This is a genomic window from Nonomuraea insulae (genome assembly GCF_042656245.1).
In genome coordinates, this window is sequence record NZ_JBHSPA010000130.1 from 1 (window position 1) to 56565 (window position 56565).

Here is a 56565-nt window from a genome sequence, read left to right on the forward strand (position 1 = left end):
GCCACCGCGCCGGGAGGCCCGGCCGGCGGACAGCTCCAGCTCCTCGGCCACCGCCTCGTCGGGGCCGGTCGCGGCGGCGGCCAGGTGCCAGGCGCGCCGGTCGGAGTCCCTGTCCACCAGCATCGCCGCCAAGGTCTGCTCCACGGCGCGGCGGCGCAGGAACGTGGCGCCCCGGTAGACGGCCGAGCGCACGAGCGGGTGGCGGAAGGTCAGGACGCCGCCCTCGACCCGTACGAGACCGGCGCTCTCCGCTTCGTCGAGCGCCTCCGGGGCCACGTCCAGTGCCTGGGCCGCCCGGAGCACGAGGCCGATCTCGCCGCTCTCCTCGGCGGCGGCGATCAGGAGCAGGGTCTGCGCCGGGGCCGGCAGGTGCCGTACCCGGTCGAGGAAGACCTGTTCGACCACCTCGCCGACGGGCAGCCGGTCGGGCAGCGGTCGTACGCCGGCCAGTTGCTCGGCCGACAAGGAGCCCGGCAGTTCCAGCAGGGCGAGCGGGTTGCCGGCGGTGCTGGCCACCAGCAGGGCGGCGACCTGGGGTGTGAGCGCCACGGAGGTGCGCTCGGCCAGCAGCGCCCGCGCGGCCTCCGGCTCCAGCCCGCGCAGGCGCAGCTCGGGCAGGCCGGCGAGTGGACGGCGGGGACCCAATGGGTCGGGCGAACCCGGGCCCGGGTCCTCCTCGCGCACCGCGAGCAGCAGCACGACCCCCTCGGCCTCCAGGCGCCGCGCCACGAAGGCCAGCACGTCGGCCGAGGCCCCGTCCAGCCAGTGCGCGTCGTCGACCAGGCACACCAGCGGCCCCTCCTCGGCCACCTCGGACAGCAGGCTCAGCACCGCCACCGAGACCAGGAACCGGTCCCCGTCGACCGGATCGCCCAGCCCGAAAGCGCCCCGGAGCGCGACGGCCTGCCCTGAGGGGATCGCGGCGAGCCGGTCGGACACGGGTCGGAGGAGCTGGTGCGCCGCCGCGTACGGGAGTTCGGCCTCGGACTCGACGCCGCCGCCCCGCAGGACCCGCAGGCCGGTGGCCTGTGCGGCGGCGAAGTCGAGCAGGGCGGACTTGCCGATGCCCGCCTCGCCGCGCAGGACGAGCACGCCGCTGCGCCGGTCGCGAGCGCCGTCGAGCAGCCCCGCGATGAGAGCGCATTCCCGCTCCCTGCCATGCAGCATGCCCCGATCGTACGTCCGGTTCCGTGGGCGGCCACGGGCCCCGGACGTACGATCGAGGACCCGTGCTCAGTTCAGTGGCAGGTGGCGGCATGTCCGTTATGCCTTAGACTGCGGCAGATGTCCCTGGCCCCCGCCCGGCTGGCCTGGCTGGACGCCCTGCGGGGACCGGCAGCGCTGGCCGTCACCATGCACCACGCCGGCTGGACGTTCATCCCGGACGTCTGGGCCGAGGTGGACCGCCGGATCGATCTCGGAAGCTGCGGCGTGTTCGTGTTCTTCCTGGTCAGCGGCTACATCATCCCCGCTTCCCTGGAACGCCGCGGCGACCTGCGCGCCTTCTGGACCGGCAGGGCCTTCCGCCTGCTCCCGCTGCTGCTGGCCGCCGCCTGCCTGGCGTTCGTGCTCATCGGGACAGGCGTGCTCCCGCTCCCGCCCGGCCTGGGCGATCGCCCGTGGCCGGTGGTGGCGCTCGGCAACGTGACGATGCTCCAGGAACTGCTCAACCTGCCCGCCGTCATCGGCGTGGCGTGGACGTTGTCGTACGAGATGGCGTTCTACCTGATGTGCGTGGCGCTGTTCGCGGTGCGGCAGGCGCACCGGTCGGCGGGGATCGCCGTCGCGCTGGCGCTGCTCGCGGTGCCGCTGGGCCTGCTGCTGCCGAAGGCGGTGGTCGGCCCGGCCGACCTGGTCGCCGTGCCGCTCGGGCTGGCGGTCGTGGCGGCCATCGCGGTGAGCGTGCTGGGGCGCGGCCGGGCGCGTACGGCGGGCGCGGTCGCGGGCGGCGCGCTGGGGCTGGCGCTGGTGGTCGTGGGCAGCAGGGGCGGCACCTGGCAGGGTGTGATCATCGTGGCGACGATGTTCGCGGGGACCGCGGTGTACCGGGCCGAGCAGGGCACGATCTCCTGGCGGGCCGCCGTGGTCGCGGTGGCGGCGGCCCTGGGCTGCGGGCTCCCTGCCAAGACGGATCCGGCCTGGGTGTCCGCGCTCGTGGTGGCCTTCGGGGCCTTCGCGCTGGCGTACGCACTGCGGGAGCGGGCCTTCCCGCGCTGGCTGACCCGGCTCGGCGTGATCAGCTTCTCCCTCTACCTGCTGCACCCGCTCCTGCTGTACGTGCTCCCCGGCCCGGCGCTCTACCTCCTCGCCCTGATCCCGCTCAGCCTGCTGACCTACCACCTGATCGAGCGCCCGGCCCAGCGGCTCGGCAAGCGCCTGATCACCTCCGCCGGCTGAGCCTCAGCGGCAGAACGGCGCCTGGCCGAGCACCGACCTGACGCCGCCGAGCAGGTGCTGCAGGAAGTACCTGTCGCCCTCCATCGGCTCGTCGGTCCACGCCTTGACGTCGTGGCCGAGGGTGGTCAGCCAGGCCCGGCCGCCGTCGTAGTACTGGCACCAGCTCACCGCGTGGTCGTCGCCGTGCCCCGGATGGCCCAGGTTGCCGCGTACGCCCTGCGGCAGGGTGGACTCGTCCACCTCGGCCAGCACCCGGACCTTGGTGGGCGCGGGCACCAGGTTGTACCACTCGTCGGAGAAGGCCCAGCGCTGCGGCAGGCCCTGGGTGGAGACGTCGCGCCGGTCCACGGTGAGGACCGTGCCGGGCTGGTTGGCGCCGTGGTCGTAGAAGTTGGCGTTGCCGAGCAGGCCCTCGTACCAGGGCCAGTTGTACTCGGTGCCGAACGCGTTGTGCACGCCGGCGAACCCGCCGCCCGCCCTGACGTACTGCCGCAGCGCCGTCTGCGCCGCGTCGTCGAGCGTGTCGCGCGTGGTGCTGAGGAACATCACCGCGTTGTAGGACAGCAGCCGCCCGGCCGAGGAGAGCTGGCCGACGTCCTCGGTGTAGTCCACGGCGAACCCGTTCTCCTGCCCGATCCTGATCATCGCCTTGACGGCCACGTTGTCGTCGTTGAGCGGCGGGTTCAGCCCCGGGCCGAGCGGGGTGCCGAGGTGCGCGTGCCTCGGGCCGGCCGTGCGGCTGTAGACGAGCAGTTTGTAGCCCTTGGCCGGGTCGAAGTTGCCCCAGTCGTGGTAGCAGCGGGGGTCGGTGCCTCTGCAGACGCCGTAGTCGGGATCGCCCAGATTCTGCGCGCCCTGGTCACGTCCGGAGGAGGCGGGAGCGGCGGAGCTGGGCGGGGTGGCGGCCAGCAGCAGCACCGCGGCACCCGCGGCGGCGACGGTGGAGAGGGTGATGCGCATGCGTTCCTCACATTGGGGGGTCGGGGCTGAGGTGGGTGGGCTGGACGAAGGGTGGGATCGGGCCCTTGTTGCGGCGGCCCTGGCCGGACTCCTCCCAGGCGTGGGCGAGGATCCCGACGCTGCGGCTCAGCACGAACAGGCCCCTGGCCAGCGGCGCGGGGAAGCCCAGCTCGGCGTAGATCACCGCGGTCGCGCCGTCGACGTTCATCGGGACGGGAGCGATCAGCTCCTCCACCTCCCGCGCCGCCCGCACGTGCGCCCCGGCCACGACGCCGTCGGCCGCCGCCGCGTCCACGAGGGCGAGCAGCGGGTCGCGGCGCGGGTCGCGGGTGTGGAAGCGGTGCCCGAATCCCGGCAGATACTTGTCGCGGGCCCGCCACCGCCGCACGGTCCCGGCCGCGTCACCGCTGGCCAGGACGTCCTGGAGCAGCTCGACGCACTGCTCACCCGCACCGCCGTGCACGTCGCCGAGCAGGTTGACGCCGGTGGCGATGGCGTTGTTGAGGCCCACGCCGCAGGTGATCGCCATCCGGGCGACGGCGATCGACGGGGCGTGCGGCCCGTGATCCACCCCGGCCACCAGCGCCGCCTCCAGCAACGCGGCCTCCCGCTCGCCCGGCGTCTCGCCACGCAGCAGCAGCCACACGACCTCGGCGAACCCGGCCCGCCCGATCAGCTCCTGCACCGGCCTGCCCCGCAACTCGATGACGTCGGGCGCCACCCGCGACACCGCCGTCCCCCACCAGTCCGCCACGGCCTCCATCCCGGCGCCGCCGTCCGCCGGGTTCATGACGTCACCCCGAACTCCGCGTTGTGCTGGCCGAGGACGGGAGCGGGACCGCGGGCGCGCAGGGGGTCGCCGTTGACGAGCACCCCGTTTCCGGCGACGGTCACGCACCGCCCGTCGCCGCCGGGGAAGGGCACCTCGGTCAGGAAGCCGCGTTCGCGTACCTGGTCGAGGGCCAGGGCCTGCGCCACCGTGAGGATGCGCGCGGCCGGGACGCCCTCGCGGGAGAGGATCTCCTCCCACTCCAGCGCCGTCTTGGCCCGCAACGCCTGGTTGAGCTCGTCGTTCAGCGCCGCACGATGGACCTTGCGGGCGTCGCGCCCGGCGAAGCGGGGGTCGGCGGGCAGGTCGGGGCGGCCCACCAGGCGGCACAGCGTCTCGAACTGGGCCTGCTGGTTGGCGGCGATGTTCAGCGGCCCGTCGGCGGTCTCGAAGGTGCCGGACGGCGCCGCGGTGGCGTTCTGGTCCCCCATCGGCTCCGGTTCCACGCCGCTGATCAGGTAGTTCGAGACCGTCCAGCCCATCGCGGAGAGCGAGGCCTCCAGCATCGACAGGTCGAGGAAACACCCGGCCCCCGTACGCTGCCGCCCGGCCAGAGCGGCGGAGACGGCCAGCGCCGCCATCAGCCCGCCGATCGTGTCGGAGATGGGGAAGCCGACCCGCAGCGGCGCCGTGTCGGCGGTGCCGGTGACGCTCATCATGCCCGACAGCCCCTGGATGATCTGGTCGTACGCGGGCGCCCCGCTCATGGGCCCGCTCTGGCCGAACCCGGAGATGGCGCAGTACACCAGCCCGGGATTGAGCTCACGCAGCCGCTCCCACCCGTACCCGAGCCTGGCCAGCACCCCTGACCTGAAGTTCTCCAGCAGGACGTCCGCCCCGGCCACCATCGACTCGAACGCCTCGCGCCCCGCCGCGCTCTTCAGGTCCAGCTCGACCGACTTCTTGCCGGCGTTCTGCGCGAGGAACGAGGCTCCGGTGAGCTCCCGGTTGAGCCGCGGGTCGGGGCCGAGGCGGCGGGCGAGGTCACCGACGCCGGGCAGCTCGACCTTGACCACCTCCGCGCCGAACAACATCAGCTGGTAGCCGCAGTAGGGCCCGGCCAGAACGTTGGTCAGGTCCACGACCTTGATGCCGTCCAGTGGCAACTGCTGCATGCACGCTCCAAAAGGTCAGGCGAATGGGCCGTACGCTAACATCCGGTCCACACAGTGGTCCATAAGCTCCACAGTACGGATCAACGTCCCTCTTGCCAGAGTCGTGAGACTCCTCATACCTTGAGGAAATCCACCATGCGGTTCCTGAGAACCGTCAAGCGGATTCAACGGAGATGACATGGACGCAGTCCACGAAGCCGCATGCCTGGTCGCCGGCACGTGGCTGAGCGAAGGCCCCCGATCAGAACGCTCCGGCCCGTACGTCCGGCGCGTGGTGAGCAGCGCCCGCCTCGCCCAGCCCGGCGACATCACCACAGCCCTCGACCACGCCCGCCGCGGCGCCAGGACGGTCGCGCGGCTGGCCCCCGCGACGCGGGCGGCGATCCTGGAACGCGCCTCGGCCGCGGTCACCGGGCGCGTCGAGGAGTTCGCCGGGCTGCTGGCCCTGGAGCTGGGCAAGCCGCTCAAGGACGGGCGCGGCGAGATGGTGCGGGTGGCCGACACGTTCGCCGTGGCCGCGGCCGAGGCCAGGTCGATCGGCGGCGAGGTGTTACCGGTGGCCGGCTGGGCGCGCGGGGTGGGCAACACCGCGATCACCCAGCGCGCGCCGGCCGGGCCCGTGCTGGCGATCACGCCGTTCAACGCGCCCGCCAACCTCCTGGCACACAAACTGGCGGCCTCGTTCGCGGCCGGCAACACCACGATCGTCAAGCCGCCGCCGCAGGCCCCGGCCGTCTCGACCGCGCTGGTGCGGCTGCTGCTCGACGCCGGGATGCCGGTCGAGGCCGTGCAGGTGCTGCACGGCGGCGGCGAGGTGGGCGCGCGGCTGTGCGCGGCGCCGGAGATCGCCGTCGTGAGCTTCACCGGCGGCATCACGGCCGGGGCTGCCGTGGCGCACGCGGCCGGGCCCAAGCGGGTGCTGCTGGAGCTGGGCGGCAACGCCGCCACCATCGTCTGCGAGGACGCCGACGTCGCCGAGGCGGCCCGGGTCTGCGCGCGTACCGGCTACAGCAACTCGGGGCAGAGCTGCATCTCCGTCCAGCGGGTGTACGTGCAGCGGGCCCGTTTCGCCGAGTTCGCCGACGCGCTGACGGCCGAGGTCAAGGCGCTGCGCGTGGGCGACCCGCTGGACCCGGCCACCGACGTCGGCTCGATGGTGGACGACGAGGCCGCCGAGCGGGTGGTGCGGTGGAGCGCCGAGGCGGCGCAGGCGGGCGCGACCGTGACGACCGGGGGCAGCAGGGAGGGCGCGGTGATGGCGCCGACCGTGGTCGTCGCGCCGCCGGCCGAGGCCCGGGTGGTGCGCGAGGAGGTGTTCGGCGCACTCGTGGCGGTAATGCCGTACGACGGGTTCGACGAGGTCATCGAGGAGTGCAACCGCAGCTCGTACGGACTGCAGGCCGGAGTGTTCACTCATGACATCCGCCGCATCGTCACCGCCTGGCGCGAGCTGGAGGTCGGCGGCCTGGTCGTGAACGGCTCCTCCAACTTCCGCCTCGACCACGTCCCCTTCGGCGGTGTGAAGGACTCCGGCATCGGCCGCGAGTCGCCCCGCTGGATGATCGAGGACTTCACCGTGACCAAGACCCTCCTGCTCAAGGGCCTGACCATCTGGGGAGATCAATGACGACCACGGCCGCACAGGCGCTCGTCGCCCAACTGGAGGACCTGGGCGTCGAGTACGTCTACGGCACCTGCGGGCACACCAACATCGCCGTCCTGGACGCGCTGGCCGACAGCCGCATCCGCTTCGTCATCGCCCGCCACGAGCAGGCGGCGGCGCACGCCGCCGACGGCTACGCCCGCACCTCCGGCAAGCCCGGTGTGCTGCTGGTGCACGTCGGCCCCGGCCTGACCAACGCCACGACGGGCGTCATGACCGCCGCCCTGGACTCGGTGCCGATGGTGGTGATCTCCGGCGACATCCCCTCCTACTACCAGGGCCGCCACCCGCACCAGGAGATCAACCTGCACGCCGACGCCGACCAGGCGAGCGTGTTCCGGCCGTTCGTCAAGCGGGCCTGGAACGTGCACCGCGCCCAGGACCTGGGCCGGGCCGTCGAGCGCGCCTTCTGGACGGCGACCTCGGGGCGGCCGGGAGCGGTGCTGGTCAACGTGCCGATGGACGTCTTCTCCAAACCCGCCGCGGCCTACCCGCCCATCAGCCGGGCGGCCCCGCCAGACCTGCCCCGGGCGACGGCGGAGCTGATCGCGGCCCGGCTGGCGGGCGCCGAGCGGCCGCTGATCTACGTGGGCGGCGGGCTGCGCGAGGACACGGACTCGCTGCTCTCCCTGGCCGAGCACCTGGACCTGCCGATCGCGCACTCGCTCATGGCCAAGGGCACCGTGCCCGACGGGCATCCGCTGGTGCTGGGCATGACCGGGTTCTGGGGGCTGGAGCTGACCAACGCCTACGCCCGGGAGGCCGACGTGGTGCTGGCGCTCGCCACACGTTTCGCCGAGACCGACGCCAGCTCCTGGGATCCCCGCTTCACCTGGGACTTCACCGGCAGCACGCTGATCCAGATCGACATCGACCCGGCCGAGATCGGCCGCAACTACCCGGTGGAGATCGGCGCGGTCGCCGACGTGGGCCTCGCGGTCAAGGCGCTGGCCGGCGCCGTCAAGTCCCATCCTGCGCGCGACCGGCCCGAGCTGCGGCGGCGGATCCACGAGGCCAGGTCGGGGCTGTTCGCGGCGAGCAGGGAGCGCGGCACGAGCGAGGCCTTCCCGCTGCGGCCGGAGCGCATCCTGGCCGACCTGCGCGACTCGATTCCCGGGAACGCGATCCTGGTCACCGACGTGGGCTGGAACAAGAACGGCGTCGCCCAGTGCTACGAGCTGCCGCCCGAAGGCCGTTTCATCACCCCCAGCGGCGCCTCCACCATGGGCTTCGGCCCGGCCGCCGCGGTCGGCGTACAACTGGCCAGGCCCGATGCCGTCGTGGTCGCGCTGGTCGGGGACGGCGGGATGAGCGCGCAACTGCCCGCCGTGCCGATGGCGGTCGAGCAGGGCGCGCCGGTGATCTTCGTGGTGATGAACAACCGGTCCCACGGCACCATCTCCGACCTGCAGAGCGCGCACTTCGGCCGCAGTCACGGATGCGACTTCACCGACCCCGCCGGCCTGCCCTACAGCCCCGACTTCGCCGCGCTGGCCGCCGCGTGCGGCGCGGACGGCCACACCGTCACCACCGCCGCCGGCCTCGGCTCGGCTCTGCGCGCGGCCATCGCGAACCGGCGGCCGGCCGTCATCGACGTCCCGATGGTGAACGAACCGGTGCCGACCCCGGGGCACTGGAACATCAAGGACATCTACCGGGGAATCTTCGCCGACTGATGCCAACCAGATATTCCCTCGAACTTCTCCGCGACATATAACGTACGTACTAGTCCGTGAATTAGGCATCACCAATCCCCCCATGAGGTGAACCGTGTCTTTCGCGAGATTCTCCATCGCCGCGGCGGCGCTGATAGCCCTTGCCGCCTGCGCCCCTCCCGGCCAGTCCCAGGAGCCGGAGGCCGGCGCCACCGGGCCCATCAAGATCGCGAACGTCAACGCCCAGAGCGGGCAGCTCAGCTCGCTGGGCCAGTGGGAGCACAAGGGCGTCAAACTGGCCGTCGACGAGGCCAACAAGGCAGGCGGGATCGGCGGGCGGCAGATCCAGCTCGACCTGTTCGACAGCCAGGGCGACCCCACCGTCGGCACCAACCTGGCCAGGAAGATCGCCTCCGAGGGCTACGTGGCCATGCTGGGCACCGCAGAGAGCGCGGTCACGCTGGCCATGGCGCCCATACTCAAGGACGCCAAGATCCCGAACATCACCTCGGGTCAGTCGCCCAAGCTGGCCGAGCTGAAGAGCCCGTTCCTGTTCCTCAACGCGCCGACCAGCGTCACCTTCGACGAGACGCTGGCGAAATACCTGGTCGACGACAAGAGCATGAAGAAGATCGCGCTGATCAGCAACAACGGCGCGTACGGATCGGGCGAGCACGACGCGTTCCTCGCCTCGCTCAAGGCCAGGAGCGTCACCCCGCTGGCCGACGAGGTCGTCACCCCCGACCAGAAGGACTTCAACAGCAACCTGGCCAAGATCCGCGAGCAGGACCCGGAGGTGCTGTTCATCGGCGCGGAAGAGGTGCAGTCAGGGCTGATCGCCAAGCAGGCGCGCGAGCTGGGGCTGAAGGCGGTGTTCGCGGGCGGCGCGCCCATGGGCACCGACGTGTACGCCGGCACCGCGGGCCTGAAGAACGCCGAGGGCTCGGTCGTCAGCTCCCCCTATCTGAGCAACGACGCCAGCGAGCCGATCAAGGCGTTCGCCGCCAAGTACAAGGCGGCCTACAACGAGGACGCCCGCATGCACGTCGCCAAGGCCTACGACGGCGCGTCCATCATGATCGAGGCGCTCAAGCAGACCAAGGGCGAGGGCGGGCAGAAGCTGGCCGACGCCATCAGGGGCGTCAAGCGCGCGGGCCTGCTGGGCGACTACACCTACGACGCGAACGGGGTCGGCATCCACGCCACCAAGATCGGCTTGGTCAAGGACGGCAAGGTCGTCCCGGACGCCGCGGGCTGACGTGCAGGTCTTCCTCCAGACCCTGATCGGCGGGGTCACGTTCGGGGCGGTGTACGCGCTGGTGGCGATGGGATTCTCCATCGTCTACCGGACCATGGGCCTGGTCAACTTCGCCCACGGCAGCGTCGTGATGATCGGCGCGTACGCCGCCTCCACCTTCTACCTGGCCACCCAGGTCCCCTTCGCGGTGGCGGTCGTCGTGGCGATCGCGGTCACGTCACTGATCGGCCTGGTCATCGAGCGGTTCCTGCGGCCGCTGGAGAACAAGGACTTCACGCTGATGCTGATCGGCACGATCGGCTTCGGCGCCGTGCTGGAGGCGGGGGCGGTGCTGGTCTGGGGCGCCACGGGGCACGCGGTGCCCTCCCCGGTGGCGACCGAGCCGCTGGACCTGGCGGGAGTGCGCATTCCCACGTACAACCTGGTCGTGATCGCCGTGGCGGCGCTGGCCACCGGCCTGCTGGCGCTGTTCCTGCAGCGCACCAAGCGGGGCGCGGCCATGCAGGCGGTGGCCATGGACCACGAGGCGGCCACCGCGGTCGGCATCCACGTCGGCCGCAGCAACGCCATGGCCTTCGCCATCGGCGCGGGCCTGGCGGCGCTGGCCGGCAGCCTCATCGGCCCCATGTTGTACGTCAACCCGACCATGGGCGGCACCCTCGGCATCAAGGGTTTCGCGGCGGCCATGCTCGGCGGGTTCGGCAGCATGCCCGGCGCGATCGTCGGAGGCGTGGCCTTCGGGCTGCTCGACTCCTTCGCCGCGGGCAACTTCCAGGAGTATTCCGAGCTCGTCACGTTCCTGGTCTTCGCCCTCGTGGTCATGATCCGGCCCACCGGCATCTTCGGAGAGGCGACGGTGAACCGCGCGTGAAACGTCTGGCTTTCCTCGTCCCCGTCGCGGTGGCCGCCTGGCTGCTGCCGTACGGGCTGGGCGGCTACTCCATGCACGTCCTCGCCGTCGCGATCATCTTCGCCATCCTGGCCATCGGCCTGGGCCTGACCATGGGGGTGGCCGGGCAGATCAACCTGGCCCAGGTGGCCTTCTTCGGCGTCGGCGCCTACTCCGTGGCCATCCTGTGCACGCGGGCCGGCCTCGGTTTCTGGACGGCGGCGCTGCTGGCGCTGGTCGTCTCCGTGCTGTTCGGCGTGCTGGTCGGCGTGCCGGCGCTGCGCATGCAGTCGCACTATCTCGGCATCGTCACGCTGGGGCTGGCGCTGGCCTTCACCAACTGGGTCACGAACGCGACGATCGCGGGGCGGGCCGAGGGCATCAGCGACATTCCGGTGCCGGTGCTGTTCGGGCTGGAGCTGTCCAGCGCGTACCTGTTCTACTACGTCGAGCTGGTCGTGTTCGCGCTGGCGCTGGCGTTCGCGCTGTTCGTCACGCACTCGCCGCTCGGGCGCAGGTTGCGGGCCATGCGTGACGACGACCTGGCGGCCGGCGCGCTGGGCGCCGAGATCCCGTTGTTGCGGATGACCGCGTTCGTGCTGTCCGGCCTGTACGGCGGCCTGGCCGGAGTGTTGTACGCCGGGCTCATCCGGTTCGTGGCGCCCGAGTCGTTCAACATCGCCAACATGTTCCTGCTGCTCGCCATGGTGATCATCGGCGGCCGGGCGAGCATCGTAGGCTGCGTCATCGGCGCCATCGGCCTGGCCATGGCCAGGGAAGCGCTGCTGGACGCCGCCGCCTACGCCCAGCTCGGCTACGGCCTCGTGGTCGTGCTCGCCGTGGTCTTCGCCCCCAAGGGCCTGGCCGGGCTGCCCGCCCAGCTCCGCGCCCTGCTCCGGCGGCACAAGCCCGGCACGCCCGTGCGGCTGGGGCCCTTCCGGCCTTTCGCGGCGGTTCCTGCGGCCGGCGACTCGACCGTGCTGGAGGCCGAGGGCGTGACCATGCGGTTCAAGGGCCTGGTCGCGCTGGACGGCGTCTCACTGGCCGTGCCGCGCGGCGAGATCCGCGGCGTGGTGGGGCCCAACGGCTCGGGCAAGACGACGCTGTTCAACGTGATCAGCGGCTTCTACACGCCGAGCGCGGGGGCGGTGCGGGTGGACGGGCGCGAGGTCACCGGCGCGGCGCCGTACCGGCTGTCGCAGCGCGGCGTCGCCCGCACCTTCCAGAACCTGCGGCTGTTCGAGGACCTGAACGTGCGCGAGAACATCCTGCTCGGCCTCGACCGCACCCGCACCTCCTGGATCTGGCGCTACGCGGCGGCGCCGTGGCGGGTCTTCGGCTACCAGCGCGATCTGGACCGCCGCGCCGACGAGATCATCGACCGGTTCGGGCTCGCCGACTTCGCCGTGGCCATCCCGCGCTCGTTGCCCTACGGCATCCAGCGGCGCATCGAGATCGCCCGCGCCCTGGCCATGTCGCCCACCCTGCTCCTGCTCGACGAACCCGCCGCCGGGATGAACGGGGAGGAGGTGCGCCGGCTCGCCGAGATCGTCCGCTCCATCCGCGACTCCGGCGTCACCGTCGTCATCATCGAGCACAACATGGGCCTGGTCATGTCCCTGTGCGACCACGTCACCGTGCTGGCCGGCGGCCGGGTCATCGCCGACGGCACCCCGGCGGAGGTCGCCATCGCCCCGGCCGTCGTGCAGGCCTACCTCGGCGACTCCATGGCAGCCCCGACCGAGTCCGCCGCCGAGGAGGCCACCCGATGAGCACGCTCACCGTCGAGAACCTCTCGGTCCACTACGGCGGCGTGCGGGCCGCCCACGACGTCTCCTTCACCGTCGAGGCCGGCCAGTCACTCGGCATCATCGGCGCCAACGGCGCGGGCAAGTCCTCCACGCTCAAGGCCATCATGGGGCTCGCGCCCCGCCGGGCCGACGCCATCGGCTTCGGCGACGCCAACCTGCTGCGCGCCCCCGCGCACACCCTGGTCCGGCACGGGATCGGCTACGTGCCCGAGGGGCGGCACGTCTTCCCCGGTCTCACCGTGGAGAAGAACCTGCTGCTCGGCGCGTACACCAGCAGCTGGCGGCGCACGCCCATCGACGAGGTCTACACCTTGTTCCCCGTCCTGGGCGAGATGCGCCACCGGCTGGCGGGGGCGTTGTCGGGCGGGCAGCAGCAGATGCTGGCCGTCGGCCGCGCGCTCATGTGCCGGCCCAAGGTGATGTTGCTCGACGAACCCTCGATGGGGTTGTCGCCGATCCTCGTGGCGGAGATCGCGGGCGTGCTCAAGCGGCTCAACGCCGACGGGCTGAGCATCCTGCTAGTCGAGCAGAACGCCAAGCTCACCTTCGAGGTCACCACCTCCTGCCTGGTGATGGAGAACGGCGAGATCGCCGCCACCGGCGCCTCGGCGGACCTGCGCGACGACCCGCGGGTCCGGCGCATCTACCTCGGCCTGTGATTCGGCCGGCGAACGAAAGGGATGACCATGGTCCATCGACGTCAGTTACTCATGGGCGCAGTCGCCGCCACCGTCCTGGTCCGGCCGGACCCGGCCGCCGCCGCCACCCGTCGCTCCGGCCGGGACTTCCCCAAGGTCGGCGGCAATCTGGCCAACCAGAGCTACTCCGACCTGCGTGGCGTGCACCGGGGCAACGTCAGGCGGTTGCGGGCCGCGTGGGTGAACAACATCGAGGGCGGGCTGGCGGCGGGCAACAGCCAGAGCACCGCCGTGGCCGTGAACGGGGTGTTGTTCATCGAGTCGGCGCTGGGCAACGTGGTGGCGGTGGACGGCCGTACCGGGGCGACGATCTGGAAGTACGAGCAGACGCGCGGTTCCGTCACCCGCCGCGGCGTCGGGATCGGCGGCGGCAGGGTCTACACCTGCGCCAACGACAACTGGCTGATCGCCCTCGACCAGCGCACGGGCCAGGTGCTGTGGGAGCGGCAGCACAACGGGTACGGCAACCTGGAGAAGGTCGCCGTCACCTACCACGACGGCATGCTCTACTGCGGCACGAACGACGGCCCGCGCGGCTCCGCCCTCGCCTTCGACGCGGAGACAGGCGACCTGGTGTGGCACTTCTGGGGTACGGCTGAGCCCGGCCAGGTCGGCGGCGGCACCTGGGAGGGCGACTCCTGGCAGAGCGGCGGGGCGACGCCGTGGATGCACTGCGCGATCGACGCGGAGCTGGGCCTGGTCTACTGGACGTTCGGCAACGCCAGGGGCAACAAGTCCTCGCAGGACGGCTCGGAGCGGGGCGGCCAGAACCTGTTCGCCAACTCGCTCGTGGCCATGGACCTGAAGACGGGCGCCTACCGCTGGCACTTCCAGTCCATCCACCACGACATCTGGGACATGGACAACGTCATGGCCCCGGTCCTGCTGGATGCCCGCGTGCACGGCCGGATGCGCAAGCTCGTCGTGTACGGCAGCAAGACCGGCATGCACTACGTCCTCGACCGCGCCGACGGCTCGGCCCCGCTGGGCATCGACGAGGTGCCCGTGCCACAGGAGCCCCGGCAGAAGACCTGGCCGACGCAGCCGTTCCCGCGCCAGGGCGGCTGGACCGAGCAGACGCCCGTACGGCAGCCGCTGGGCACCGAGATCCCCGGCGCGCCCCACCGGGCCGTCCCGAACTACAAGATCGGCCCGCTCTACACCCCGCACTGGGACGAACCCATCCTCACCATCCCCGGCCACGGCGGCGGCGCCGACTGGAACCACCAGTCCTACAGCCACAACACCCGCCTGGTATACACCGGCTTCGGCTACGTCGCCGCCGCCCACTCCCTCACCGAGGCGGCCAACGGGCTGCGACCGCCCGGCGAGTACATGACGGGCGGCGTGGTGGCCGTGGACCCCTCGACGAACCGGGTGCGGTGGAGGAAGCGCATGCCGTACTCGCTGGCCCATGGCAACGGCATCCTCACCACCGGCTCCGACCTGCTGTTCATCGGCCAGCCCGACGGCAACCTGCTCTGCCTCGACGCCCGCGACGGGCGCGAGTTGTGGCGGTGGCAGACAGGGGCCGCCGTGAGCAGCAGCCCCATCTCGTACGAGATCGACGGCGAGCAGTACGTGGCCGTCTACGCGGGCGGCACCAGCATCCCCTACGGCGACTCCGCGCCACGCGGCGACCACCTGTGGGTCTTCAAGCTCGGCGGCACCGTGCCGCCCGCCGCCACCCCGCCCGCGCCCGTGATCCGCCGCCCTGTCTCCGGCCAGCCGGTGGAAGGCGGCGCCGTGAACAACACGGTCGTCCTGGCCCGCGTCTACGCGAACGGGCAGGTCGGCGCCGTCGAGTCCACGGGCGTCAACGCCATGGCCCCCACGCACCTGCGCGTCCGGGCCGGCACCACGGTCACGTTCGTCAACCCCGCCGACAACGTCAACGTCCACGGGGCGACCCAGTTCTTCGAGGGCCTCTTCGACATCCGGCTCAAGCCGGGCGAATCCTTCCAGTACACCTTCACCAAGCCGGGCGAGTACTTCTTCAACGACACCTTCAGCCCGCGCCCCACCGGCAAGATCGAGGTGCTCCCCTAGGGGCGGCGCCGGGACGGCGGGCGCGGCGTGCGGGCGGTTTCTCCGCGAGCACGCCGCGTCCGACACCTTCTTTCGATCGCGCGCGGCGTTCACTGAGGCCAAGTGGGCCGCCTTCCTCCGTGCCTGCCCCTGGTTCGCCAGCCACTCGACGTTCCTGCGCAACCAGATGAGCGTGTACCGCGGCACCGGGCGGCTGGCGGTGGCCACCTACGCCTTCAAGCAGGACGACCTGATGGTGCGGAACTGGGGCCCGGAGAAGGACCCGTGGCTGCTCAACAGCGTCTACGCCCGCTACACCGTGCAGCCGCGCGGCCAGTTGCCAGGCCGCAGCCCCTGGTTCGCCGACTTCCGCGCCCTGCAGACTCCTTAGCTCAGCGGCCTCCTCGCCCGCTGTCAGAGCACTTCTAGATCATGTTTGCGCAAACTTGATCGTCTCGACGGCGCGGCACACGGCGAAAGCTAGGGGCCGCGCAGGTAGCCGACGACCATGTCGCCGACCATCCGCCGCTGCCTGGCGCGATGTTCGGCGGCGGTCATGTCGCGGCCGAACAGTGCGCCGAACGTGTGCTGGTTGGCCACCCGGAAGAAGCAGAACGCGCTGATCATCATGTGCACGTCGATGGCGTCGGCCTCGGTGACGAAGTCGCCCGTCGCCTGCCCTGCGTCCAGGATGCGCTCGATCAGGTCGAGCACCGGCGTGCCCAGGTTCGCCAGGGCCTCGGACTTGCGGAAGTGCTCGGCCTGATGGACGTTCTCGATCGCGACGAGGTGGATGAACTCGCGGTGCGCGTCGTGGTGGTCGAAGGTCAGCTCGGCCAGGGTGCGGATGGCCTCGACCGGCGCCAGGTGCTCGACGTCCACCGTGCGCTCGGCGGCGCGGACCTCGGCGTAGGCCTTCTCCAGCACAGCGACGTAGAGCCGCTCCTTGCTGCCGAAGTAGTAGTAGATCATGCGCTTGGTGGTGCGCATGCGGGCCGCGATCTCGTCCACCCTGGCGCCCGCGTAGCCGTAGCGGGCGAACTCGCTCTGCGCGACCTCCAGGATCTCCGCCTTCGTGCGGTCGGCGTCCCTCCGGCGTTCTGCGGTGGGCGAGGTCATTGGCTCATCATAGGCTGCCCCGCGTGCTGGACGGCCAGGCGGATCGGGGCGTTGAGCGCGCCGTAGCCCTGGTAGCCGCCGGTGCGCTGGACGATCTCGAAGAAGACGCGGCCGATGGTGATGGTGTACAGGTGCAGGAACTCACCGCCGTGCTCGTCCCTGTCGTACAGGACGCCCAGCTCCCGCAGCTCCGGGTCCACGTCGTGGCGGGCCTCCAGGTCGTCGTAGTAGTTGGCAGGGATGGGCAGCAGCAGGTCGGGGTGGTCGGCGCGCAGTCTGCGGGCCGTGGCCAGCAGGTCGCCGGTGGCCAGGGCCACGTGTTGCCACGGGGTGTGGCCGGCGCCGACCTGGGCGATGTTGAGCACCATGCGCACGTCGCCGCCGGGGGCGCTGGACATCGCCTTGCTGCGCAGCAGGCCGTACGGGTCGGGCAGCTCCAGGCTCTCCTGGGGCTGGAGGCCCAGCACGCTGCGGTAGAACAGGGCGGCCTCGTCGAAGTAGTGCAGCGGCTGGGTGAGGGCCACGTGGTCGATGTGGGTGATCTCCCCGGGCGCGGCGGCTCCCGGGCCGAAGTCGGTGAGCCAGGCGGTGTCGCAGAAGAAGATCTCGGTGCCGTCCGGGGCGGCGACCGCGTCCAGCGGGGCGTCCTCGGGGGCGCGCTCGCGGGGCAGCACCGGGGACAGCAACGACTCGGCGTGCTTGACCGCCCCCGTGGGGTGCGGGCTGTCCAGGCCGATCGCCACCAGGGCGGGAGCCTGCGTGCCGGTGGCGTTGAGCAGCAGCCGGGCCTCGCCCTGTGACCACAGCTCGACCGGCTTGGTGGCGTGCGCGCCGGTGCGCGCGAAGCCCAGCGCGCCCAGCACCTCGCCGAGCTCGCCGGTGCCGCCCAGCTCGGCGAAGGCGAATCCGGTCGGTACGGAAGGATGCGACGCCCCTTCGAGCTCCCCCTCCAGCGCGATCAGCGAGCGCATCCCGTCGCGCGCGGTGCGCCCGGTCCCGGCCTGGCGGAAGTGGTCGTTGAAGACCTCCAGCGACAGCGGTCCCGCGTACCCGGCGTTCAGCGTGTGCCTGACCAGCCTGGCGAGGTCGAAGGTGCCCTGGCCGGGGAAGCAGCGGTGGTGCCGGCTCCACTGCAGCACGTCCATGGCCAGCAGCGGCGCGTCGGCGAGCTGGAGGAAGAAGATCTTCTCGCCGGGGATGGCCTCGATGCCGATGGGGTCGGAGCCGCGCGACAGGATGTGGAAGCTGTCCAGGCAGGTGCCCAGGGCGGGGTGGTCGGCCATGTTCACCACCCGCCAGGCGTGCAGGTACTCGTTGACGTGCCTGCCCCAGGCCAGTGCCTCGTACGCGACGCGGACGCCGTGCTCGGCGGCCCGCTCGGCCAGCAGCCGCAGGTGCTCGGCGGCCAGGTCGTCGTCGCGGATCGTGGCGGGCGAGACGTTCGAGCAGACCAGCAGCAGGTCCGCGCCGAGGCGCTCCATCACCCGGAACTTGTGCTCGGCCCGCTCCAGGTTCGCCGCCAGCAGCGGCCCTGGCACGCACTCGAAGTCGCGGAAGGGCTGGTAGAGGTCGATGGTGAGGCCGAGGTCGGCGGCCCTGGCGCGGATCTCCTCCGGCGGATGCGGGCTGACGAGCAGGTCGTTCTCGAAGATCTCCACGCCGTCGAACCCGGCCGCCGCGATGGCCGCCAGCTTCTCCGTCAGCGTGCCGCTCACGGACACGGTAGCGATCGACTTACGCACGGCTCCTCCTCAGGCGGTGACCAGGTCGTTCAGATGGGCGAACATACGCTCCGCGTCCGGAGTGCGGCCGGTGAAGAGACGGAAGGCGTGGGCCGCCTGGAAGACGACCATCCCGCCGCCGTCGAGCGTCCGGCAGCCCAGCGCCCGCGCCTGCTTGAGCAGCTCGGTCTCCAGCGGCCGGTAGACGATGTCGGCCACCCAGAGGCCGGGGTTCAGCACTTCTGCGGGCAGCGGCAGCCCCGGGTGGTGGGCCATGCCGGTGGGGGTGGCGTGCGCCAGGCCGTCCGCTCCTTCGAGCAGTCCTGGCAGGTCGTCCTGGGGGGCCGGGCGGGCGCGTTCCCGGCCGTACCGGGCGGCGAGCTGGGCGGCCAGGTCCGTCGCGCGGGCCGCGTCGGCGTCCACGACGGTCACGTGGTCGGCCCCCATGGTGAGCAGCGCGTGCGCGACCGCCGCGCCCGCGCCTCCCGCCCCTAGCTGGACGATCCGCCGGGTGGGCGCGTCGGGCAGGCCACGGGCGAACGACTCGGCGAACCCCGTCCAGTCGGTGTTGTGGCCGACGGCCCGGTCGCCGTCGAAGACCACCGTGTTGACCGCGCCGAGCATGGCGGCGTCGGGTGACAGCTCGTCCAGGTGCGGGATGACGGCCTGCTTGCACGGGTGCGTGATGTTGAGCCCGTCGTACCCGAAGCGGCGGGCCGTACGGAGCAGGTCCCCGACGTCCTGGCCGAGCCGGTCGGTGTCGAGCAGCCGGTAGACGTAGTTCAGCCCGTGGTGGGCGGCCTCCCGCTCGTGCAGCGGCGGGCTGAGCGAGGGACCGATGCCCGAGCCGATCAACCCGGTCAGGTACGAGGCCATCAGTTTCCCCCTCATCGATCCAATGTACGTACTAGTACGTTACCCATCTAGTCATGTACGGACTAGTGAGTTCGTTATAGCGCACAACCCTCCTCCCAGTGAAGACGTCCGCCGGCCGGAACGGTCATGGCACCCCAGGGAACGACCTTGGAACGCCTCCAGGACAGATGTGCGCTCCGCGTGTCACACATCCTCAAGGAGCGAACGTGCCCCGACTGCTCGTCACCGTCCTCACCGGACTGGCCGCGCTGCTGGCTCTGGTGATGACGCCTTCGGCTGCCCAGGCCGCCGACTTCCCGTTCACGACCGTCTCCAGCAACGCCATCGGCGTCTCCAGGTGCTTCGGCCCCGCCAACGGCGACCAGGCCGACGGCACCCCGATCGTGCCGATGGACTGCAACCAGCTCTGGCACGGCTTCGCGCACGTCACCCTGACCGACAACTCGGTCCGTCACTTCGGCGGCAAGTGCCTCAGCATGGCCAACACCAGCAGTCCGGTCCCCCTCGGCACCCGGCTGGTGTTGCGGGACTGCAGCCGGGTGGCCCTGGGCGACCAGCAGTGGATCTTCTGGGCGGTGCGCCCCGGCGGTCTGGACACGACCCCCTGATCGACTCAGTACGATCATGAACGCGCCGCGATGCCGGTCGAAGGCGTCGCGGCGCGTTCGCCTGTCCCCAGAAGGACACCCTTGACATGTGACGCGGGCCACGTGCAGCATTGCTCCCACGTTAATTAACTATCTAGTTCGTAACCAGCGGGACACCGGCGCGGGGGCCGCCGGGACGATGCTCACCAAGGAGAAGCCCACGTGACGGACAGCTCGCCAGGCAGCCCCCTGAGCAGGGGCACGCCACGCAAGGCCGCCATCGCCGCCTGGATCGGCAGCGCTCTTGAGTATTACGACTTCTTCATCTACGGCAGCGCCGCCGCGCTGATCTTCGGCCGGGTCTTCTTCGACGACTCCGACCCGGCCACCGCCACCCTGCAGTCCCTGGCCAGCTTCGGCGTCGCCTACGCGGCCCGGCCCGTGGGAGCGTTCATCCTCGGGCACGTCGGGGACCGCTTCGGCCGCAAGAAGATCATGGTGTTCACGCTCATCCTCATGGGCCTGTCCACGTTCCTCATCGGCTGCCTGCCCACCCGCGACCAGATCGGCGGCGCGGCACCCGTGCTGCTGGTGCTGCTGCGCATCATGCAGGGCCTGTCGGCCGCCGGTGAGCAGGCCAGCGCCAACTCCATGACCCTCGAACACTCCCCCGCCGACCGCCGCGGCTACTTCACCAGCTTCACCCTGAACGGCACCCAGTTCGGCCAGATCCTGGCCACGTTCGTGTTCATCCCGGTGGCGGCCATGCCGGAGGAGCAGTTGCTGAGCTGGGGCTGGCGGGTGCCGTTCTGGGCCAGCGTGGTCGTCGCCGTCGCCGGGTGGGTCATCCGCAGGCGACTGGAGGAGACCCCGGCCTTCGAGGAGCAGCTCGCCGACGGCACCGTGCCGCGCATGCCACTGGCCGTGCTCTTCCGCGACCACTGGACCAGCGTGCTGCGCGTGGTGTGCGCGGCGTTCATCGCCACCGTCAGCACGATCTTCACGGTCTGGGCGCTCAACTACGCCACCAGCGACGAGATCGGCCTCGACAACGCCACCATGTTGTGGGTCAGCGTCACCGCCAACGCCGCCGCCCTCGTCGCGATCCCCCTCTGGGCCAGGCTGTCGGACCGGATCGGCCGCAAACCCGTGTTCCTGATCGGGGCGATCGGCAGCCCGATCATGATCTTCGCGTACCTCGCCGCGATCAACTCGGGCAACTATCCGCTGGTGTTCGCCGTCGGCGTGCTCACGCTCGGCGTCGTCTACAGCGCCGCCAACGGCATCTGGCCGGCGTTGTACGGGGAGATGTTCAGCACCAAGGTACGCCTGTCAGGCATGGCGATCGGCACCCAGATCGGCTTCGCGGTCGCCGGGTTCGCCGTGGCCTACGCCGCCGGGATCGTCTCCCCCGAAGGGTGGCTGGGCCTGCGGGGGTGGGTCGGCGTGGGGGTGTTCACCGCGATCCTGTGCGCGATCAGCGCGATCGCGGTGGCCACGGCGCGGGAGACGTACCAGGTGCCCACCGAGGACCTCGGCCGCCAGCCCGCCGCCGCCGAGGCCCGCTGACCTCACGCCTCGCCTTCGCCGATCTCGGTCATGACCCTCTGGGCCACGGCGAAGGCGGCGTTGGCGGCCGGGACGCCGCAGTAGATGGCGCTCTGCAGCAGCACCTCGCCGATCTCGTCGGGGGTCAGGCCGTTGCGCAGGGCCGCGCGTACGTGCATGGCCAGCTCGTCGAGGTGCCCGTGGGCGACGAGCGCGGTCAGCGTGACGCAACTGCGGGTACGCCGGTCCAGCCCGGGGCGGGTCCAGATCTCGCCCCAGGCGTACCGGGTGATGAGGTCCTGGAAGTCCCTGGTGAAGGCGGTCGTGCGAGCCACGGCGCGATCCACGTGCGCGTCCCCGAGCACCTCCCGCCGCACCCGCATGCCGGGGACGGCGGGCAGGTCGGTGAGCAGCGCCTGCGTGACACCGTCGGGCTGATCAACGTTCGCCAGGTGGGTGAGCAGCGCCTGCGTGACACCGTCGGGCTGATCAACGTTCGCCAGGTGAGTGAGCAGCGCCTGCGTGACGCGGTCGGGCTGATCGACGTTGGCCAGGTGGGCGGCGCCCGGGATCTCGACCAGCGTGGCGTCCTGGATGCCGTCGGCCAGCTCCCTGGCATGCGGGGGCGGCGTCGCCGGATCGGCGCGGCCGGCCACGATCAGTGCGGGCACGGTGATGCCCGCCAGCTCGCCGCGCAGATCGTAGGCCGCCAGGGCGTCGCAGCAGGCGGCGTACGCGGCCGGGTCGGTGGCGGCCAGGTCGTCCAGCAGCGCCTGGTCCGGCGGGCCCGCGAACCAGCGTTGAGCGGTGGCCTTCCGCAGCGGCGCGATGCCCTCTGCCCGCACCAGCTCCGCCCGCTCGCGCCAGGAGTCCGGGTCGCCGAACCTGGCGCTGGAGCAGATCATCGCCAGGGACCTGACCCGGGTGGGGTGACGGAGTGCCAGCGTCGCGCCGATCGCGCCGCCGATCGAGACGCCCGCGTAGTGGAAGCCGTCCACACCCTCTGCCGCGGCGACCTCCAGAACCAGCTCGGCCAGGTCTTCGACGGTGCTCGCCGGCAGTGGTTCCGAGTCGCCGTGGCCCGGCAGGTCGAACCTGATCACCCTGAAGGTCCGGGCCAGGAACGGGAGTTGTGGCTCCCACAGGCGGGTGGAGGTGCCGAGGGACGGGCCCAGGATCAGCGGCTGCCCCTGCTCGGGGCCGTCCAGGCGGTAGTGCAGCATCAGTGTGGTGCCTCGCGTCGGTAGGGGGCGGTTGCGCCGTCTTGCGGGACCGATGCCTCGGTGGCACGGCTTTGCGGGACCGGTGGTTCGGTGGCACGGCCTTGCGGGACCGGGGCCTCGGTGGCGCGGTCCACGAGGGCGGGGGCTGGGGTGGCGTCGCCGGTGATGGTCAGGTTGGCGCGCATACGATCGGGGTGTACTCGCAGGTCGGCGGCCAGTTCGGCGGCATCTCCCGCGGCGCCCGCCACCAGACGGAGTGCCTCGCGTAGCGGCTGCCATTCCGCGTGCCAGGCGCCGGAGGGCCGCTCGTCCTCGGCGGCGAGAGAGCCGTACAGGATGGAGGCGAGCGGGGGCACCTGGCGGGCGGCGGCGGCGATCATCGTGGCTCTGACCGGGTTGTGCTTGTGCGGCATGGACGATGAGCCGCCGCCCACGCCCTCGGAGACCTCGCCGATCTCGGTACGCGACAGGACCAGCACGTCGGCCGCCAGCTTCCCCAGCGCCCCCGCGGTGAACGCCAGCGCCCCTGCCAGGTCGGCGACGGGAGTGCGCAGGACGTGCCACGGCAGCTCGGGCTCGGCCAGCCCCAACTCGGCCGCGAACCTTCCTGGCAGCCGCAACGCCACCTCAACGCCCTCCTGGCCGGCGTCCTGGGTGTTCGGGGGCGGTTGGAAGGCGGCGAGGGTGCCCGCCGCACCGCCGAGCTGGGCCGGGAGGGCCGCTCGGGCGGTGGAGAGGCGGGCTTGGGCGTCGATGGCCAGCTTGCGCCAGCCTGCCGCCTTGAGGCCGAACGTCGTGGGTACGGCCTGCTGGGTGAGCGTTCTGGCGGCCATCGGGGTGGCGCGGTGGTCGGTGGCCAGCTCTGTGAGGGCGCCGATCAGCGTCCCGAGGTCGGTCAGGACCGGGGCCAGGGCGCGGTGGGCGACGAGCATGAGGGCGGTGTCGACGATGTCCTGACTGGTGGCGCCACGGTGGACGTGCTTGCCGTGCGCTCCGGCGGCCTCGCGGAGGTCCTCGACGAGCGGGATCACCGGGTTCCCTCCGGAGCGGGCCCGTACGACCAGGTCTGGGAGGTCGAACGCCTCGGCGCGGGCGGCGGCCGTCACCGCCTCGCCCGCCTCCGCCGGAACCAGCCCGAGGGCCGCCTGGGCGCGGGTCAGCGCGGCCTCGGCGTCCAGCATCGCCTGGAGCACGGCGACGTCCCCGGTGGCCTCGATCGCGCCCCGCATCGGAGACAACAACCCGAGATCGGCCCCGGGCGGCGGCTGTGGGTCAGCCGAAGTCAAGGAAGACCGTCTCCTTCTCTCCCTGGAGGTGGATGTCGAAGCGGTGGACCCCCTCCCGCTCCTCCCCCGCAACCAGCGTCCCCCGCCGCTCGGGTGGGAGCGAGTCGAGGAAGGCGTCCTGTCCCAGGTAGATGCGGGTGTAGAGGTGGTGCAGCAGGCCACGGGCGAACACGCATACGCTGATGTACCCGTTGGGAGGCGTGACAGTCCGGAGCGTCCAGTGGCCGTCGCGGTCGGTGCCGACGCGGCCGAAGCCGGTGAAGCGGACACCGTCGCGCCCGAGGACGGCGCCGTTCGTGGCGTCGCGGCGCAGCGAGCCGGGCGAGCCGCGCAGGGAACCGTCCGCGGCGGGTTGCCAGAACTCCAGGAGCGCGTCGGGCACGGGATCGCCGGCGCCGTCGTAGACGTAGCCGTGGACGGTGATGCCGCCGAGCGCGATGTCACCGCCCCCGGGGAACGGCAGCGCGTAGCCGTAGAAGGGGCCGACGGTCTGTGAGGGGGTGGGATTCAACGGCCTTCCTCCATCCAGGTCGCGGCGGGCCCGTCGAGCACGATGTCCCACCGGTACCCGAGCGACCACTCCGGCACCGACAGATCATGGACGTAGGAGGAGACCAGCCGCTGCCGGGCGCGTTCGTCGGTGACCGACTGCATGATCGGGTCGTAGGGGAACAACGGGTCCCCGGGGAAGTACATCTGCGTGACCAGGCGCTGCGTGAAGGCGGCCCCGAACAGCGAGAAGTGGATGTGCGCCGGCCGCCAGGCGTTGGCATGGTTGCGCCACGGGTAGGGGCCGGGCTTGATCGTGGTGAAGAGGTAGGCGCCGTCGTCGTCGGTGAGGCAGCGGCCGACGCCGGTGAAGTTGGGGTCGAGCGGGGCGGAGTGGTCGTCGCGCTGGTGGAGGTAGCGGCCGGAGGCGTTGGCCTGCCAGATCTCGACGAGCTGACCGCGTACGGGATGGCCGTCGCGGTCGAGGACGCGGCCCCGCACGGTGATCCGCTCGCCCAGCGGCTCCCCCACGTGCTGCTGGGTGAGATCGTTGTCCAGCGGCGTCACGTCGGTGACGCCGAACACCGGCCCGGCCAGCTCGGCCGCCTCCGGATCCTTGATCGCGACGAGCGGTTGCCTGGGGTGGCGGAGAAGCGTGCTGCGGTAGGGGGCGTAGTCCCGCGCGGGGTGGTCGGACCGCACGTCGGCGCGATCCGCGCTGACCGCGGCAATCTCGTGGTCGATGTCGGCCTGCTGGAGGGGTTCTGACATTCCAACTACCTTTCGAGTACGACGGCCAGCCCCTGACCGACGCCGATGCAGAGACTGGCGAGACCGGTGCCCGAGCCGGCGGCGGCCAGCCGGTGGGCCACGGCGCCGGTGACGCGGGCGCCGGAGGCTCCGAGGGGGTGGCCGATCGCGATCGCGCCGCCGTCGGGGTTGACGATGGCGGGGTCGAGGTCGGGCAGCTCGGCGAGGCAGCCGAGGACCTGGGCGGCGAAGGCCTCGTTCAGCTCGGCGGTGACCAGGTCGCCGAACCGTTTGCCCGCCTTGGCCAGCGCCCGGCCGGCGGCCTCCACGGGACCGAGCCCGAAGTAGCGTGGCTCCAGCGCGCTCACCCCGCTGGCCACGATCCTGGCGAGGGGTTCGCGACCGCGCAGGCCCGCCTCGTCGGTGAGCAGCAGGGCCGCGGCGCCGTCGTTCAGCGGGGAGGAGTTGCCCGCGGTGACCGTGCCGCCGTCCTTGCGGAAGGCGGGCTTGAGCTTGGCCAGCGCCTCAAGCGAGGTGTCGTGGCGGATGCCCTCGTCGCGGGTCACGCCGGCGATGGGCACGATCTCGCGCTCGAACGACGCCTTGGCCGCCTTCTGGTGGCTGGCCAGCGCGAACACGTCCTGCTCCGCGCGGCTGACGCCGTGCTTGTCGGCGATCAGCTCGGCGCCCTCGCCGAGCGCGACGGTGTGCTCGGGGGGCATGTCCGGGTTGACCAGCCGCCAGCCGAGCGTCGTGGAGACCAGCTCCTGACCGCCCGCGGGGAACGCCCTCTCCGGCTTGGGCAGCACCCACGGCGCGCGGGTCATCGACTCGACGCCGCCCGCGATGATGGTCGAGGCGTCACCGAGCGCGATCGCCCGGTACGCCTGGATGACGGCCTCCATGCCGGACCCGCACAACCGGTTCACGGTCACGCCGGGCGTGGTGATCGGCAGCCCGGCCAGGATGGCGGCCATGCGGGCGACGTTGCGGTTCTCCTCGCCGGCGCCGTTGGCGTTGCCGAGCACGACCTCGTCGGCGCTCTCCAGCCCGTTGCGCTCGGCCAGCGCGGAGACGGCGTGCGCGGCCAGGTCGTCGGGGCGGATCCTGGACAGGGCGCCGCCGTACCGGCCGAACGGCGTGCGTACGGCGTCGAGAATGTAGACGGCCTTCATGTGAGAACCTCCGCGACCGCTTCGAGAGTGTCGGCGTCCATCATGTGAGAACCTTCACGACCGCTTCGAGAGTGTCGGCGTCCTTCATGCCGCTCTTCATGCGGTGACCTCCGCGTCGGTACGGTCGCGCAGCTCTTCCACGCTCACCCCCGGCGCGCGTTCCACGAGCGTGAGCCCCTGCCCGGTGACGTCGAAGACCCCGAGGTCGGTGACGATCCGGTGTACGCACTCCTGCCCCGTCAGCGGCAGCGAGCACTCCTTGACGATCTTCGGCGAGCCGTCCTTGGCGTTGTGATCCATGATCACGATGACCCTGCGGGCGCCGTGCACCAGGTCCATGGCCCCGCCCATGCCCTTGACCAGCTTGCCGGGGACCATCCAGTTGGCCAGGTCGCCGCGGGCCGAGACCTGCATCGCGCCCAGCACCGCCACGTCGATGTGACCGCCGCGGATCATGCCGAACGACAACGAGGAGTCGAAGTACGACGCCCCCGGCAGCACGGTGACGGTCTCCTTGCCCGCGTTGATCAGGTCGGGGTCGATCTCGTGCTCCTGGGGGTACGGGCCGACGCCGAGGACGCCGTTCTCCGAGTGCAGGACCACGTCCACGCCCGGTGGCAGGAAGGAGGGGATGCGGGTGGGCAGGCCGATGCCCAGGTTGACGTAGTCGCCGTCGCGCAGCTCGGCCGCGGCGCGGGCGACCATCTCGTCACGGGTCCAGCTCATTCGTTGACCGTTCCTGGTACGGGAGGCGCCGGAGAGGTCGTGCGCTTTTCGATGGATTTGTCGGCTGCCTGCTCAGGGGTGAGCACGAGCACGCGCTGGACGAAGACGCCGGGCAGGTGCACCTCGTCGGGGTCCAGCTCGGTCAGCTCCTCGACCTCGGCGATCGTGATCCGGCCGGCCATGGCCGCGAGGGGGTTGAAGTTCCTGGCGGCCTTGTGGAAGACCAGGTTGCCGTGCCGGTCGCCCTTGGCCGCTCGGACGAGGGCGAAGTCCGTACGGATGCCGTGTTCGAGCACGTACGGCCGGCCGTCGAACTCCCGCACCTCCTTCGGCGGCGAGGCGACCGCGATCGAGCCGTCCGGGTTGTGGCGCAGCGGCAGGCCGCCCTCCGCGATGGGGGTGCCGACCCCGGCGGGCGTGTAGAAGGCGGGGATGCCGCTGCCGCCCGCGCGCAGCCGCTCGGCGAGGCTGCCCTGCGGGGTGAGCTCGACCTCCAGCTCGCCGCCCAGATATTGGCGCGCGAACTCCTTGTTGTCGCCGATGTAGGAGGCTGTCACGCGGGCGATCCGCCCTGCCGCCAGCAGGATCCCGAGGCCCCCGCCGTCCACGCCGCAGTTGTTGGACACGACGCCGATGCGGCTCACGCCGGTGTCGTAGAGGGCCTGGATCAGCACGTTGGGGATGCCGCTGAGGCCGAAGCCGCCGACGGCGAACGACGCGCCGTCGCGCACGCCGGCCAACGCCTCCGCGGCCGTGGCGATCACTTTGTCTCTCCGCACGACGCTCCGATCGAGACGTGTTCGCTCTGCGAACTTTAGTTCAGTATTGTGTTCTCAGTATGTGTACGGGTCGCTGACCTGTCAAAGCTTTGGAGGAGCCGATGGAAGCGGCCGGAACCCTGGAGCGCGGGCTGGCCGTGCTCCGCGCGCTGGCCACCGGGCGGCCCGCCCGCGCCACGGATCTGGTGCGCGCGACCGGCCTGGCCAGGTCCACCGTGGACCGGGTGCTGGGTACCCTCCTCCACCTCGGCTACCTGCGGGAGGACGGTCGAGAGGTACGGCTCGCGCCACGTCTGATGGAGCTGGGCGAGGCGTACCTGTCGGGCAGCGGGTTGCGTGACACCCTCTCCCCCTTGGCCGAGCGGCTGGCGGAGGAGCTGGACGAGTCCGTGTCGCTGGCCGTCCAGGACGGTGACGGGGTGCGTTTCGTGGTGCAGGTCACCCGGCGGCGCACCATGTCGGTCACCTTCCGGACCGGCGACGTGCTGCCCGCCGACCGGTGCGCGGCCGGGCTGGCGCTGCTCGACCCCGGTGTGCCGTGGGCCGAGGACGACCAGCTCGTGGAGCCGGGGCTGATCGCGGTGGCGGTGCCCGTACGAGAGGGGTCTGGGCGGGCGGTGTGCGCGGTCAGCGTGGTGAGTCACACCAGCAGGCACACGGCGGCGGGGCTACGCGACCACTGCCTGCCGGCGCTACGCAAAACGGTCGCGGAGATGGAAACAGCCCTGAGCGCCCCCCAGACCATCGCGACCCCGACCGACCCCCTGCCCATCGCCGCCCTGAGCGACCCCCAGACGCTTGCCGCCCGGAGCGATACTCGGCCCATCGCTATGGCCGCGACCGGTCGCGTCTCCGTGGGGGCCGCTCCGATCGGTCCCCCGGCCGGCGTCTCTGGGACTGGGGCCGGGGCCGATCTCTTCCGGAGTGCCAAGCAGGAGCTGGGGATGGGTTTCCTGCAGTCGCTGGCGCGCGGGCTGGCCGTCTTGGTCGCGCTCGGGTCCGCGCGGGGCGGCCTGACGCTCGCGGACTGCGCCAAGGTGACGGGGCTGCCCCGGGCGACCGTGCGGCGGGCGGTCCAGACGCTTGAACACCTTGGGTACGCCGCCGACGACGGCTCCCGGTTCGCGCTGCTGCCGAGGGTGCTGGAGCTGGGGTACGCGCACCTGTCGGGGCTGACGTTCAGGGAGATCGTGCAGCCGCACCTGGCCGACCTGGCGGCGCGGGTCCGCGAGTCGGCGTCGGTGGCGGTGTTGTCGGGAGACGACGTCCTGTACGTGGCCAGGGTCCAGACCGTGAGCCTCATGAGCGTCAACATCACGGTCGGGACCCGGTTCCCCGCGTACGCGACCTCCATGGGGCGGGTGCTCCTGGCCGAACTGCCTGAGGAACGGCTGACTGCGATCAAGCCACGGCGGTTGTCGGCCAGGACCGTCACCTCGCGGGCCGAGCTGCGGGCCTTGTTGCGGCAGGCGGCCGTGGACGGGTACGCGCTGGTGGATCAGGAGCTGGAGGAGGGCGTACGGTCGGTCGCGGTGCCCATCCGGGACCGTACCGGGCGTACCGTGGCGGCCGTGAACGTCGCCACCCACGCCGGCCGCGCCTCCAGCGACGCCCTCCTGCGCGATGTCCTGCCCGAGCTCAGACAGGCGGCGGCGGACATGGAGGCCGACCTCGCCTACACCCGCGCGGTGGACGTGGTCTGAGATCATCGCCGAGCTCGCCCTCCTGGACTGCGACGGGCGGATCGCTGCTCGACGCCTTAGACTCCGGGCATGAAGGCCGCAGTGCGCGCCAGATACGGCCCGCCGGAAGTGGTTAGCGTCTTAGACATCGACAAGCCGGTCATCACGGACCGCGACGTGCTGGTCAAGGTTCATGCGACGACGGTCAACCGTACGGACTGCGCGATGCGGGCGGCCCAGCCGTTCCTGTGGCGGTTCTTCACCGGGCTCATCAGGCCGACGGTGCCGGTTCTGGGGACCGAGTTCGCGGGTGAGGTGGAGGCGGTGGGCGAGGGCGTCACCTCGTTCAAGCCAGGCGACCGGGTGTTCGGCTACAACGACGGCGGGTTCGGGGCGCACGCCCAGTACATGGTGATCTCCCAGGACAGTACGCTGGCGATCGTCCCCGAGGGGCTGACGTACGAGGAGGCCGTGCCCAGCACCGAAGGCTCGCACTATGCGCTCTCGCTCATCAGGTCCTCGCGGGTGAGTGAGGGGGACGACGTCCTCGTGTACGGCGCCACCGGGGCCATCGGGTCGGCGGCCGTGCAACTCCTGAAACACCTCGGCGCGAACGTGACCGCCGTCTGCGGGACCTCACATCTCGACCTGGTCAGGCGGCTGGGGGCGGACCGGGTCGTCGACTACACGGCCACCGACTTCACGCGGGACGAGCAGCGCTACTCCGCCGTCATCGACGCGGTGGGCAAGAGCTCGTACGGGCGGTGCCGGAGATTGCTGAAACCGCGCGGCATCTATGTCGCCTCCGACGTGGGGGCGTTCTGGCAGAACCTGGCGCTCGCGGTCGTCACTCCGGTGGCCCGGGGCAAGAAGGTCGTCTTCCCGCTGCCCAAGCATGACGCGGGCATGGCGCGGCACTTCAAGGGGCTGATCGAGTCCGGGGCGTTCCGGCCGGTCATCGATCGGCGGTACGCGCTGGACGAGATCGTCGAGGCGTACCGGTACGTCGAGACGGGACAGAAGACGGGCAACGTCGTGATCACGGTCGGGCATCCGGAGTAGGTCGCGTCCCCGGCGCGGGGCCGCGTGGCCGACCATGCGTGCGGCCCCTGCTCTCAGAGAGGGCTCGCCCTTCGCCTGCTCTCAGAGGGTGGCTCGCCTATCGCCTGCTCTCAGCAGGGTGGCTCGGCCCTTCGCCTGCTCTCAGAAGGTGGCTCGCCCTTCGCGCGGCCTGATGATCATGGGGTCAGGGCCGTGATGGCAGTGGCCAGGTAGAAGCAGCCGCCGATCGCCACGGCGACTCCTGCCAGCGCGGGCATCCAGGCCGCCGCCGCGCTCTTCCCGTGTCCCGGCGCGACGGCGTGCAACGCGCCCACACCCAGCGCGAGCCAGAACGCGCCCGCCCCGTCGAACAACGCGATCAGGTAGTTCTCGGGCCCGGTGGTGCCGCTCATCCGGACACGTCCACGGACGAGGCGGTCCGCCGACGGCGTACCAGGAACAACACCAGCACGCCGAGCACCGACACCAAGGCGACGGCGGGCACCACGAGCGGCACGCCTCCCGACGCCGACGGGTCGTAGCGCAGCCGCTGGGTGTCGACCGTCGAGGTGAGCAGCGCCTGCGCGGGCGTGGCGGGCGTGTCGGCGGTGAGCACGGTCCGGTACGCCTGGTGCAGGTCGATCAGCGCCTCACCGGCTCGGTGCTCCCCGAGCTTTAGATGATCTTGCCGGGGTTGAAGATCCCGGCGGGGTCCAGGGCCGACTTGATGGCGCGGTGCAGCGCCAGCACGTCCTCGCCCAGTTCGGCGTGCATGCCGCGCTTCTTCAGCAGGCCCACGCCGTGCTCGCCGGTGACGGTGCCGCCGAGCGCGATGGCGTCGTCGAGGATGGCCTCGAACGCCCGCTGCGCCCGGGCGCGCGCCTCATCGTCGCCCACGGGGACGACGATGAGCGGGTGCAGGTTGCCGTCGCCCGCGTGCGCGATGTTGGCGATGTGCACGTCGTGCGCCTTCGCGTGCGCCTCGATCCGGCCGAGCATCTCGGGCACCAGCCCGCGCGGCACGCACACGTCCTCGGTCAGCACCGGCCCGAGCCGCTCCAGAGCCGGGTACGCCAGCCGCCGAGCGGAGAACAGCGCCTCGGCCTCCTCCGCGTCGGTCGAGCGGGTGCTCCACGTCGCCCCGGCCCGGTCGAAGCACTCCTGCAGCGCGGCGGCCTCCTTCTCGTCACCGGTGTCGACGCGGCCCAGCAGCAGGACGTCGCCGAGGTCGGCCAGCCCCATGTTCTTCCAGTCGTCCACCGCGCGCAGGCAGTAGCGATCCACCAGTTCCAGCGCGGCCGGGGTGATCCCGGCCGCGGCCACCGCCGCGACCCCCTCGCCCGCCGCCACCAGTGAGTCGAAGGCGCCGACAATCGTCTTCGGCGGGCTCTCCGGCAGCCGCAGCAGCCGCACGGTGATCTCGGTGATCACGCCCAGCGTGCCCTCGGAGCCCACGAACAGGCCTGCCAGGTCGTACCCGGCCACGCCCTTCCTGGTGCGCCTGCCCAGCGTGACGAGCTCGCCGGCGCCGGTGACGACCTTCAGGCCGAGCACGTAGTCGCGGGTCACGCCGTACTTGACGCAGCACACGCCGCCCGCGTTGGTCGCGGCGTTGCCGCCGATCGTGGACCAGGGCGAGCTGGCCGGGTCCGGCGGGTACCACAGGCCGTGCTCGGCGACGGCGGCCCGCAGGTGGTCGTTGACCACGCCCGGCTGCACGACGGCGAGCTGCTCGGCCGTGTCGATCTCCAGGATGCGGTCCATGCCGTCGAGGGCCAGCAGCACGCAGCCGTCCACGGCGTTCGCGCCGCCCGACAGGCCGGTGCCGGCGCCGCGCGGCACGATCGGCACGCCGTGCGCCGCGCAGACCGCCACCACCGCGCGCACCTGCTCGGCGTCCTCCGGCTTGACCAGCGCGATCGGCCTGCCCGCGGGAGCCCAGGCGGCCTGGTCGTGGGCGTAGGCGGCCATGACGTCGGGGTCGAGGACGAGCCGGCTGGGCGGGAGGGCGGCTGACAGGGCATCGATGAAGGGCACGAGCAGCACGGTAACAACCGGCCGAAGGTAAAGGTGCGGCGGGCTTTCCGTGTCGCCCCCGCCTCCTCGGCCATTCTTGACCGGCCCTTATACAGACATGTGGGGATAAAAACGGCATCCCGCATTAGCGTGGCGCGTATGACCTCGGAGGTACCGATCGAGTTCACCGTGAACGGCTGGTCCGTGCACCTGCGCCTCGACCCGCGAGAGTCGCTGCTCGACGTCCTGCGCGAGCGGCTGGGCCTGACCGGATCGAAGAAGGGCTGCGACCACGGGCAGTGCGGCGCGTGCACGGTCCACGTGGACGGACGCCGCGTCGTGTCCTGCCTGCTGCCGGCCGTGCAGGTCAACGGCCGGTCGGTGACCACGATCGAGGGCGTGATGGGTCTCGAAGGCGGGCTCCACCCGTTGCAGCAGGCGTTCGTGGACCACGACGCCCTGCAGTGCGGCTACTGCACGCCGGGGCAGGTGATGTCCGGGCTGGCCTGCATCGCGGAAGGGCACACCGGCGACGATGACGAGATCCGCGAGTACATGAGCGGCAACCTGTGCCGATGCGGGGCGTACACGGGCATTCTCGCGGCGATCCGCGAGGCCGCCCGGAGCTCACCGGTACATGAGGCGGCCACGCTGCGGGCCGCGGACTGCGGCGCCGCGCGTGAAGCCGACGACCCGAGGGAGGGCTGAGCCATGCGACCGTTCGCCTACGCCGCCCCGGCCACCCTCGAGGAGGCCGTGCGCGCCCTGTCCGAGGCCGGCCCGGGTGCGCGGGTGCTGGCCGGCGGCACCACCCTGTACGACCTGATGAAGCTGGACATCGAGACCCCGCCCATCGTCGTGGACGTCCGCGCCCTGCGCGAGCTGGCCGGCGTGGACACCACCGGGCAGCGGGAGCTGTCGTTCGGCGCAGGGGCGCTGATGGCGGACGTGGCGGCGGACCCGGTGCTGGTCACGGAATATCCGGCGCTGGCGGAGTCCCTGGCCAAGGCGGCCTCTCAGCAACTGCGCAACATGGCGACCGTGGGCGGGAACCTGCTCCAGCGCACCCGGTGCGCGTACTTCAGGGGCGGCCTCGCCTTCCCCTGCAACAAGCGGGAGCCGGGCAGCGGCTGCGCCGCGATCGGCGGGCTGGACCGGGGGCACGCCCTGCTCGGCGGCAGCGACGCGTGCATCGCCACCTATCCCGGTGACTGGGCGGTCGCGCTGATCGCGTTCGACGCCGTGCTCGACGTCGCGGGGCCGCGCGGGGAGCGCACGCTCGCGCTGGCGGACCTGCACGTCGAGCCAGGTGACACGCCGGACAGAGAGCACACGCTGGACTGGGACGAGATCGTCACCCGCATCCGGGTGCCGGTCACGCCGGCCGGGCGCGGCTCGACCTACCACAAGGTCAGGGACCGGGAGTCGTACGCGTTCGCGCTGACCTCGGCCGCCGCGGCGGTGAGCCTGGACCCCGGCGGCACCGTCGGGGAGTGCCGCATCGCGGTGGGCGGGGTCGCCACCCGCCCCTGGCGCTGCCGCGCCGCGGAACAGGAGCTGACCGGCGCGGTCCTGGACGAGCAGAGCCTGCGCCGGGCCGGCGAGGCCGCCTTCGAGGGCGCCCGTCCGGGCAGGGACAACGCCTTCCGGATCGAGCTGGGCATCCGCACGGTCGCCGAGGCGCTGCGGATCGCCGGAGAGCGGGCCGTACGATGACGAACGCCGGGGAGTGGGCCCGTACGATGACGAACGCCGGAGAGCGGCCGGACGCTCCGACGCGGGGCATCCCCAGGGTCGGGGCCCGCGAGAAGGTCACCGGGATGGCGCGTTACGGCGCGGACCGGACGCTGCCCGGCATCGCCTACGCCATGCCCGTCGTCGCGACCATCGGCAAGGGCCGCATCACCGGGCTCGACACGGCGCAGGCCGCCGCCGTGCCCGGGGTGCTGCTCATCCTGTCCCACCTGGACGACCTGGGCATCACCCCGGCCGGGTACATCATGGGCGACGGCTACGCCTTCCAGAGCCTGCAGCCGATGCTGGACGACCGCGTCGCGTACCGGGGGCAGCCGATCGCGCTGGTGGTGGCAGAGACGCTGGTCGCCGCGACGCAGGCGGCGGGGCTGGTGCGGGCCGCGTACGAGCAGGAGCCGTTCGCCGTGGAGATGGGCGCGGACGGCACCGAGACCGTGCTCCAGCAGGAGGCGCTGCCGCTGCCGTTCCTGGCCGACATCGTCGTGGGCGACGCGGACGGCGCGTACGAGCGCAGCCCGCTCCGGGTGGACGTGAGCTACGAGGTCGGCCCGCAACACCAGGTGCCCATGGAGCTGATCGGCGGCGTCGTCGAGTGGCACGGGGAGACCCTCGTCGTGCACGAGGGCACGCAGAGCGTCGGGGCCCTGCGCGGCGGCCTGGCCAGGCAGCTCGGCATCGACCCCGCGAACATCCGGGTCATCTCGACGTACGTGGGAGGCGGGTTCGGGCAGAGGAACTCCCTGCAGCCGCACATCGCGCCCCTGGCCGTGGCCGCCCGCCGGGTCGGCCGCCCGGTCAAGCTGGTGACCCCCCGCGCCCACACCTTCCACGCGGCCAGCTTCCGCCCCGTGAGCCGGCACCGCGTACGCCTGGGCGCCGACCGTTCCGGACGGCTGCTCGCGGCCATCCACGAGGTGGACCAGCAGGCTTCCCGGCACGACCTGCTGCCCTCGACGTACACCGAGATCACCTCCCGCCTGTACGACATCAGGAACTTCCGCGGCCGGCAACGCCACGTCAGGACCGACGCCCAGACCCCCGGCTACATGCGCGCGCCCTTCGAGCACCCGGCGGCGTTCGCGATGGAGTCGGCCATCGACGAGATCGCCCACGCCACCGGGCGGGACCCGGTGGAGCTGCGCCTGGCCAACGACGCCGGTACGGACCCGGTCACCGGCAAGCCGTTCTCCTCCAGGCAGCTCGCGGCGTGCCTGCGCAGGGGCGCCGAGCTGTTCGGCTGGGCGGATCGCTCGCCGGACCCCGCTTCCACGCGCGAGCCCGACGGCACGCGGGTCGGGTGGGGGGTGGCGACGGGCGCGTACCCGTCGATGACCGTGCCGACCCTCGCCCGCCTGCACGCCGGCGCCAACGGCCACGTCCTGGCCGAGGTGGGCGGGCACGAGATGGGCCAGGGCATCACGACCGCCCTCGTCTCCGCCGTCTCCGCGAACCTCGGCATCGACCCCGACGCCATCAGCGTCGTCGTCGGCGACACCCGGGCCGCGCCGCACCACCTGACCGCCGGCGCGTGGGGCACCAACAGCACCCTGCTCGCGATGCACGCCGCGCTGGGCGAACTGCGGTCGAGGCTGGGCGTCGCCGCCGAGGGGCACGTGGACCTGGCCGCCGCCGTCAGGGCGTCCGGCCGCGAGGAGGTGACGGTGGAGGCCGTCACCCAGGCGCCCGGCCAGCCGCCGGAGATGATCGACCGGATGCGCGCGGGCCTGGTCGCCCTGGCGGGCCCCGAGTTCCCGTCGTACGTGTCGTTCAGCTTCATCGCGCACTTCGCCGAAGTGCGGGTGGAGCCCGCCACGGGGCGGGTGCGCGTGTCCCGGGTGGTGAGCGTGGCCGACTGCGGCCGCGTGGCCAGCCCGGTGACGGCGGACGCCCAGGTGCGTGGCGCGGTGGTCTGGGGCATCGGCGCGGCGCTGCGCGAGCACAGCGAGGTCGATCCGCGGTACGGGGGCTTCGTCAACAACGACCTGGCCGACTACGTGATCCCGGTCAACGCCGACATCGGTGACATCGAGGTCGACTTCATCGACGAGCCGGACTTCGTGCTCAACCCGATGGGGGTCAAGAACCTCGGCGAGGTCGCCCTGGTCGGCGTCGCGCCCGCCATCGCCAACGCCGTCTTCCACGCCACCGGCCGCCGCCTGCGCCGCCTGCCGATCCGCATCGAGGACCTGCTCTGACCGGGGTTCCCGCCTCCGGCGCGCCCCGCTGGCCAGGCTCGAAGCGCAGATCGCCCTGCCCGCCCTGTTCCGCCGCTTCCCCCGGCTCCGCCTCGCCGCCGGCCCCGCGGCCCTGCGACCGCGACCCTCGTTCATCGGCAGCGACGTCCAGGCCCTGCCGGTGCTGATGGAGTGACTCAGCGGCCGGGGACGGGCAGCAGGGCGAGGTGGTCGCTGGTCACCAGGTCGAAGCGCAGCGCGAGGGAGACCAGCGCGTGCCGCTGCCAGTCGGCCTTGCCCTCCCCGCCGTGCGGGCTCTTGACGTGCAGCTTCTTCTCGGCGAGATAGCCGATGTGGAACCCGATCGCGGTGCGGCTCAGACCCAGGTCGGGGAGCCGTTCGATGATCTCGGGGATGGTCGGGATGCGCGAGGTCGAGGGGTCGCGCAGGCGCGGCTCGCACAGTGCGACCAGGATGCGGAAGTATTTGGCGTTCTGGTCGAGCGGGTAGGCGACCTGCGTGGCCGCCCCGCCGTCGGCGCTGCCCGGCGGCACATGGACGTGTTGCGGCGCGAACACCAGGAACGAGATCGTGCCGTCCACCGCGGGCAGGGTCACGCGCGAGAACTCGAACGGGATCGGCGCCCCCACCCGCCCCGGCTGCACCTTGACGAACTCCCCGCCGCCCTCCGGGTTCTCCACCACATACGTCTTGGACATGCTGAGGTTGGACAACAACCAGTAGTCGCCCACCGCGACGATCTTGCCCGCGCGCCGGGAGACGGCGGGGTCGTCCAGCATGAGGTCCACGGGCGCGCTGGGGACCCCGCGCCCGAAGAACGCCTGCTCTCCGGGCTCGAGCTCCAGCGAGTACGGCCGGTCGTCCGTGGGCGCCGCCGCCATCTGAATCAAGATCGTGCTGTGCGACATCGCGCGTGACCCTACTCGTGTGCCGGTGGTGGTGTCGAGGTCAGACAGGCAACGGCCGGCCGCCGGGCCGCGGGCGTTCCCGCGGACCCCCGTCCGGCTGGTCGTCACCACCCCCGCGGAAGGAGACCTCGCTGTCGGTTCGCTGCCCCGATCCTCCTGTCTGCTCGGCGATTTCGTAACCTGGAAGGTGCCAGGGCGCGTGGACGAATCCGCGGGCATCGACCATCATGAACCGAATGACGGCTCCATCCCACGCAGGTCGCCACCGGATCGAGCAGCTCATCGGGGTCGGGGGTTTCGCCTCCGTCTACCTCGCCCGCGACGAGAAGCTGCGCTCGTCGGTGGCGGTCAAGATCCTCGCCGACAACTGGGCCCGTCAGGCCGACGTGCGCAACCGGTTCATCCAGGAGGCGCGGCTGCTGCGCCAGGCCGACTCCCACCTGCTCGTGCAGGTCTTCGACATCGGCGAACTCGACGACGGCCGGCCCTACTTCGTGATGACGTACGCCGACCGCGGCACCCTGGGGGACCGCCTGGCCGGCCCGCCGCTCCCGCTCGCCGAGACGCTCGCTCTGATGGGTGAGATCTGCCAGGGCGTCGCCGTGCTGCACAGCATCGGGGTCGTCCACCGCGACCTGAAGCCGTCGAACGTGCTGTTCTGCTCGCGGCCCGAGGGCGGGGAGCGGGTGATGGTGGCCGACCTCGGCATCGCGCGCTCCGCCGACCACCTGAGCGGGCTGACATTGCCCGCGGGTTCGCCCGGGTACCAGGCGCCCGAGCAGCTCTACTTCGACGGGGCGCCGGACGCGCGGGCCGACGTCCACGGGCTGGGCGCGCTGACCTACCACCTGCTCACGGGCCGGGTGCCGGCCAAGCCGAGCGATCGGGTGCCGCCGAGCGCGCTGCGGCCGGAGGTGACGGAGGCGGTCGACGCGGCGGTGATGCGCGCGCTGGACCCGGAGCGGGAGGGCCGCTTTGAGGACGCCACCGCCTACGCCGCGGCGCTTTCGTCCCGCACGGGCGTCCTGCCGGACGGCGGACCCGGGACGACGCGCAAGAAGGAGCCGCCACGAGCGGTCCTGCCAAGCGCGGGGCAACCGGGCGCAGGACGGCAGGATGCGGGACCGCCCGGAGAAGGAGACCCGCCAGAAGATTCGTCCGGGCAAGGAGGCCCGTCGGGAGGAGGGCCGGGCGGGGAGCGGAAGAGCGGGTTCTCCGGACGGCGAGCGTTGGTCGTCGGTGGGACGGTGGTGGTCGCGGCGGCCGTGACCGCGGTGGTCATCACGATGGCCCGGACGGGCGACATACCCGAACCGACCACCACGACCCCGGCCGGCGGCACGTCCGCGAGCACGTCGCCGGTCGGCGACGACACCAGGCGCTGGTTGCGCGCCGACTCCGACATCCCCGGCGAGTACCGCGCGCTGATCGTGAACGCGGGCACGTACTGCGACCAGCCCGGCCTGAGCCCGGCCCTGATCGCCGCGATGCTCAAGGCGGAGTCGGGCTTCGACCCCAAGCTCTCCGACACCACGAACGACGAGTACGGCATCGCCAGGTGGACCCCCAGCGTGTTGTGGCACTGGCAGCCGGGCGGGCTGCAGGGCCGGGAGCCGAAGCCGCCGTTCACGCCCGAGGTGTCGATCCTCTCCATGGGACGGTTCATGTGCACGCTGGGCCCGCAGATCAAGAGCCTGCCCGGCGATCCCGCGCTGAAGCTGGCCGCCCTCTACCGCAGCGGCGTCGATCCCCTGAAGCGGGCGAAGGGCATTCCCGCGCGGTGGCGCCCGTACACCGCCAAGGTCGCGGGCTACCTGCGCGGCTACCAGCCCGCGTGAGCAGGGTCAGCGCGGGAAGTCGTCGAGTTCGCGGACGGCCTGGTCGAGGTCGTCGGCGACCCCTCGCCGCAGCAGCCGCTCGTAGAGCCCCTCGCCGGTGGCGCCGCGGCGGCGGATCACGTCGGCCCGCGCCCGCGTGCGCGCCTGGATCTCGTTGATGAGAGCGTCCGTGCTCCCGCTCCACCCGTAGGTGTCCAGGAACAGGCGCAGCCGCCCGGGCCGCGAGTCGAAGTCGGTGAAACCCTCCAGCGCGACCGCGCGCCGGGCGTAGAGCGGCACCCAGCTGCAGGCCATCCAGGCCACGTCGGAGTCCACCGTGGTGGGACCGGCGAAGTCCCAGTCGAAGAAGCCGGTGAGCCGTCCGTCATGCCAGGCGGCGTTGAAGGCGGTGGCGTCGTTGTGCACGATGATCGTCCCGGGCGTCCACCGCTCCCCCGTGCGCCACAGGGCGCCGGCGTATGGCACGAAGTCGGCCACGGCCTCGTGGTAGTCACGCAGCCACCGCGCGACCTGGACGAGCGTCTCCTCCGTACGGGTCCACCCTGGCCACACCAGTTCGTCCCCCAGGGTGTCACCCTCCAGGTACGTCAGGATCTCGCGCCCGTCCTCGTCGATGCCCAGGACGCGGGGCGCCCCGCCGAACCCCTTGCGTTCGAGGTGCCGCAGCAGCTCGTGCACCGACTCCGTCCAGGCGCGCACCGGCCGCCGCACCGTGCGCCCGACCCGGATCGCGCCCCCGTCGTTGCCGCCCGCGAGCCGATCCGTCGTCATCTCGCCGGAACCTCCCCGAGTGCCCGCACAGCGTCGAGGGTCATCAACGTCGCGAGGAGGGTGTCACGCGGGAATCACCGCGTCAACAGGATGACCACGGCGTGACGGGTTCCGGGTTTCATTGCATCATGCAATGATAAAGGAGGCGAACCATATCCGATGCGGAGGGGTGGAATGGGAAGCGCAGAGCGTACCGGCTTCTCCTGGATCGTCACGCAGCGTGACGACGCCGCCGTGCTGAGTGCGGTGGGAGATCTCGACCTCGCCTCGATGGAGGAGTTCCGCAGCGGGCTCGGCCAGGCGATGTCGACCATCAGGCCGCCGCACGTGGACGTCGACCTCCAACGGGTCGACTTCTGTGATTCCTCGGGGCTGAACACGCTGATCTGGGCCGCGAACACCGTGGAGGCCGCCGGCGGCCGGCTGCGGCTGAGCGGGTTGCAGCCACGGGTGACGCGGCTGCTGCGCCTGACCGGCCTCGACCGGCGCTTCTCCCTGCGCGACGCGCCGACCGGATCGTAGCCACGACCCGGTCGTCACCGTCTACGCGTAGGTCATCGGGGTCCGACGACGAGACGCGGATGCTTGTGCACGCGCCAGCCCCCGGCCTCGTATCCGAAGTTTCCGATCTTGAGGTTGAGGTTGCCGTACGCGCCCTTCCCGTTGTTCATTGAGACGTAGGCGCCCGCGTCGCCGAAGCCGAGCAGGTCCGCCTGGCTGTCGCCGGTGAGGTCGGCGACGAAGCGCGGATGCCGCTCCACCCGCCAGCCCCCCGCCTCGTAACCGAAGTTGCCGACGGCGAGCTGCGGCGCCTGGAACGTCCCGTTGCCGTTGTTGAGCGACACCCACACACCCCCGTCACCGAAACCGACGATGTCCGCGCGGCCGTCTCCGCTGAGGTCCGCCAGGAAGCGGGGATGGCGTTCCACCCGCCAGCCACCAGCCTCGTAACCGAAGTTGGCGACCGCGAGTTGCGGCGCCTGGAAGGTGCCGTTGCCGTTGTTGAGCGACACCCACACACCCCCATCGCCGAAGCCCACGATGTCGGCGCGGCCGTCGCCGGTGAGGTCGGCGAGATAGCGGGGGTGACGCTCGATCCGCCAGCCGCCTGCCTCATAACCGAAGTTGCCGACGGCGAGCTGTGGTGCCTGGAAGGTGCCGTTGCCGTTGTTACGGGAGACCCAGACGCCCCCGTCGCCGAACCCGACGATGTCCGCGCGACGGTCGCCCGTCAGGTCCGCGAGGAAGCGGGGGTGACGCTCCACCCGCCAGCCACCAGCTTCGTACCCGAAATTTCCGACCACGAGCTGCAACGCCTGGAACGTCCCGTTGCCGTTGTTGAGTGACACCCAGACACCCCCATCGCCGAAACCGACGATGTCCGCACGGCGGTCGCCCGTCAGATCGGCCAGGAAGCGGGGGTGACGCTCCACCCGCCAGCCCCCCGCCTCATACCCGAAATTTCCCACCACGAGCTGCAACGCCTGGAAGGTGGCGTTGCCGTTGTTACGGGAGACCCAGACGCCCCCGTCACCGAACCCGACGATGTCCGCGCGGCCGTCCCCGGTCAGGTCCGCCAGGAAGCGCGGATGCCGCTCGACACGCCAGCCGCCCGCCTCGTACCCGAAGTTCCCGACCGCCAGTTGCGGCGCGGCGAAGTTGCCGTTGCCCTGGTTCCTGGAGACGTACGCGCCCGCGTCCCCGAACCCGACCACGTCGGCCTTCCTGTCGCCGGTCAGGTCGGCGGTGAAGGCGGTGTGCTGCGGGAAGATCAGCGGCGAGGTGACCGCGTTCATCGCGTTGACGCGCCCGCCGCCCAGCATGCCGGGGAACCCGGCGTTGGCGGCGGCAATGTCGTCGCACGTGGTCTCGAGGATCCGGCGCACCTGGAGGTTGGTGAGGTTCCTGTTGCGCGACCAGACGAGCGCGGCGACCCCGGCCACGTGCGGGGAGGCCATCGAGGTGCCGTTGAGGAAGGCGTAGCCGCCGCCCGAGAAGGTGGACCAGATGTTGACGCCGGGCGCGGCGACGTCCACGTTCGTGCCGAAGTTGGAGAACGTCGCCTTGCGGTCGGACTGGTCGAGCGCGGCCACCGCGATCACCTCGGCGTAGACGCCGGGGAACTGCGGGGTGACGTCGGTGTTGGTGTTGTCGTTGCCCGCGGCGAAGACCACGACCACGTTCGCGCCGACCGCGGTCTGGATCGCCGTCCGCACGCCGGCGTGGTCGCCGTTCATGCGCCAGCTGCAGTTGATCACGTACCGGCGTTCGGGGTTGGCGTTCGCCTGAGCGGCCGTGTAGGCGATCGCGTCGGCCCGGTTCTGGTTCATGCCGGTCGTGAGGTCCACCCGCAGCGGCATCACGCGGCAGCGCGGCGCCACGCCGACGACGCCGGTCGCGTCGTTGACGGCGGCGCAGGTGCCGGAGACGTGCGAGCCGTGGCCGTCCTGGTCCTCCGGCACGGGGTCGTTCGCGTCGGCGAAGTCCCAGTCCTCGGCGCCGCGGGGCAGGATGTTGGTCTGCAGGTCGGGGTGGGCGAGCGCGGCGCCGGTGTCGATCACGGTGATGATCACTTCGGGGTCGCCTCTGGTGAGGTCCCAGGCCTCGCAGGCGCGGATGTCCGACCCGGCGACGCCGGTGGAGCCGTTCACCGCCTGGCCGGTGTTGCGCATGCCCCATAACCTGCCGAAGTCGGCGTCGCCGGGGACGAACAGCAGGGCGCTGTTGAAGCCCACCTCGCTGGGCTCGGCGAAGGCCACCTCGTCCAGATCCGACAACTCGCGGATCGTCTCGAACAGGCCACGCCCCTCGGGTACGGCCAGCGTGTAGTAGCCGGGCGTGCGCTGCCGTACCAGGACGCGGCTGCCGTGCTCGCCGACGATCTCCTCGGCCCTGGCCGGTGCGATGTCCGGGCGGAACTGCACGGTGAGCTCGTTCGGCAGGAAGTAGCGCGAGGCGCCGTGCTCGTCGATCATGACAGGGAGGGAGTCGGTCACCTCGTCCTGGCCTGCCACCTCGGCCATGTGAGCGGGGCTGACGTAGACGGCGGCGAATCCCCGCCGCAGGTCGTAGCCCTGGCTGACCGACCGCAGCGAGGGGGCGGCGACGATCTGGTTGAGCGTGTCGATCTCCCCCTGGCCCGCGAACGTCACCATGGCCTCGTCGGGCTTGGCCGCGAACGTGGTGAGCCGGCCGCTGGTCTTGTCGACGTAGCTGTATTCGCTCTCTTGCGAACGCGGTGTGGCCATGCCCGGCACCTTCTTCAGGAAAGGGGATGAGGGCTGCCGAGACTACGCGGCCCGCTACGCCCTGTCGTCAGGAGGTGACCTGGGGAAATCCCTAAGGCAGGCGGCCCACCGCGCCCATGAGCCCCGGCCGGGTCAGGTCGATCTTCACCTGCCGGTCGGGCTCGGACTCGGGCCGCCACGACTTGACCGGGACGAGCCCCGGCTCCAGCAGCGTCATCCCGTCGAAGTAGGAGGTGATCTGCCGCAGCGAGCGGGCGCTCAGCGCGCCCGGCTTCGTCGCCTTGTACACCTGCTGGCCCGCCCTGACCTTGGGGTCGTCGGCGTCAGGGGTGTAGAAGTGGGAGATCAGCAGGTGGCTGCCGGGCACGAGCGGCGCGCGCAGGGCCGCCACGATGCCGCTCGCCTGCTCATCCCCCGGCACGAAGTGCAACACCGCCGACATCAGCACCGCGACAGGACGGCTGAAGTCGAGGTGCCCGGCGACCTCGGGCGAGCCCAGGATGGCGGCGGGGTCGGTGGCGTCGCCCCAGACGGCGATGGTGCCGGAGGTGTCGGCCAGCAGGGCGCGGGCGTGCGCGAAGACGATGGGGTCGTTGTCGACGTAGACCACCCGGGAGCCGGGGGCGGCCCGCCGCGCGACCTGATGCACGTTCTCCTGCGTGGGCAGGCCGGCGCCGATGTCGAGGAACTGGCGCACGCCCTGCCCGGCCATGACGCGTACGGCCTTGCCGATGAAGGCCCGGTTGTCGCGGGCGGTCTCGCGCACCTCGGGGACGATCGCGATGATCTTCTCCGCGGCCTCCCGGTCGGAGGGGAAGTTGTCCTTGCCGCCCAGGTAATAGTCGTACATCCGGGCCACGCTGGGAACCGTGGGGTCAACGCCGGGCACGGCCGGCTCAACAGCACTCACGCGTCGCCTCCCGCACTGAGGTAGCGCAAGCGTAGCGATCAACCGGTATGGGGTGAACCCCTGCGTTCAGTGCAGAAGGCCGCGTTCGTGGAGCGCCTGGAGGACGAGGGAGTCGACGTAGGAGACGCGGTCCCGGTCGGCGTACCCGAACCACGCCTTCTCCGCGATCTCCATCGACGGGGTCAGCGGCCCGCGGTGGTCGGCGGTGTAGCAGATCATCCGGAACGGCCCGCGCTCCGGATGGCCGGCCGGGATCTCGAAGGTGCCGAAATGCACCATGGAGTCCGCGTCGATGTGCGTCTGCAGCTCCTCGTCGATCTCCCGGACGAGGGTCTGGCTGTCGGACTCCCCCGGCTCGCGTTTCCCGCCGGGGAAGTAGAACACCTCTCGGCCCTGGTTACGGGTCATCAGGACCTGGTGGTCGCGCAGCAGGATCCAGGCCACCTTCTCGTTGTCCATGATCGGACCCTACTCGGGCCAGGTTTCAGGCGATGGGCTCGTCCGCCAGGTACGGCGGCGCGGGCTCGTACTGCAGTGCCCTGCGCACGGCCCTGGCGTGGTCGCGGCCGTGGAGGCGGCCGACCAGCCACAGCGCGCTGTCGATCCCGGCCGAGACGCCCTGGCTGGTGACCAGGTTGCCGTCCACGACATAACGGACGTCGCGCATCACGGTGACGTCCCCGAGCTCCTCCAGGGCCTCCTCGTACTGCCAGTGCGTGGCCACCTGCCGCCCGCGCGCCGGGCCGGCGGCGTGCAGCAGGAACGTGCCGGTGCAGACCCCGGCGACCCAGGTGGCCTGCGCGGCGGTCTCGGCGACCCAGGCGGTGGTGACGGGGTTGTGCGTCTCGACCTCCCTGGCGCCCCTGCCGCCTGGGACGAGCAGCACGTCCAGCGGCGGGTGGTCGTCGAAGGTGTGGTCGGGCAGCACCCGCAGGCCCTTGGCGCAGCGCACGGGGCCGGGCCGCTCGGCGACGAGCACCACCGTGTCGGCGCCGTCGCGCAGCGCCGACGAGCTGGTGAAGACCTCCCAGGGGCCCGCGAAGTCGAGCTCCTCCGCCTGGTCGAACATGAGCAGTCCGTACGTGGTCACCGGTCGCCTCCTTGGTTCACCACTTCAGCCTGTTGGGCGCCGGGTCGTGGCGTCAACGACCGGCCGCCCTCTCGACAACCCTCCGCATTCGTGGTGGTGTCCATCACATACCGCGTTCCCCCGGATGAGGTGACGTCTCATGTCCCTTGATCACGCGACGGCCGAATTCCTGCGGCTCCTGGAAGCCCAGGGCGGCAGGCCGATGCACGAGCTGACCCCCGAGGAGGCGCGCGCCGTCGGCGGCGAGCTGAACGCGCTGTGCGGCAAGGGCCCGGACGTGGCCCGCGTCGAGGAGGTCTCCATCCCGGCCGAGGACGGCGCCTCGTTCCCCGCCCGCGTCCTCGTCCCGTTCGGCACGCCGCGTGGCGTGATCGTGTACTACCACGGCGGCGGATGGGTCCTCGGCACCATCGACGAGTTCGACACCCTGGGCCGTGAGCTGGCCACGCGTACGAACTGCACCGTCGTCCTGGTGGGCTACCGGCTCGCCCCGGAGCACCGCTACCCGGCCGCCGCCCGCGACGCCTACTCCGCTCTCCTCTGGACCGCCTCCGCCCTGCCGGACCTGCCGATCGTCGTGGCGGGCGACAGCGCGGGCGGCAACCTGTCGGCCGTCGTGACCCAGCGCGCCAGGGACGAGGGCGGCCCCGCCATCGCCCTGCAGGTGCTGGTCTACCCGGTCACCGACTGCGACCTGGACAACGCCTCCTACCGCGACCCGGGCAACCAGCTCCTGCTCGACCGGGACAGCATGGTCTGGTTCTGGGACCACTACGCGCCCGATCCCGCGCAGCGCGCGAACCCCGACGTCTCCCCCCTGCGCGCCAAAGACCTGTCCGGCCTGCCGCCCGCCGTCGTCCTGACGGCCGAGCACGACGTCCTGCGCGAGGAGGGCGAGGCCTATGCGGAACGGTTACGGGAGGCGGGCGTACCGGTCGAGTTCCGGCGCTTCACGGGCCAGATGCACATCTTCTTCACCCTGGTGAACGTGCTGCCCGGCAGCGCCGACGGGCTGGCCATGGTGGCCGGGGCGGTGGAGCGGCGCCTGGGGTGAGCCGCGGGTAAGCCTGATGTCACCCGCCGTCGGCCCTAGGGAGAACCCTGGCCGTTTCCCTGATGTCGGCCGGCACCGCGGAACCTATCGTTTCGGCGGAGGTGCGACGATGCTCCTCGCCAAAGTGGCCGCGCCGATGCCGGAGCTGCGCTGGCCGGCGCAGTTCTCGCTCGAAGGGCTCGGTGCGGACACGCGGCTGCGCCTGCTCGTGCCCGAGGGTTACCTGGTCGAGGGGCGGCTGGCGGCGGACCTGCTGCGGGCGGGCAGGGGGCTCGGGTGGTTGCGGCCGGAGCCGTACGAGCTGGGGCCCGAGGGCCTGCGCAGGCTGGCGGCGGCGTGCGAACCGGCCGCCATGGTCGTGATCCAGCAGCCTCTCCCCGAACTCGGCGGCCCGTCACCGGCGCTGGCCGCCAGCGAGGTCGTCCTGTCGCCGTGCGCGGGCGACCAGGGGCTCGGGGTGGGGGCCGGGACGGTGGCGGCGGCGGCCGAGCAGCTGGAGCGCCCGCTGACCCGCGAGAGCATCGACCGGCTGGTGGCCATCACGGGAGGCAGGTCCGCGGTCATCGATTCGGTCCTGCGGGCCGCCTGGCCGGCCACCGGGCGTCGGGCCCTGCCCGGCAGGTGGCTCGACGACTGTGTCATGCGCTCGGGCAGCCTGGCCGACCTCGTCGCCGTCGTCACGCTGCGGCTGCTCCGCGACGCCGAGCCCGCCCGTCTGCAGGCCCTGAGCCTCGCGGCGCGCCTGGGGTACGCGCACGAGGACCTGTCGGCGCTGCGCCCCGCCCTCCGGGAGCCGGACAGGGAACCCTGGTGGGAACCCCTCACCGGCGGCTGGTACCGCATGTTGCCGTTCTGGTCCACCGCGATCTGCGCGCTCCGCCCGGCCCGCTCCCCCGCCTTCGGCCTGCGCCTGGCCCGGCTGACGGGGGAACTGGTGGGGACCGACGCGGTACGGGAGGCGGTGGAGTTGTCCCGGCGGGCCGGCGACCAGGCTCTCCTGGCCGAACTGCTGGCGGAGACCGGCCTGCGGGCGAACGCGGAAGAGGACCAGGAGACACCGCCCGGCGAGTGGGAGGCGTGGCACCGCACCAGGGCGGCGCTGGCCACCGGACGCCTGTCCGAGGCGCTGGAGCACGGGCGGAAGGCCCGCGACCTCGCCACCGGGCAGGAGGCGACCGACCGGATCCGGCACGCGCTCCGCCTCACCCGCCGCACGATGCGGGCGCGGTCCGCGAGGAAGCGCATCGTGCTGATGCTGCGGGCCGTGGAGGCGGCGACCTGGCCACACCCCGTCCCTGAACCGTACGCACCTCACGTGCTCCCGCCCGCCCGCCGCACCGCCCCGCCACCGGATCCGCGGGCCACGGGTACGGAGGTGGAAGCCTGGTTGCTGGGATCGTTCCGGATGAGTGTGGACGAGCGGCCCGTCACGGAGTGGTCGGGCAAGCTGGGCAGGGCGGTCCTGATGTACCTGCTCCTGTCCCGCCCCAAGCCCGTCCGCCGCGACGTCGTGATCGACGCCATCTGGCCGGGCGTCCCCGAGGGCGCCGCCCGCAACCGGCTCAACGCGGCCATGCACGCCCTCCGCGCCGACCTGCGCAGGATCCGTCCTGACCGGCAGATCGTGGTCTACGACCGGGAGAGCTACGCCCTGGCCCCCGGGTCGTCGATCTGGCTGGACACCGAGGCGTTCGCCGAGGGCTGCGCGCGGGCCGCGCGGCTCAGGCGCGACGGGGAGCGGGAGGAGGCGATCGCCTGTCACGAGGCCACCCGGGCGCTGTACGCGGGCGACCTGCTCGAAGACGCCCCCTACCTGGACTGGGTGGTCCCTGAGCGGGAGCGCCTGAGCGCGGCCCACGTCGATCTGCTCGACGGGCTCGCGGCGCTCTACCTGGAGGCGGGCGCGTACGCCAAGTGCGTGGACACCTGCAGGCAGGTCCTCGTCAGGGACTCCTGCAGGGAGCGGACCCACTGCCTGCTCATGCGCTGCCACGCCCGGCAGAACCAGCCGCACAAGGCCCTGGCCCAGTACGAGACCTGCCGCAGAGAGCTGGACGCCGTCCTCGGCATGACCCCCGGCCCGGAGACGCGCGCCCTGTACGAGTCGTTACGCCGCCACCTGACCATCTGACTCAGTGCCGCAGCCCGGCCCGCTCGTCGACGAACGCGAGCAGCCGCTCGACGTCCCACCCCCGCACCCGGGAGACGTCGTCGCTCTGGTGGTGGCGAATCTCGCAGTTCAGCACCTCCCTCGTCTCGGTGTCGGCGGTCACCGTGAGCGTGAACGTGTGCCGCTCGGGCACCGCGCTCCGCTCCTCTGCGACGGATTCGGCGGCCAGTTCGGCGGCCAGTTCAGCGGCCTGCCCGATCCAGTCCTGCTTGCTCAGCCGCTCCGCGCCGATGCCTGCGGGCTGCACGATGGCGGTCAGCTCCTCGACCGACAGGGCCGAGAGCTGCTCCAGCGTGGTGATCCCGGCGTCGCGCAGGAGCCCGGAGATCTTCGGGCCCACGCCCTTGACCCGCTGGAAGTCGTCCTCGGCGGGGGTGCTTCCGACCTGGATCCGGTGGCCCAGGCCCGCGTTGTCGTCGAGGGTCCACAGGCCGGCGCGGTCGGTGACCAGGATCTCGCAGACGTACTCCCCCGGGGGCAGGCCGGCCAGGTCGGCCCGGTGCTCGCGGGCGAAACCGTCCTCGTGCGACTCCGCGACGGCCTTGCCGATGGCCAGCCGGGTGAGCGCGGTGTGGCAGCGTACGTGCCAGGAGCAGTCCACGTCCGTCTCCCACACCAGCGTGGCGCCCTCGACGCGCGGGCCGGCCACGGCCGGGAAGGCGGCGGTCGCGGCCAGCTCCACGGCGCGGGCCACGTCGAGCTTGCCCGCTCCCCAGCCGTCGCTCACCGTGGGGGCCTGGCGGGCGGTGTGGCGGAGGAGCTGGGCCGCCTGTTCGCCGGTGAGCTGCGGGAGCCCGCTCGTCGCGCGGGCGGACATGATCAGGGCGGCGGCGCCGCAGACGTGGGGGGCGGCCATGCTGGTGCCCGCCATGAGGGTGTGGGCGAGGTCGGGGCGGGGCGGGAGTGCGCTGTTGGCGTTGCGGGCGGAGGCGATCGTCTCGCCCGGCGCGGTGAGGTCGGGTTTGGGGGTGCCGAGCCTGGTGGGGCCGTGGCTGCTGAAGGTGGACAACGCGCCGATGCCGAGGTTCCAGTCGGCGGGGCGGGTGGCGTACGAGCCGACGGTGATGAGACGGCGGGCCGTGCCGGGGACGGTGATCGTACGGGTCGGGTCGGCGGAGGCGGGGGCGAACCTGGTCTGCTCCGCCGCTGTCCCGTCGCGTGGCGCCCGTTCGATCCAGGCGTCGTAACGGCCGTGCCGCACCGGGCCGCCGCGCAGCAGCAGCCGCCAGACCCCGGGCTCGACCCCCTGGCCGGCGATGATGACCGTGGTGGCGGTGTCGCCGCCGGCGGAGGCGTCGGTCTCGCTGTCGATCGTGACCCTGTCCCCGTGCCGGGTCGTGAACGTCTGCTCCTCGCCCGGCTCCGTGAACGACGACTGGGGGCCGCTCGGCGGGGCGACGGCCACGCTGATCCGGTCGTCCCCGTCGAACCAGATCTCCACGAGGTCGTCCTGGACGTCGCCGGGCCGCACGACCAGGTCGAGCGTGACGACCTCGCCCTCCTCGACCGTGCCGCCGGCGTGCGTACGCCACTCCTGCTCGTTTCCCGCCGACTTGACGATGACCACGCCGGGACGGCGGGCGAAGGCGTCGAGGGCCCGTTCCACGAGGGTCTCGCCCGAGTGGCCGCCGCCGTTCATGCCCTGGCTGAGGTTGACGGCGACGGGACGGCCGTCGGCGCGGCGCACGACGTAGTCCACGGCGTCCACGAGCCGCGTCGAGCTGCCGAGCGTGACGCCGTCCTCGCCGGTCAGCGCGACCACGATGAAGTCGGCGTGCGGCGCGATGCCCTGGTACACGCCGCCGAGCTGGCTGTCGTCCCCGGCGGCGATGCCGGCCACGTGGGTGCCGTGCCCGCTGGTGGCGTCGGCGTGCGGCACGATGGCGGTGGGCTGCGGGTCGGAGAGCGCCTTGTCGAGGTCCTCCTTGGCGTACTCGACCCCGTAGGGCACGGAGCCGCCGGCGGGCGCGGTCGCGGCCTGGTCCCAGAGATGAAGGATGCGTGAGGTGCCGTTGGGGTGACGAAAGGCCGGATGCGTGTAGTCGATGCCGGAGTCGATGATCGCTACGATCGTCCCGTCGCCTTTGGGAAGGCCGTCGGGGGCATCGCTCCTTGCGTCGGCCCTCACATCGGCCCTCACGTCGGTCCTCACGTCGGCCCTTAAGTCGGCCCTTAAGTCGGCCCTCACGTCGGCGCGGGAGACGTTCAGCTCGGGGAACAGGGGGCGGGAGGACTCGACGCGGCGTACCGACTCGTGCCCGGCCAGCTCCTCCAGCCGGTCCACGGGCACCCGCGCGGTGGAGACGCCCGCGTCGGGCTGGTAGGTGTGGACGTCGTCGGGGACGTGCTCCCCGTCGGTCAGGAGCAGCACCTCCACCGTGCCCGCCCTCCACCCCACGCGTTCGGCCAGCGTCGTGCCGTCGATGTCGGCCTGCTCACGTACCCGCGCGAGGAGGTGCCGCAGGCGTGCGTCCAGCGTTCTCATGCTCTTCCCTGCCCTTGCTCATGAAGCCCCTCGCGGGACAGCCCGATCCGCGGCACGAAGGCCCCCGCGGCGACGCGATCCCGTCGGCGGCTCCGGAGACGACGGTCCCCTCGGTGGTGTGCGTCCTCATACCGGCCGCGCGCAGCTCCGCGAGCTGCGCGCGACTCGGCGGCACAGCGGCCACTTCTGACCCGCCGCGCGTTCCTCCGCACGGGGTCAGGAGTAGATCAGCATCCTGACCGGGCTCTCCTCGACGATCCCCGGCAGGATGTCGGGCTGGCCGAGGAAGCCGGGCTGCAGGTCGGGCCGGAACCAGCGGCTGGCGAACCCGGCGAAGGGCGGCAGGCCCACGCCGACGCCCAGGATGTCCACGGTGAGGTGGATCTCGATGGGGCGCGGCCGGCCCTCGGCGGGCTGGGGCGCGGTCGGGATCGCCATCGGGATGATGTTGAAGAACCCGGGGCCGAACGGCTCGGGGTTGGGGTTCAGCTGGGGTCCTGGGGTGACGGAGTTGAGCTCGACGGACACGCCGCGCACCTGGTAGACCAGCGGCGCCATGACGTCCGCCGCCGAGGGTCCGCCCGCCAGCGGCATGGGGTTGCGCCAGAGCACCGCGAACAGGACGACCTGCTCGCCGAAGTGCACGACCCTGGCCGGCTGGAGCGGCCCGCCGGAGAAGGGCTGCCGGTACGGGCCCACCGCCATGAGGTCGAACCAGAGGTAGGGCACGGGCAGCGGCGTGATCGGCGTCGCGGCCTCGATGTCGCTTCGCCGGCCCATCGACATCCCGGCCCGCTCCTGGCGCCGCGCGAACTCGGCGGAGATCCGGGCCTGGTCGGACATGTGGCCCTGCTCGGAGCCGCGGCCGTACTGCTGCTGTTGTGCCGGCTCGCGGCCGAACTGCTGCTGCGCGGACTCGCGGCCGAACTGCTGTTGTGCCGGCTCGCGGCCGAACTGCTGCTGGGAGGACGCGCGGGCGTACTCGGCGGCGGCCTGGGCGGCGCGGTCGGTCATCCTGCGGTACCTGTCCTGGTACTGCATCGTGAAGCGGTCGAGGCTGGCCTCGATCTCCCGCATGACCTCCTGGACCCGCTCGCTGGCGAGCAGCTCCCTGGTGGCCTGGTCCGGCTGCAGTTCAGCCGCCTGCCGTTGCGTGGTGGTGCTCAGGTCGGTGATCGGCATTGATCTGCCCCTCGCATCGGGCGGGCTCAGCTGCCCGCGTGCCCCGTAACCTGGCACGCCCCGCTTAGCGAGCGCTGAGGACCGCCTTCTGCCGGCGCTTAGTTCGCGCTTCGCTCCCGCCCAGCTCCGCTCGTCAGGCGAAGAGCTGAGAGAGCTTCAGAAACAGCTCGTAGACCCCGTACGCGAAGGGCAGACCCACCCAGACCCACGCCACCACCATCAGCCAGGAACGCCCCGAGCTCATACCGTCTGCCCCTTCTCCGTCACCTGCGGGTCACGCCCTTGCGCGGGCTTCTCGTGATACCTCTCGTGGACCGGCCGGATCAGCTCGTTGGCGATGAAGCCGACCGCGAGCAGCCCGATCATGATGAACAGCGACGTTGTGTAGAGGTCGGGCCCGGATCGCCCGGCGGCCTTCTGCGCGTCGGCGATGGCGTTGACGATCAGCGGGCCGAGCACGCCCGCAAGGGACCAGGCGGTGAGCAGGCGGCCGTGGATCGCGCCGACCTGGTAGGTGCCGAAGAGGTCCTTGAGGTAGGCGGGCACGGTCGCGAAGCCGCCGCCGTAGAAGGACAGGATGCCCAGCGCGCACACGATGAACAGCGGCTTGGAGGCGTTGCCCGACAGGGAGATGACGAGGTACAGCAGCGCGCCGACGCCCAGGTAGACGCGGTACATGTTCTTGCGGCCGATCAGGTCGGAGGTGGAGGACCAGACGAAGCGGCCAGCCATGTTCGCCAGCGACAGCAGCGCGACGAAGCCCGCCGCCGCCCCCACCGCGACGGCCGCCGGCGTGCCCGCGAAGAAGTCCCTGATCATCGGCGCGGCCTTCTCCAGGATGCCGATGCCGGCCGTGACGTTGCAGCACAACACGATCCACAGGAAGTAGAACTGCGGGGTGCGGATGGCGTTGCGGGCCGAGACGTCGGCCGTGGTGATCAGGGGCCTCAGACTGGCCGCGGCCGGTTTCCACCCCTTGGGGGCCCAGCCTTCCGGCGGCACGCGTACGAGCAGCACGCCCATCGACATGAACACCGCGTAGACGACGCCGTGGACGAGGAACGTCGTGGCGATCCCGCCCGTGCTCGCGCCGAAGGAGTCCAGCATCTGCGCCGACCACGGCGAGGCGATGAGTGCCCCTCCGCCGAACCCCATGATCGCGATGCCGGTGGCCATGCCCGGCCGGTCGGGGAACCATTTGATCAGCGTGGAGACCGGCGAGATGTAGCCGATGCCGAGCCCGATCCCGCCAACGAAGCCGTATCCGAGCACGACCAGCCAGTACTGCCGGGTGGCCACGCCCAGCGCGGACAGCAGGAAGCCGGAGGAGAAGCACGCCATCGAGACGAACATCGCCCATCGGGGCCCGTTGCGTTCCACGAGCGTGCCGCCGAAGGCCGCCGACAGGCCGAGCATGACGATGCCGAGCTGGAAGGGCAGCGCGCTCTGCGTGCCGGAGAGCCCGAGCGCGGATTCGAGCGGGGGTTTGAAGACGCTCCACGCGTAGGCCTGCCCGATGGCCAGGTGCACGGAGAGCGCGGCCGGCGGCACGAGCCAACGGCTCCAGGTGGGCGCCGCCACGGTACGGGAACGACTCAGAAAGCCTGCGGGATCTACCACGATAACACCGGTATCACATACGGTATGCAGTATTTCCCGACGAGGAAGATCTTTACGGCGAGCGGTCAGATCCCGTCGATGAACGGCGGCCGATAATCTTGAACCAGACGAGAGAAAGGCGGCGCCATGGAGGTCACGATCACGACCGGTGACGTGCGGGGGCAGGTCGAGAAGGGGGTGGCCGTCTTCCGTGGCATCCCCTTCGCCCGCCCGCCGCTGGGCGAGTTGCGCTTCGCCGCTCCCGTGTTCCCGCCGGCGTGGGAGGGCGTACGCGACTGCACGGCCTTCGGGCCGCCGCCTCCCCAGCAGCCCTCCCCCTGGGCCCCGCCCGCGGCGGACCGCGCCGGGGAGAGCTGGCTGACGGTCAACCTCTGGTCGCCGGACGTCGGGGCGAGCCTGCCGGTGATGGTGTGGATCTACGGGGGCGCCTACCGGAGCGGCGAGTCCGGCGAGCCCGTCTACGACGGCGCGCTACTGGCCCGCGAGGGCAACGCCGTCGTCGTCACGCTCAACTACCGGGTGGGCATGGAGGGGTTCGCCCAGATCGAGGGCGCGCCGGCCAACCGGGGGCTGCTCGACCAGGTGGCCGCGCTGGAGTGGGTGCGCGACAACGTCGCCGCGTTCGGGGGCGACCCCGGCCGGGTGACGGTGTTCGGGGAGTCGGCGGGGGCCGGGTCCGTCGCCGCGCTCCTGGCCATGCCGCGCGCCGCCGGGCTGTTCGGGCGGGCGATCGCGCAGAGCGTGCCAGGCACCTACTTCTCCGCGCCGCTCGCCGCCGACATCGCCGCCGTCCTGACCGCCGAACTGGGCCTGCGGCCCACGGTCGCCGACCTCGCCGACGTCCCGCCCGACCGGCTCGTCACGCTGGTCGAGTCGGCCAATGCCAAGATGCCCTCGTACGAGGAGCGCTGGGGCCCGGTCGCCCACACCGTCACGCCCTTCTCCCCGGTCGTGGACGGCGACGTCCTGCCCCGCGACCCCTGGTCCGCGCTGGCCGACGGCGCCGCCAGGGAGGTCGAGCTGATCGTGGGCCACAACCGGGACGAATATCGCCTGTTCACGCAGATGGAACGGTCGAGCGCCGAACGGGCCGACCTCCTGCTGCGCGTGTTCGCGCCCGGGCTGGACTACCGGGCGGCCTTCCCCGAGGCCGGGCCCGCGTTACTGGGCGAGCTGGTCAGGTCCGACTGGTTGTTCCGGATGCCCAGCCTGCACCTGGCCGACGCCCAGGTCGCCGGAGGCGGGCGGGTGCACGCTTACGAGCTGACCTGGGCCAATCCGATCCTGGGCGCCTGCCACGCGCTCGACGTGCCGCTGGTCTTCGGCAACCTGGACGGCGGGATGGGCCGCTCACTCCTCGGGGACCCGGCTCCGCCCGGGGCCGCCGTCGTGTCGGCCGACTTCCGCCGCCGGTGGACGGCGTTCGCGGCGGGCGAGGGGCCCGGGTGGGAGGCGTACGAGCAGGGGCGGCGCCTGGTCCGGCTCTTCGACGCCGAGCCGTCCGTGGTCGCCTATCCGGAGGAGACCTCCCGCCGCCTCTGGGCCGCGCACCGGTTCGGCGCGCTCCCCCTCCTAGGCTAGGGAAAGCCCTAGGCCACCTCCCGTGTCGGCACGCTTGGTGCTGGTGAGAGCGTGCCAGTATTCGGGCGCGGGAGCGAATTCCCGCGCCCGCACGCAGACGACCGGGGTGGGTGGACGAGATGACCGAACCATCGAGTGGGGTCGCGAAGCAGGAGCTCCAGGACTTCCTCCGCACGGCGGACACGCTGACGCTCGACGACCGCAAGCTGCTGGTCCAGCAGGCGCTGGTGCTCATCGAGCAGAACTACGTGCATCTGCCGCTGAAGGCCGCGATGCACGCCGTCAACCCGGTGCAGCGGCTGCGGCTGCTCGCCGTGCGGCTGAACCGGCAGACGGCGGCGACCATGGGCCCGGAATGGCGCTTCCACGCCGAGCTGTCGGAGATCTTCCACTCCGTACGCGACCTGCACACCAACTACCTGCTGCCGGCGCCGTACAACGGCAAGATCGCCTACCTCCCGTACCTGATCGAGGAGTACTACGACGGCGACACCCGCCACTACATGGTGACCAGGACCGTTCAGGGCTTCTCCTCCCCGGGCTTCGGTCCGGGCGTCGAGGTCACCCACTGGAACGGCATCCCGATCGACCGCGCGGTGGACATCAACGCGGCCAGGTTCGCCGGCAGCAACCCGGCGGCCAAGCACGCGCGCGGCCTGCAGTCGCTGACGATCAGGCCGCTGCGCGTGCACGTGCCGCCGGACGAGACCTGGGTCGTGCTGACCTACCTCGGCACGGACGGGATCCGCCGCGAGCTGCGCGAGAGCTGGCGCGTCAGCGACAACCAGCCGCCCTTCGTGGACGCCGACCAGGTCAGCGCCGCCGCCGTGGCCCAGGGCCTCGACCTCGGCGCCGACGAGATCCAGCGCGGGGTGAAGATGTTGTACGTCCCAGAGGCCGTCACGCCGCACGAGACCCTGGGCGGCGCCGAGCTGACCGCCGAGCCCGCGGAACCGGGCGCCGACCTGCCCAGCTCCATGCCCGGCTTCTTCCGGGCCAGGAGCGTCGTCACGCCGTCGGGCACGTTCGGCCACATCCGGGTGTTCAGCTTCGGCGTCAACGACCCTGACGCGTTCGTACGGGAGTTCGTCCGGCTCATCGGGCTGCTGCCGCAGAACGGCCTCGTCGTGGACGTACGGGACAACGGCGGCGGGCACATCTTCGCCAGCGAGTTCCTGCTGCAGACGCTCACCCCGCGGCCGATCCTGCCGTCGCCGGTCCAGTTCGTCACCACGGCCCTGAACCTGCGCATCTGCAAGCAGCACCAGGAGAACCCGACGGGACAGATCGACCTCACCCCCTGGTGCCGGTCGATGGAACAGGCGCTGGAGACGGGCGCGGTCTACTCCGGCAGCTTCCCCATCACCCCGGCCGGCGGCGCCAACGCCATCGGCCAGCGCTACTTCGGCCCGGTCGTGCTGATCACCAACGCCCTCT

General features: G+C 71.8%; 49 protein-coding genes (1 of these 49 only partly in view). 22 read left to right on the forward strand and 27 right to left on the reverse strand.

What is annotated here, in order from left to right; translation table 11 throughout:
• Window positions 1-1167 (reverse strand): ATP-binding protein (locus ACFPZ3_RS67620; protein ID WP_379524885.1); only part of this gene is annotated, 1167 nt, incomplete at its 3' end.
• 117 nt (window positions 1168-1284) lie between these two features.
• Here ACFPZ3_RS67620 and ACFPZ3_RS67625 point away from each other — a divergent pair.
• A complete protein-coding gene (locus tag ACFPZ3_RS67625; protein ID WP_379524886.1) occupies window positions 1285-2397 on the forward strand; it encodes an acyltransferase family protein in 1113 nt (370 codons plus the stop codon).
• 3 nt (window positions 2398-2400) lie between these two features.
• Here ACFPZ3_RS67625 and ACFPZ3_RS67630 read toward each other — a convergent pair whose 3' ends face one another.
• Genes ACFPZ3_RS67630 through ACFPZ3_RS67640 form a run of 3 tightly spaced genes read right to left on the reverse strand, consistent with a single transcriptional unit; the run spans window position 2401 to window position 5301 of the window.
• Window positions 2401-3357, reverse strand: coding sequence for a ThuA domain-containing protein (locus ACFPZ3_RS67630; protein ID WP_379524887.1), 957 nt, complete (start codon window positions 3355-3357; stop codon window positions 2401-2403).
• Window positions 3358-3364: 7 nt separating this feature from the next.
• On the reverse strand, window positions 3365-4147 hold the full coding sequence (locus ACFPZ3_RS67635) for a citryl-CoA lyase (RefSeq protein WP_379524888.1): 783 nt from the start codon (window positions 4145-4147) through the stop codon (window positions 3365-3367).
• A complete protein-coding gene (locus ACFPZ3_RS67640) occupies window positions 4144-5301 on the reverse strand; it encodes a CaiB/BaiF CoA transferase family protein (protein ID WP_379524889.1) in 1158 nt (385 codons plus the stop codon). The genes ACFPZ3_RS67635 and ACFPZ3_RS67640 overlap by 4 nt, the downstream gene beginning before the upstream one ends.
• 178 nt (window positions 5302-5479) lie before the next feature.
• Between ACFPZ3_RS67640 and ACFPZ3_RS67645 the strand changes: the two genes are divergently transcribed.
• The 8 genes from ACFPZ3_RS67645 to ACFPZ3_RS67680 all read left to right on the forward strand — a co-directional run bounded on the left by ACFPZ3_RS67645 (window position 5480) and on the right by ACFPZ3_RS67680 (window position 15694).
• Window positions 5480-6928, forward strand: a complete 1449-nt coding sequence (locus ACFPZ3_RS67645) for an aldehyde dehydrogenase family protein (protein ID WP_379524890.1) — start codon at window positions 5480-5482, stop codon at window positions 6926-6928.
• On the forward strand, window positions 6925-8640 hold the full coding sequence (locus ACFPZ3_RS67650; RefSeq protein ID WP_379524891.1) for a thiamine pyrophosphate-binding protein: 1716 nt from the start codon (window positions 6925-6927) through the stop codon (window positions 8638-8640). Before ACFPZ3_RS67645 ends, ACFPZ3_RS67650 begins: the two co-directional genes overlap by 4 nt.
• A 94-nt stretch (window positions 8641-8734) precedes the next feature.
• Complete coding sequence (locus ACFPZ3_RS67655; protein ID WP_379524892.1) at window positions 8735-9877, forward strand: ABC transporter substrate-binding protein; 1143 nt, start codon at window positions 8735-8737, stop codon at window positions 9875-9877.
• A gap of 1 nt (window position 9878) precedes the next feature.
• Window positions 9879-10748: a branched-chain amino acid ABC transporter permease gene (locus ACFPZ3_RS67660; RefSeq protein ID WP_379524893.1), complete on the forward strand. Its 870-nt coding sequence runs from the start codon at window positions 9879-9881 to the stop codon at window positions 10746-10748.
• Window positions 10745-12538: a branched-chain amino acid ABC transporter ATP-binding protein/permease gene (locus tag ACFPZ3_RS67665; protein ID WP_379524894.1), complete on the forward strand. Its 1794-nt coding sequence runs from the start codon at window positions 10745-10747 to the stop codon at window positions 12536-12538. Before ACFPZ3_RS67660 ends, ACFPZ3_RS67665 begins: the two co-directional genes overlap by 4 nt.
• Window positions 12535-13236 carry an ABC transporter ATP-binding protein gene (locus tag ACFPZ3_RS67670; protein ID WP_379524895.1) on the forward strand — a complete coding sequence of 234 codons (702 nt, stop codon included), beginning with the start codon at window positions 12535-12537 and terminating at the stop codon, window positions 13234-13236. The genes ACFPZ3_RS67665 and ACFPZ3_RS67670 overlap by 4 nt, the downstream gene beginning before the upstream one ends.
• A gap of 27 nt (window positions 13237-13263) precedes the next feature.
• The gene (locus tag ACFPZ3_RS67675) at window positions 13264-15324 is read left to right on the forward strand and encodes an outer membrane protein assembly factor BamB family protein (protein ID WP_379524896.1); all 2061 of its coding nucleotides are present in this window, start codon (window positions 13264-13266) and stop codon (window positions 15322-15324) included.
• Window positions 15325-15490: 166 nt separating this feature from the next.
• A complete protein-coding gene (locus ACFPZ3_RS67680; protein WP_379524897.1) occupies window positions 15491-15694 on the forward strand; it encodes a hypothetical protein in 204 nt (67 codons plus the stop codon).
• Window positions 15695-15783: 89 nt separating this feature from the next.
• On the opposite strand, the gene ACFPZ3_RS67685 is transcribed toward ACFPZ3_RS67680, so the two are convergent.
• The 3 genes from ACFPZ3_RS67685 to ACFPZ3_RS67695 are packed head-to-tail and all read right to left on the reverse strand — an operon-like array spanning window position 15784 to window position 19034.
• Window positions 15784-16422 carry a TetR family transcriptional regulator gene (locus ACFPZ3_RS67685; RefSeq protein ID WP_379524898.1) on the reverse strand — a complete coding sequence of 213 codons (639 nt, stop codon included), beginning with the start codon at window positions 16420-16422 and terminating at the stop codon, window positions 15784-15786.
• Window positions 16419-18164 carry a bifunctional sugar phosphate isomerase/epimerase/4-hydroxyphenylpyruvate dioxygenase family protein gene (locus ACFPZ3_RS67690; RefSeq protein WP_379524899.1) on the reverse strand — a complete coding sequence of 582 codons (1746 nt, stop codon included), beginning with the start codon at window positions 18162-18164 and terminating at the stop codon, window positions 16419-16421. Before ACFPZ3_RS67690 ends, ACFPZ3_RS67685 begins: the two co-directional genes overlap by 4 nt.
• 9 nt (window positions 18165-18173) lie before the next feature.
• Window positions 18174-19034 (reverse strand): shikimate dehydrogenase, encoded by an 861-nt coding sequence (locus tag ACFPZ3_RS67695; RefSeq protein ID WP_379524900.1) that lies wholly within the window; start codon window positions 19032-19034, stop codon window positions 18174-18176.
• 191 nt (window positions 19035-19225) lie between these two features.
• Between ACFPZ3_RS67695 and ACFPZ3_RS67700 the strand changes: the two genes are divergently transcribed.
• Both ACFPZ3_RS67700 and ACFPZ3_RS67705 read left to right on the forward strand, forming a co-directional pair.
• Entirely contained in the window at window positions 19226-19627 is a 402-nt protein-coding gene (locus ACFPZ3_RS67700; protein ID WP_379524901.1) for an RICIN domain-containing protein, read from the forward strand.
• Window positions 19628-19828: 201 nt separating this feature from the next.
• A complete protein-coding gene (locus ACFPZ3_RS67705; RefSeq protein WP_379524902.1) occupies window positions 19829-21175 on the forward strand; it encodes an MFS transporter in 1347 nt (448 codons plus the stop codon).
• A gap of 2 nt (window positions 21176-21177) precedes the next feature.
• Here the strand turns inward: ACFPZ3_RS67705 and pcaDC are convergent, their stop codons facing one another.
• The 7 genes from pcaDC to ACFPZ3_RS67740 form a co-directional block, all read right to left on the reverse strand.
• On the reverse strand, window positions 21178-22377 hold the full coding sequence (pcaDC, locus tag ACFPZ3_RS67710; RefSeq protein WP_379524903.1) for a bifunctional 3-oxoadipate enol-lactonase/4-carboxymuconolactone decarboxylase PcaDC: 1200 nt from the start codon (window positions 22375-22377) through the stop codon (window positions 21178-21180).
• Window positions 22377-23663: a 3-carboxy-cis,cis-muconate cycloisomerase gene (gene pcaB, locus ACFPZ3_RS67715; protein ID WP_379524904.1), complete on the reverse strand. Its 1287-nt coding sequence runs from the start codon at window positions 23661-23663 to the stop codon at window positions 22377-22379. The genes pcaDC and pcaB overlap by 1 nt, the downstream gene beginning before the upstream one ends.
• Window positions 23650-24174 (reverse strand): peptidase associated/transthyretin-like domain-containing protein, encoded by a 525-nt coding sequence (locus ACFPZ3_RS67720; protein ID WP_379524905.1) that lies wholly within the window; start codon window positions 24172-24174, stop codon window positions 23650-23652. Before ACFPZ3_RS67720 ends, pcaB begins: the two co-directional genes overlap by 14 nt.
• Complete coding sequence (gene pcaH, locus ACFPZ3_RS67725; RefSeq protein ID WP_379524906.1) at window positions 24171-24923, reverse strand: protocatechuate 3,4-dioxygenase subunit beta; 753 nt, start codon at window positions 24921-24923, stop codon at window positions 24171-24173. The genes ACFPZ3_RS67720 and pcaH overlap by 4 nt, the downstream gene beginning before the upstream one ends.
• A gap of 5 nt (window positions 24924-24928) precedes the next feature.
• Entirely contained in the window at window positions 24929-26077 is a 1149-nt protein-coding gene (locus ACFPZ3_RS67730) for a thiolase family protein (protein ID WP_379524907.1), read from the reverse strand.
• A 96-nt stretch (window positions 26078-26173) separates the two neighbouring features.
• Entirely contained in the window at window positions 26174-26803 is a 630-nt protein-coding gene (locus ACFPZ3_RS67735; RefSeq protein ID WP_379524908.1) for a CoA transferase subunit B, read from the reverse strand.
• The gene (locus tag ACFPZ3_RS67740) at window positions 26800-27582 is read right to left on the reverse strand and encodes a CoA transferase subunit A (RefSeq protein ID WP_379524909.1); all 783 of its coding nucleotides are present in this window, start codon (window positions 27580-27582) and stop codon (window positions 26800-26802) included. Before ACFPZ3_RS67740 ends, ACFPZ3_RS67735 begins: the two co-directional genes overlap by 4 nt.
• A gap of 101 nt (window positions 27583-27683) precedes the next feature.
• Here ACFPZ3_RS67740 and ACFPZ3_RS67745 point away from each other — a divergent pair, with 101 nt between their 5' ends.
• Complete coding sequence (locus ACFPZ3_RS67745; protein WP_379524910.1) at window positions 27684-29285, forward strand: IclR family transcriptional regulator domain-containing protein; 1602 nt, start codon at window positions 27684-27686, stop codon at window positions 29283-29285.
• A gap of 69 nt (window positions 29286-29354) precedes the next feature.
• Window positions 29355-30326: an NAD(P)-dependent alcohol dehydrogenase gene (locus tag ACFPZ3_RS67750; RefSeq protein WP_379524911.1), complete on the forward strand. Its 972-nt coding sequence runs from the start codon at window positions 29355-29357 to the stop codon at window positions 30324-30326.
• A gap of 176 nt (window positions 30327-30502) precedes the next feature.
• On the opposite strand, the gene ACFPZ3_RS67755 is transcribed toward ACFPZ3_RS67750, so the two are convergent.
• Genes ACFPZ3_RS67755 through ACFPZ3_RS67765 form a run of 3 tightly spaced genes read right to left on the reverse strand, consistent with a single transcriptional unit; the run spans window position 30503 to window position 32276 of the window.
• On the reverse strand, window positions 30503-30718 hold the full coding sequence (locus ACFPZ3_RS67755; RefSeq protein WP_379524912.1) for a hypothetical protein: 216 nt from the start codon (window positions 30716-30718) through the stop codon (window positions 30503-30505).
• Window positions 30715-30921 (reverse strand): hypothetical protein, encoded by a 207-nt coding sequence (locus ACFPZ3_RS67760; protein WP_379524913.1) that lies wholly within the window; start codon window positions 30919-30921, stop codon window positions 30715-30717. The genes ACFPZ3_RS67755 and ACFPZ3_RS67760 overlap by 4 nt, the downstream gene beginning before the upstream one ends.
• A 59-nt stretch (window positions 30922-30980) precedes the next feature.
• On the reverse strand, window positions 30981-32276 hold the full coding sequence (locus tag ACFPZ3_RS67765) for an FAD-binding oxidoreductase (RefSeq protein WP_379524949.1): 1296 nt from the start codon (window positions 32274-32276) through the stop codon (window positions 30981-30983).
• Between the two features lie 204 nt (window positions 32277-32480).
• On the opposite strand from ACFPZ3_RS67765, the gene ACFPZ3_RS67770 reads away from it, so the two are divergent.
• The 3 genes from ACFPZ3_RS67770 to ACFPZ3_RS67780 are packed head-to-tail and all read left to right on the forward strand — an operon-like array spanning window position 32481 to window position 36271.
• Window positions 32481-33029: a (2Fe-2S)-binding protein gene (locus tag ACFPZ3_RS67770; protein ID WP_379524914.1), complete on the forward strand. Its 549-nt coding sequence runs from the start codon at window positions 32481-32483 to the stop codon at window positions 33027-33029.
• A gap of 3 nt (window positions 33030-33032) precedes the next feature.
• Window positions 33033-34037 carry an FAD binding domain-containing protein gene (locus tag ACFPZ3_RS67775; protein ID WP_379524915.1) on the forward strand — a complete coding sequence of 335 codons (1005 nt, stop codon included), beginning with the start codon at window positions 33033-33035 and terminating at the stop codon, window positions 34035-34037.
• 26 nt (window positions 34038-34063) lie between these two features.
• Window positions 34064-36271, forward strand: coding sequence for a xanthine dehydrogenase family protein molybdopterin-binding subunit (locus tag ACFPZ3_RS67780; protein WP_379524916.1), 2208 nt, complete (start codon window positions 34064-34066; stop codon window positions 36269-36271).
• 176 nt (window positions 36272-36447) lie between these two features.
• Here the strand turns inward: ACFPZ3_RS67780 and ACFPZ3_RS67785 are convergent, their stop codons facing one another.
• Complete coding sequence (locus tag ACFPZ3_RS67785; protein ID WP_379524917.1) at window positions 36448-37179, reverse strand: FHA domain-containing protein; 732 nt, start codon at window positions 37177-37179, stop codon at window positions 36448-36450.
• A 236-nt stretch (window positions 37180-37415) separates the two neighbouring features.
• Between ACFPZ3_RS67785 and ACFPZ3_RS67790 the strand changes: the two genes are divergently transcribed.
• The gene (locus ACFPZ3_RS67790) at window positions 37416-39017 is read left to right on the forward strand and encodes a serine/threonine-protein kinase (protein WP_379524918.1); all 1602 of its coding nucleotides are present in this window, start codon (window positions 37416-37418) and stop codon (window positions 39015-39017) included.
• Between the two features lie 6 nt (window positions 39018-39023).
• On the opposite strand, the gene ACFPZ3_RS67795 is transcribed toward ACFPZ3_RS67790, so the two are convergent.
• Window positions 39024-39788: a phosphotransferase gene (locus tag ACFPZ3_RS67795; RefSeq protein WP_379524919.1), complete on the reverse strand. Its 765-nt coding sequence runs from the start codon at window positions 39786-39788 to the stop codon at window positions 39024-39026.
• A 174-nt stretch (window positions 39789-39962) separates the two neighbouring features.
• Between ACFPZ3_RS67795 and ACFPZ3_RS67800 the strand changes: the two genes are divergently transcribed.
• Window positions 39963-40310: an STAS domain-containing protein gene (locus tag ACFPZ3_RS67800; RefSeq protein ID WP_379524920.1), complete on the forward strand. Its 348-nt coding sequence runs from the start codon at window positions 39963-39965 to the stop codon at window positions 40308-40310.
• 32 nt (window positions 40311-40342) lie between these two features.
• Here ACFPZ3_RS67800 and ACFPZ3_RS67805 read toward each other — a convergent pair whose 3' ends face one another.
• The 4 genes from ACFPZ3_RS67805 to ACFPZ3_RS67820 all read right to left on the reverse strand — a co-directional run bounded on the left by ACFPZ3_RS67805 (window position 40343) and on the right by ACFPZ3_RS67820 (window position 45036).
• Complete coding sequence (locus ACFPZ3_RS67805) at window positions 40343-43036, reverse strand: S8 family serine peptidase (RefSeq protein ID WP_379524921.1); 2694 nt, start codon at window positions 43034-43036, stop codon at window positions 40343-40345.
• A 91-nt stretch (window positions 43037-43127) separates the two neighbouring features.
• Window positions 43128-43946: an SAM-dependent methyltransferase gene (locus ACFPZ3_RS67810; protein WP_379524922.1), complete on the reverse strand. Its 819-nt coding sequence runs from the start codon at window positions 43944-43946 to the stop codon at window positions 43128-43130.
• 66 nt (window positions 43947-44012) lie between these two features.
• The gene (locus ACFPZ3_RS67815) at window positions 44013-44405 is read right to left on the reverse strand and encodes an NUDIX hydrolase (RefSeq protein WP_379524923.1); all 393 of its coding nucleotides are present in this window, start codon (window positions 44403-44405) and stop codon (window positions 44013-44015) included.
• A 25-nt stretch (window positions 44406-44430) separates the two neighbouring features.
• Complete coding sequence (locus ACFPZ3_RS67820) at window positions 44431-45036, reverse strand: DJ-1/PfpI family protein (protein ID WP_379524924.1); 606 nt, start codon at window positions 45034-45036, stop codon at window positions 44431-44433.
• A gap of 139 nt (window positions 45037-45175) precedes the next feature.
• Between ACFPZ3_RS67820 and ACFPZ3_RS67825 the strand changes: the two genes are divergently transcribed.
• The gene (locus ACFPZ3_RS67825) at window positions 45176-46090 is read left to right on the forward strand and encodes an alpha/beta hydrolase (RefSeq protein WP_379524925.1); all 915 of its coding nucleotides are present in this window, start codon (window positions 45176-45178) and stop codon (window positions 46088-46090) included.
• Window positions 46091-46199: 109 nt separating this feature from the next.
• Window positions 46200-48221, forward strand: a complete 2022-nt coding sequence (locus ACFPZ3_RS67830; protein ID WP_379524926.1) for a BTAD domain-containing putative transcriptional regulator — start codon at window positions 46200-46202, stop codon at window positions 48219-48221.
• Between the two features lies 1 nt (window position 48222).
• Here the strand turns inward: ACFPZ3_RS67830 and ACFPZ3_RS67835 are convergent, their stop codons facing one another.
• From ACFPZ3_RS67835 to ACFPZ3_RS67845, 4 genes are all read right to left on the reverse strand, one after another.
• A complete protein-coding gene (locus ACFPZ3_RS67835; protein ID WP_379524927.1) occupies window positions 48223-50745 on the reverse strand; it encodes a S8 family serine peptidase in 2523 nt (840 codons plus the stop codon).
• Between the two features lie 216 nt (window positions 50746-50961).
• Window positions 50962-51927, reverse strand: coding sequence for a hypothetical protein (locus ACFPZ3_RS67840; RefSeq protein WP_379524928.1), 966 nt, complete (start codon window positions 51925-51927; stop codon window positions 50962-50964).
• 133 nt (window positions 51928-52060) lie between these two features.
• Entirely contained in the window at window positions 52061-52171 is a 111-nt protein-coding gene (locus ACFPZ3_RS70270) for an MFS transporter small subunit (protein WP_417629179.1), read from the reverse strand.
• A complete protein-coding gene (locus tag ACFPZ3_RS67845; protein ID WP_379524929.1) occupies window positions 52168-53547 on the reverse strand; it encodes an L-lactate MFS transporter in 1380 nt (459 codons plus the stop codon). The genes ACFPZ3_RS70270 and ACFPZ3_RS67845 overlap by 4 nt, the downstream gene beginning before the upstream one ends.
• Before the next feature lie 126 nt (window positions 53548-53673).
• On the opposite strand from ACFPZ3_RS67845, the gene ACFPZ3_RS67850 reads away from it, so the two are divergent.
• Together ACFPZ3_RS67850 and ACFPZ3_RS67855 are read left to right on the forward strand one after the other, a co-directional pair.
• A complete protein-coding gene (locus ACFPZ3_RS67850; protein ID WP_379524930.1) occupies window positions 53674-55128 on the forward strand; it encodes a carboxylesterase/lipase family protein in 1455 nt (484 codons plus the stop codon).
• Between the two features lie 119 nt (window positions 55129-55247).
• On the forward strand, window positions 55248-56565 hold the 5' portion of the coding sequence (locus ACFPZ3_RS67855) for a S41 family peptidase (RefSeq protein WP_379524931.1). The gene runs 578 nt beyond the window's last position; 1318 of the gene's 1896 nt are visible here — the first part of the coding sequence; the start codon lies at window positions 55248-55250; its stop codon lies beyond the right edge, outside the window.

Bases quoted from the DNA above. Each gene is read 5' to 3' on its own strand.
- ACFPZ3_RS67625 (WP_379524886.1), top strand. From the start codon at position 1,285: ATGTCCCTGGCCCCCGCCCGGCTGGCCTGGCTGGACGCCCTGCGGGGA.
- ACFPZ3_RS67630 (WP_379524887.1), bottom strand. From the start codon at position 3,357: ATGCGCATCACCCTCTCCACCGTCGCCGCCGCGGGTGCCGCGGTGCTG.
- ACFPZ3_RS67635 (WP_379524888.1), bottom strand. From the start codon at position 4,147: ATGAACCCGGCGGACGGCGGCGCCGGGATGGAGGCCGTGGCGGACTGG.
- ACFPZ3_RS67640 (WP_379524889.1), bottom strand. From the start codon at position 5,301: ATGCAGCAGTTGCCACTGGACGGCATCAAGGTCGTGGACCTGACCAAC.
- ACFPZ3_RS67645 (WP_379524890.1), top strand. From the start codon at position 5,480: ATGGACGCAGTCCACGAAGCCGCATGCCTGGTCGCCGGCACGTGGCTG.
- ACFPZ3_RS67650 (WP_379524891.1), top strand. From the start codon at position 6,925: ATGACGACCACGGCCGCACAGGCGCTCGTCGCCCAACTGGAGGACCTG.
- ACFPZ3_RS67670 (WP_379524895.1), top strand. From the start codon at position 12,535: ATGAGCACGCTCACCGTCGAGAACCTCTCGGTCCACTACGGCGGCGTG.
- ACFPZ3_RS67675 (WP_379524896.1), top strand. From the start codon at position 13,264: ATGGTCCATCGACGTCAGTTACTCATGGGCGCAGTCGCCGCCACCGTC.
- ACFPZ3_RS67680 (WP_379524897.1), top strand. From the start codon at position 15,491: ATGAGCGTGTACCGCGGCACCGGGCGGCTGGCGGTGGCCACCTACGCC.
- ACFPZ3_RS67685 (WP_379524898.1), bottom strand. From the start codon at position 16,422: ATGACCTCGCCCACCGCAGAACGCCGGAGGGACGCCGACCGCACGAAG.
- ACFPZ3_RS67695 (WP_379524900.1), bottom strand. From the start codon at position 19,034: ATGAGGGGGAAACTGATGGCCTCGTACCTGACCGGGTTGATCGGCTCG.
- pcaDC (WP_379524903.1), bottom strand. From the start codon at position 22,377: ATGCTGCACTACCGCCTGGACGGCCCCGAGCAGGGGCAGCCGCTGATC.
- pcaH (WP_379524906.1), bottom strand. From the start codon at position 24,923: ATGTCAGAACCCCTCCAGCAGGCCGACATCGACCACGAGATTGCCGCG.
- ACFPZ3_RS67730 (WP_379524907.1), bottom strand. From the start codon at position 26,077: ATGAAGGCCGTCTACATTCTCGACGCCGTACGCACGCCGTTCGGCCGG.
- ACFPZ3_RS67735 (WP_379524908.1), bottom strand. From the start codon at position 26,803: ATGAGCTGGACCCGTGACGAGATGGTCGCCCGCGCCGCGGCCGAGCTG.
- ACFPZ3_RS67745 (WP_379524910.1), top strand. From the start codon at position 27,684: ATGGAAGCGGCCGGAACCCTGGAGCGCGGGCTGGCCGTGCTCCGCGCG.
- ACFPZ3_RS67750 (WP_379524911.1), top strand. From the start codon at position 29,355: ATGAAGGCCGCAGTGCGCGCCAGATACGGCCCGCCGGAAGTGGTTAGC.
- ACFPZ3_RS67755 (WP_379524912.1), bottom strand. From the start codon at position 30,718: ATGAGCGGCACCACCGGGCCCGAGAACTACCTGATCGCGTTGTTCGAC.
- ACFPZ3_RS67765 (WP_379524949.1), bottom strand. From the start codon at position 32,276: ATGGCCGCCTACGCCCACGACCAGGCCGCCTGGGCTCCCGCGGGCAGG.
- ACFPZ3_RS67770 (WP_379524914.1), top strand. From the start codon at position 32,481: ATGACCTCGGAGGTACCGATCGAGTTCACCGTGAACGGCTGGTCCGTG.
- ACFPZ3_RS67775 (WP_379524915.1), top strand. From the start codon at position 33,033: ATGCGACCGTTCGCCTACGCCGCCCCGGCCACCCTCGAGGAGGCCGTG.
- ACFPZ3_RS67780 (WP_379524916.1), top strand. From the start codon at position 34,064: ATGACGAACGCCGGAGAGCGGCCGGACGCTCCGACGCGGGGCATCCCC.
- ACFPZ3_RS67785 (WP_379524917.1), bottom strand. From the start codon at position 37,179: ATGTCGCACAGCACGATCTTGATTCAGATGGCGGCGGCGCCCACGGAC.
- ACFPZ3_RS67790 (WP_379524918.1), top strand. From the start codon at position 37,416: ATGACGGCTCCATCCCACGCAGGTCGCCACCGGATCGAGCAGCTCATC.
- ACFPZ3_RS67795 (WP_379524919.1), bottom strand. From the start codon at position 39,788: ATGACGACGGATCGGCTCGCGGGCGGCAACGACGGGGGCGCGATCCGG.
- ACFPZ3_RS67800 (WP_379524920.1), top strand. From the start codon at position 39,963: ATGGGAAGCGCAGAGCGTACCGGCTTCTCCTGGATCGTCACGCAGCGT.
- ACFPZ3_RS67805 (WP_379524921.1), bottom strand. From the start codon at position 43,036: ATGGCCACACCGCGTTCGCAAGAGAGCGAATACAGCTACGTCGACAAG.
- ACFPZ3_RS67815 (WP_379524923.1), bottom strand. From the start codon at position 44,405: ATGGACAACGAGAAGGTGGCCTGGATCCTGCTGCGCGACCACCAGGTC.
- ACFPZ3_RS67825 (WP_379524925.1), top strand. From the start codon at position 45,176: ATGTCCCTTGATCACGCGACGGCCGAATTCCTGCGGCTCCTGGAAGCC.
- ACFPZ3_RS67830 (WP_379524926.1), top strand. From the start codon at position 46,200: ATGCTCCTCGCCAAAGTGGCCGCGCCGATGCCGGAGCTGCGCTGGCCG.
- ACFPZ3_RS67835 (WP_379524927.1), bottom strand. From the start codon at position 50,745: ATGAGAACGCTGGACGCACGCCTGCGGCACCTCCTCGCGCGGGTACGT.
- ACFPZ3_RS67840 (WP_379524928.1), bottom strand. From the start codon at position 51,927: ATGCCGATCACCGACCTGAGCACCACCACGCAACGGCAGGCGGCTGAA.
- ACFPZ3_RS70270 (WP_417629179.1), bottom strand. From the start codon at position 52,171: ATGAGCTCGGGGCGTTCCTGGCTGATGGTGGTGGCGTGGGTCTGGGTG.
- ACFPZ3_RS67850 (WP_379524930.1), top strand. From the start codon at position 53,674: ATGGAGGTCACGATCACGACCGGTGACGTGCGGGGGCAGGTCGAGAAG.